General features: G+C 65.0%; 63 protein-coding genes (2 of these 63 cut by a window edge). 31 read left to right on the top strand and 32 right to left on the bottom strand.

The window, feature by feature from the left end; translation table 11 throughout:
* On the top strand, positions 1–585 hold the 3' portion of the coding sequence (locus tag M1D32_RS16220) for a phosphatase PAP2 family protein (RefSeq protein WP_458779640.1). The gene continues 234 nt to the left of window position 1, outside the view; only the last 585 of its 819 coding nucleotides appear in the window; its start codon lies off the left edge, out of view; the stop codon is at positions 583–585.
* Between the two features lie 32 nt (positions 586–617).
* Here the strand turns inward: M1D32_RS16220 and M1D32_RS16215 are convergent, their stop codons facing one another.
* The 4 genes from M1D32_RS16215 to M1D32_RS16200 are packed head-to-tail and all read right to left on the bottom strand — an operon-like array spanning position 618 to position 4,789.
* Positions 618–1,991 (bottom strand): LLM class flavin-dependent oxidoreductase, encoded by a 1,374-nt coding sequence (locus M1D32_RS16215; protein WP_458779639.1) that lies wholly within the window; start codon positions 1,989–1,991, stop codon positions 618–620.
* A gap of 34 nt (positions 1,992–2,025) precedes the next feature.
* Positions 2,026–2,835 (bottom strand): ABC transporter ATP-binding protein, encoded by an 810-nt coding sequence (locus M1D32_RS16210; protein ID WP_458779638.1) that lies wholly within the window; start codon positions 2,833–2,835, stop codon positions 2,026–2,028.
* Positions 2,811–3,674, bottom strand: coding sequence for an ABC transporter permease (locus M1D32_RS16205; protein WP_458779637.1), 864 nt, complete (start codon positions 3,672–3,674; stop codon positions 2,811–2,813). Before M1D32_RS16205 ends, M1D32_RS16210 begins: the two co-directional genes overlap by 25 nt.
* Positions 3,671–4,789 (bottom strand): ABC transporter substrate-binding protein, encoded by a 1,119-nt coding sequence (locus tag M1D32_RS16200; RefSeq protein WP_458779636.1) that lies wholly within the window; start codon positions 4,787–4,789, stop codon positions 3,671–3,673. The genes M1D32_RS16205 and M1D32_RS16200 overlap by 4 nt, the downstream gene beginning before the upstream one ends.
* 613 nt (positions 4,790–5,402) lie before the next feature.
* On the opposite strand from M1D32_RS16200, the gene M1D32_RS16195 reads away from it, so the two are divergent.
* Positions 5,403–6,542 (top strand): PQQ-dependent sugar dehydrogenase, encoded by a 1,140-nt coding sequence (locus M1D32_RS16195; protein ID WP_458779635.1) that lies wholly within the window; start codon positions 5,403–5,405, stop codon positions 6,540–6,542.
* Positions 6,543–6,589: 47 nt separating this feature from the next.
* On the opposite strand, the gene M1D32_RS16190 is transcribed toward M1D32_RS16195, so the two are convergent.
* Positions 6,590–7,483, bottom strand: a complete 894-nt coding sequence (locus M1D32_RS16190) for a helix-turn-helix transcriptional regulator (protein WP_458779634.1) — start codon at positions 7,481–7,483, stop codon at positions 6,590–6,592.
* 140 nt (positions 7,484–7,623) lie between these two features.
* Between M1D32_RS16190 and M1D32_RS16185 the strand changes: the two genes are divergently transcribed.
* From M1D32_RS16185 to M1D32_RS16170, 4 genes are all read left to right on the top strand, one after another.
* Entirely contained in the window at positions 7,624–8,886 is a 1,263-nt protein-coding gene (locus tag M1D32_RS16185; RefSeq protein ID WP_458779633.1) for a multidrug effflux MFS transporter, read from the top strand.
* Between the two features lie 116 nt (positions 8,887–9,002).
* Positions 9,003–10,046 carry an NAD(P)-dependent alcohol dehydrogenase gene (locus M1D32_RS16180; RefSeq protein ID WP_458779632.1) on the top strand — a complete coding sequence of 348 codons (1,044 nt, stop codon included), beginning with the start codon at positions 9,003–9,005 and terminating at the stop codon, positions 10,044–10,046.
* A gap of 180 nt (positions 10,047–10,226) precedes the next feature.
* Positions 10,227–11,000 carry a hypothetical protein gene (locus M1D32_RS16175; protein ID WP_458779631.1) on the top strand — a complete coding sequence of 258 codons (774 nt, stop codon included), beginning with the start codon at positions 10,227–10,229 and terminating at the stop codon, positions 10,998–11,000.
* 51 nt (positions 11,001–11,051) lie between these two features.
* On the top strand, positions 11,052–11,231 hold the full coding sequence (locus M1D32_RS16170) for a hypothetical protein (protein WP_458779630.1): 180 nt from the start codon (positions 11,052–11,054) through the stop codon (positions 11,229–11,231).
* A 15-nt stretch (positions 11,232–11,246) separates the two neighbouring features.
* Here the strand turns inward: M1D32_RS16170 and M1D32_RS16165 are convergent, their stop codons facing one another.
* The 5 genes from M1D32_RS16165 to M1D32_RS16145 all read right to left on the bottom strand — a co-directional run bounded on the left by M1D32_RS16165 (position 11,247) and on the right by M1D32_RS16145 (position 15,644).
* On the bottom strand, positions 11,247–11,843 hold the full coding sequence (locus M1D32_RS16165; RefSeq protein WP_458779629.1) for a GNAT family N-acetyltransferase: 597 nt from the start codon (positions 11,841–11,843) through the stop codon (positions 11,247–11,249).
* A complete protein-coding gene (locus M1D32_RS16160) occupies positions 11,840–13,945 on the bottom strand; it encodes a penicillin acylase family protein (protein WP_458779628.1) in 2,106 nt (701 codons plus the stop codon). Before M1D32_RS16160 ends, M1D32_RS16165 begins: the two co-directional genes overlap by 4 nt.
* Positions 13,946–14,106: 161 nt before the next feature.
* Positions 14,107–14,385, bottom strand: a complete 279-nt coding sequence (locus M1D32_RS16155) for a hypothetical protein (RefSeq protein ID WP_458779627.1) — start codon at positions 14,383–14,385, stop codon at positions 14,107–14,109.
* 66 nt (positions 14,386–14,451) lie between these two features.
* Positions 14,452–15,222: a CPBP family glutamic-type intramembrane protease gene (locus tag M1D32_RS16150; protein ID WP_458782215.1), complete on the bottom strand. Its 771-nt coding sequence runs from the start codon at positions 15,220–15,222 to the stop codon at positions 14,452–14,454.
* 71 nt (positions 15,223–15,293) lie between these two features.
* On the bottom strand, positions 15,294–15,644 hold the full coding sequence (locus M1D32_RS16145; RefSeq protein ID WP_458779626.1) for an ArsR/SmtB family transcription factor: 351 nt from the start codon (positions 15,642–15,644) through the stop codon (positions 15,294–15,296).
* Positions 15,645–15,740: 96 nt separating this feature from the next.
* On the opposite strand from M1D32_RS16145, the gene arsB reads away from it, so the two are divergent.
* From arsB to trxB, 3 genes are read left to right on the top strand one after another with little or no spacing between them, the layout of a single operon-like run.
* Complete coding sequence (gene arsB, locus M1D32_RS16140) at positions 15,741–16,832, top strand: ACR3 family arsenite efflux transporter (protein ID WP_458779625.1); 1,092 nt, start codon at positions 15,741–15,743, stop codon at positions 16,830–16,832.
* Between the two features lie 23 nt (positions 16,833–16,855).
* Positions 16,856–17,290: an arsenate reductase ArsC gene (locus M1D32_RS16135; RefSeq protein WP_458782214.1), complete on the top strand. Its 435-nt coding sequence runs from the start codon at positions 16,856–16,858 to the stop codon at positions 17,288–17,290.
* Positions 17,291–17,324: 34 nt separating this feature from the next.
* A complete protein-coding gene (gene trxB / locus M1D32_RS16130; protein ID WP_458779624.1) occupies positions 17,325–18,329 on the top strand; it encodes a thioredoxin-disulfide reductase in 1,005 nt (334 codons plus the stop codon).
* Positions 18,330–18,580: 251 nt separating this feature from the next.
* Here trxB and M1D32_RS16125 read toward each other — a convergent pair whose 3' ends face one another.
* The 9 genes from M1D32_RS16125 to M1D32_RS16085 form a co-directional block, all read right to left on the bottom strand.
* On the bottom strand, positions 18,581–18,778 hold the full coding sequence (locus M1D32_RS16125) for a hypothetical protein (RefSeq protein WP_458779623.1): 198 nt from the start codon (positions 18,776–18,778) through the stop codon (positions 18,581–18,583).
* Positions 18,779–19,083: 305 nt separating this feature from the next.
* Positions 19,084–19,866 (bottom strand): GAF and ANTAR domain-containing protein, encoded by a 783-nt coding sequence (locus M1D32_RS16120; RefSeq protein WP_458779622.1) that lies wholly within the window; start codon positions 19,864–19,866, stop codon positions 19,084–19,086.
* Positions 19,863–20,114 (bottom strand): hypothetical protein, encoded by a 252-nt coding sequence (locus tag M1D32_RS16115; protein ID WP_458779621.1) that lies wholly within the window; start codon positions 20,112–20,114, stop codon positions 19,863–19,865. Before M1D32_RS16115 ends, M1D32_RS16120 begins: the two co-directional genes overlap by 4 nt.
* Before the next feature lie 2 nt (positions 20,115–20,116).
* Positions 20,117–20,806 (bottom strand): GAF and ANTAR domain-containing protein, encoded by a 690-nt coding sequence (locus M1D32_RS16110; protein WP_458779620.1) that lies wholly within the window; start codon positions 20,804–20,806, stop codon positions 20,117–20,119.
* Positions 20,807–21,011: 205 nt separating this feature from the next.
* Positions 21,012–21,344: a hypothetical protein gene (locus M1D32_RS16105; RefSeq protein WP_458779619.1), complete on the bottom strand. Its 333-nt coding sequence runs from the start codon at positions 21,342–21,344 to the stop codon at positions 21,012–21,014.
* A 9-nt stretch (positions 21,345–21,353) separates the two neighbouring features.
* A complete protein-coding gene (locus M1D32_RS16100; protein ID WP_458779618.1) occupies positions 21,354–22,073 on the bottom strand; it encodes a GAF and ANTAR domain-containing protein in 720 nt (239 codons plus the stop codon).
* Positions 22,074–22,179: 106 nt separating this feature from the next.
* Entirely contained in the window at positions 22,180–23,556 is a 1,377-nt protein-coding gene (locus M1D32_RS16095; protein ID WP_458779617.1) for a cytochrome P450, read from the bottom strand.
* A gap of 14 nt (positions 23,557–23,570) precedes the next feature.
* Complete coding sequence (locus M1D32_RS16090; RefSeq protein WP_458779616.1) at positions 23,571–23,861, bottom strand: hypothetical protein; 291 nt, start codon at positions 23,859–23,861, stop codon at positions 23,571–23,573.
* Positions 23,848–24,576, bottom strand: a complete 729-nt coding sequence (locus M1D32_RS16085; protein ID WP_458779615.1) for a GAF domain-containing protein — start codon at positions 24,574–24,576, stop codon at positions 23,848–23,850. Before M1D32_RS16085 ends, M1D32_RS16090 begins: the two co-directional genes overlap by 14 nt.
* 273 nt (positions 24,577–24,849) lie before the next feature.
* Here M1D32_RS16085 and M1D32_RS16080 point away from each other — a divergent pair, with 273 nt between their 5' ends.
* From M1D32_RS16080 to M1D32_RS16055, 6 genes are all read left to right on the top strand, one after another.
* A complete protein-coding gene (locus M1D32_RS16080; RefSeq protein ID WP_458779614.1) occupies positions 24,850–25,632 on the top strand; it encodes an ANTAR domain-containing protein in 783 nt (260 codons plus the stop codon).
* 166 nt (positions 25,633–25,798) lie between these two features.
* Positions 25,799–26,056 carry a hypothetical protein gene (locus tag M1D32_RS16075; protein ID WP_458779613.1) on the top strand — a complete coding sequence of 86 codons (258 nt, stop codon included), beginning with the start codon at positions 25,799–25,801 and terminating at the stop codon, positions 26,054–26,056.
* 2 nt (positions 26,057–26,058) lie between these two features.
* On the top strand, positions 26,059–26,490 hold the full coding sequence (locus tag M1D32_RS16070) for a hypothetical protein (protein WP_458779612.1): 432 nt from the start codon (positions 26,059–26,061) through the stop codon (positions 26,488–26,490).
* A gap of 43 nt (positions 26,491–26,533) precedes the next feature.
* Positions 26,534–27,310 (top strand): succinate dehydrogenase iron-sulfur subunit, encoded by a 777-nt coding sequence (locus tag M1D32_RS16065; protein WP_458779611.1) that lies wholly within the window; start codon positions 26,534–26,536, stop codon positions 27,308–27,310.
* 154 nt (positions 27,311–27,464) lie between these two features.
* Positions 27,465–28,931: a DUF2254 family protein gene (locus M1D32_RS16060; RefSeq protein ID WP_458779610.1), complete on the top strand. Its 1,467-nt coding sequence runs from the start codon at positions 27,465–27,467 to the stop codon at positions 28,929–28,931.
* Between the two features lie 47 nt (positions 28,932–28,978).
* Complete coding sequence (locus M1D32_RS16055; RefSeq protein WP_458779609.1) at positions 28,979–29,710, top strand: GAF and ANTAR domain-containing protein; 732 nt, start codon at positions 28,979–28,981, stop codon at positions 29,708–29,710.
* A 34-nt stretch (positions 29,711–29,744) separates the two neighbouring features.
* Here M1D32_RS16055 and M1D32_RS16050 read toward each other — a convergent pair whose 3' ends face one another.
* The gene (locus M1D32_RS16050; RefSeq protein WP_458779608.1) at positions 29,745–30,470 is read right to left on the bottom strand and encodes a Type 1 glutamine amidotransferase-like domain-containing protein; all 726 of its coding nucleotides are present in this window, start codon (positions 30,468–30,470) and stop codon (positions 29,745–29,747) included.
* A 99-nt stretch (positions 30,471–30,569) separates the two neighbouring features.
* Between M1D32_RS16050 and M1D32_RS16045 the strand changes: the two genes are divergently transcribed.
* On the top strand, positions 30,570–30,902 hold the full coding sequence (locus M1D32_RS16045) for an ArsR/SmtB family transcription factor (RefSeq protein ID WP_163166197.1): 333 nt from the start codon (positions 30,570–30,572) through the stop codon (positions 30,900–30,902).
* Positions 30,903–30,917: 15 nt separating this feature from the next.
* Positions 30,918–31,415 carry an SRPBCC family protein gene (locus M1D32_RS16040; RefSeq protein WP_458779607.1) on the top strand — a complete coding sequence of 166 codons (498 nt, stop codon included), beginning with the start codon at positions 30,918–30,920 and terminating at the stop codon, positions 31,413–31,415.
* A 62-nt stretch (positions 31,416–31,477) separates the two neighbouring features.
* Here the strand turns inward: M1D32_RS16040 and M1D32_RS16035 are convergent, their stop codons facing one another.
* Entirely contained in the window at positions 31,478–32,002 is a 525-nt protein-coding gene (locus tag M1D32_RS16035) for a PaaI family thioesterase (RefSeq protein ID WP_458779606.1), read from the bottom strand.
* Positions 32,003–32,141: 139 nt separating this feature from the next.
* Between M1D32_RS16035 and M1D32_RS16030 the strand changes: the two genes are divergently transcribed.
* The gene (locus tag M1D32_RS16030) at positions 32,142–32,747 is read left to right on the top strand and encodes a DnaJ family domain-containing protein (RefSeq protein WP_458779605.1); all 606 of its coding nucleotides are present in this window, start codon (positions 32,142–32,144) and stop codon (positions 32,745–32,747) included.
* Here the strand turns inward: M1D32_RS16030 and M1D32_RS16025 are convergent, their stop codons facing one another.
* Complete coding sequence (locus M1D32_RS16025) at positions 32,748–33,374, bottom strand: GNAT family N-acetyltransferase (RefSeq protein WP_458779604.1); 627 nt, start codon at positions 33,372–33,374, stop codon at positions 32,748–32,750.
* Positions 33,375–33,419: 45 nt separating this feature from the next.
* Entirely contained in the window at positions 33,420–35,594 is a 2,175-nt protein-coding gene (locus tag M1D32_RS16020; protein WP_458779603.1) for a transglycosylase domain-containing protein, read from the bottom strand.
* 178 nt (positions 35,595–35,772) lie between these two features.
* Between M1D32_RS16020 and M1D32_RS16015 the strand changes: the two genes are divergently transcribed.
* Positions 35,773–36,387, top strand: a complete 615-nt coding sequence (locus tag M1D32_RS16015; RefSeq protein ID WP_458779602.1) for a PadR family transcriptional regulator — start codon at positions 35,773–35,775, stop codon at positions 36,385–36,387.
* On the opposite strand, the gene M1D32_RS16010 is transcribed toward M1D32_RS16015, so the two are convergent.
* Both M1D32_RS16010 and M1D32_RS16005 read right to left on the bottom strand, forming a co-directional pair.
* Entirely contained in the window at positions 36,366–37,667 is a 1,302-nt protein-coding gene (locus M1D32_RS16010) for an ammonium transporter (RefSeq protein ID WP_458779601.1), read from the bottom strand. The genes M1D32_RS16015 and M1D32_RS16010 overlap by 22 nt on opposite strands.
* A gap of 447 nt (positions 37,668–38,114) precedes the next feature.
* Positions 38,115–38,909 (bottom strand): carbon-nitrogen hydrolase family protein, encoded by a 795-nt coding sequence (locus M1D32_RS16005; RefSeq protein ID WP_458779600.1) that lies wholly within the window; start codon positions 38,907–38,909, stop codon positions 38,115–38,117.
* Positions 38,910–38,941: 32 nt separating this feature from the next.
* On the opposite strand from M1D32_RS16005, the gene M1D32_RS16000 reads away from it, so the two are divergent.
* Positions 38,942–39,598, top strand: coding sequence for a GntR family transcriptional regulator (locus M1D32_RS16000; RefSeq protein ID WP_458779599.1), 657 nt, complete (start codon positions 38,942–38,944; stop codon positions 39,596–39,598).
* A 72-nt stretch (positions 39,599–39,670) separates the two neighbouring features.
* On the opposite strand, the gene M1D32_RS15995 is transcribed toward M1D32_RS16000, so the two are convergent.
* On the bottom strand, positions 39,671–41,053 hold the full coding sequence (locus M1D32_RS15995; protein WP_458779598.1) for an MFS transporter: 1,383 nt from the start codon (positions 41,051–41,053) through the stop codon (positions 39,671–39,673).
* Between the two features lie 148 nt (positions 41,054–41,201).
* On the opposite strand from M1D32_RS15995, the gene M1D32_RS15990 reads away from it, so the two are divergent.
* Positions 41,202–41,888, top strand: coding sequence for a DUF2848 domain-containing protein (locus M1D32_RS15990; RefSeq protein ID WP_458779597.1), 687 nt, complete (start codon positions 41,202–41,204; stop codon positions 41,886–41,888).
* A 28-nt stretch (positions 41,889–41,916) separates the two neighbouring features.
* On the opposite strand, the gene M1D32_RS15985 is transcribed toward M1D32_RS15990, so the two are convergent.
* Entirely contained in the window at positions 41,917–42,153 is a 237-nt protein-coding gene (locus M1D32_RS15985) for a DUF2630 family protein (RefSeq protein WP_458779596.1), read from the bottom strand.
* A 56-nt stretch (positions 42,154–42,209) separates the two neighbouring features.
* Here M1D32_RS15985 and M1D32_RS15980 point away from each other — a divergent pair, with 56 nt between their 5' ends.
* Positions 42,210–42,608 carry a hypothetical protein gene (locus M1D32_RS15980; RefSeq protein WP_458779595.1) on the top strand — a complete coding sequence of 133 codons (399 nt, stop codon included), beginning with the start codon at positions 42,210–42,212 and terminating at the stop codon, positions 42,606–42,608.
* 65 nt (positions 42,609–42,673) lie between these two features.
* Here M1D32_RS15980 and M1D32_RS15975 read toward each other — a convergent pair whose 3' ends face one another.
* From M1D32_RS15975 to M1D32_RS15965, 3 genes are all read right to left on the bottom strand, one after another.
* On the bottom strand, positions 42,674–42,928 hold the full coding sequence (locus M1D32_RS15975) for a DUF202 domain-containing protein (protein ID WP_458782213.1): 255 nt from the start codon (positions 42,926–42,928) through the stop codon (positions 42,674–42,676).
* A gap of 84 nt (positions 42,929–43,012) precedes the next feature.
* Entirely contained in the window at positions 43,013–43,414 is a 402-nt protein-coding gene (locus M1D32_RS15970; protein ID WP_458779594.1) for a YidH family protein, read from the bottom strand.
* A gap of 48 nt (positions 43,415–43,462) precedes the next feature.
* Positions 43,463–43,822 (bottom strand): YnfA family protein, encoded by a 360-nt coding sequence (locus tag M1D32_RS15965; RefSeq protein WP_458779593.1) that lies wholly within the window; start codon positions 43,820–43,822, stop codon positions 43,463–43,465.
* Positions 43,823–43,876: 54 nt separating this feature from the next.
* Between M1D32_RS15965 and M1D32_RS15960 the strand changes: the two genes are divergently transcribed.
* From M1D32_RS15960 to M1D32_RS15935, 6 genes are all read left to right on the top strand, one after another.
* A complete protein-coding gene (locus M1D32_RS15960; RefSeq protein ID WP_458779592.1) occupies positions 43,877–44,911 on the top strand; it encodes an LLM class flavin-dependent oxidoreductase in 1,035 nt (344 codons plus the stop codon).
* A gap of 225 nt (positions 44,912–45,136) precedes the next feature.
* Positions 45,137–46,234, top strand: coding sequence for a ferredoxin reductase (locus M1D32_RS15955; protein WP_458779591.1), 1,098 nt, complete (start codon positions 45,137–45,139; stop codon positions 46,232–46,234).
* Positions 46,235–46,246: 12 nt separating this feature from the next.
* Entirely contained in the window at positions 46,247–47,431 is a 1,185-nt protein-coding gene (locus M1D32_RS15950; RefSeq protein ID WP_458779590.1) for a fatty acid desaturase family protein, read from the top strand.
* 191 nt (positions 47,432–47,622) lie between these two features.
* Positions 47,623–47,820, top strand: coding sequence for a hypothetical protein (locus M1D32_RS15945; RefSeq protein WP_163166235.1), 198 nt, complete (start codon positions 47,623–47,625; stop codon positions 47,818–47,820).
* 91 nt (positions 47,821–47,911) lie between these two features.
* A complete protein-coding gene (locus tag M1D32_RS15940; protein WP_458779589.1) occupies positions 47,912–48,748 on the top strand; it encodes an alpha/beta fold hydrolase in 837 nt (278 codons plus the stop codon).
* A 242-nt stretch (positions 48,749–48,990) separates the two neighbouring features.
* Positions 48,991–49,743: a lytic transglycosylase domain-containing protein gene (locus M1D32_RS15935; RefSeq protein ID WP_458782212.1), complete on the top strand. Its 753-nt coding sequence runs from the start codon at positions 48,991–48,993 to the stop codon at positions 49,741–49,743.
* Between the two features lie 91 nt (positions 49,744–49,834).
* Here the strand turns inward: M1D32_RS15935 and M1D32_RS15930 are convergent, their stop codons facing one another.
* Positions 49,835–50,257, bottom strand: a complete 423-nt coding sequence (locus M1D32_RS15930; protein ID WP_458779588.1) for a response regulator transcription factor — start codon at positions 50,255–50,257, stop codon at positions 49,835–49,837.
* Positions 50,258–50,388: 131 nt separating this feature from the next.
* Complete coding sequence (locus M1D32_RS15925) at positions 50,389–51,132, bottom strand: GAF and ANTAR domain-containing protein (RefSeq protein ID WP_458779587.1); 744 nt, start codon at positions 51,130–51,132, stop codon at positions 50,389–50,391.
* A gap of 294 nt (positions 51,133–51,426) precedes the next feature.
* On the opposite strand from M1D32_RS15925, the gene M1D32_RS15920 reads away from it, so the two are divergent.
* From M1D32_RS15920 to M1D32_RS15910, 3 genes are all read left to right on the top strand, one after another.
* Positions 51,427–52,020: an adenylate kinase gene (locus M1D32_RS15920; protein WP_458779586.1), complete on the top strand. Its 594-nt coding sequence runs from the start codon at positions 51,427–51,429 to the stop codon at positions 52,018–52,020.
* On the top strand, positions 52,017–52,889 hold the full coding sequence (locus M1D32_RS15915) for an NAD-dependent epimerase/dehydratase family protein (RefSeq protein ID WP_458779585.1): 873 nt from the start codon (positions 52,017–52,019) through the stop codon (positions 52,887–52,889). The genes M1D32_RS15920 and M1D32_RS15915 overlap by 4 nt, the downstream gene beginning before the upstream one ends.
* Before the next feature lie 100 nt (positions 52,890–52,989).
* On the top strand, positions 52,990–53,277 hold the beginning of the coding sequence (locus M1D32_RS15910; protein ID WP_458779584.1) for a S8 family serine peptidase. It continues 1,608 nt past the right edge of the window; only the first 288 of its 1,896 coding nucleotides appear in the window; it begins with the start codon at positions 52,990–52,992; its stop codon lies beyond the right edge, outside the window.

Raw genomic sequence — 53,277 nt, 5'->3', positions numbered from 1 at the left:
TCCGTGGTTCAGGCCGACGGCGTTGCCGGGCTGGACCATCCGATCCTGGACGGTGCCAAGACGCTCCGGTCTCCGGGCCTGGACACGATGATCACCGGCTACACAGACGTGGGCGGAACAGTGGGCATGCCCGTGCTGGCCCTGGCCATCATGATTGGGCTGGCGCTGAGGCGCCGGTCCTGGACGCCGGTCATCCTTATGCTTGTTGCCGGGCTCGGTTCCCTGCTGATGACCATCGCGGGCAAGGAACTGGTGGGTAGGACCAGGCCGGACCTGGCAGATGCCGTGCCGCCCTACGAGTACTCCGCCTCATTCCCCAGTGGCCACTCCTTGAACTCCGTGGTGATCGCCGGCATTGTGGCCTACCTGGTGATCCTCCGCCTCACGTCCGCCCGCGCCCGTGTTCTCACGGCAGTGGTGGCAGGAGTCTTTGCCGCCACCATGGGCCTGAGCCGGGTCTATCTGGGGCACCACTGGCTCACCGACGTACTCGGTGCCTGGGCGCTGGGGGCCGCCTGGCTGGCGCTGGTCATCACCGCCCACCGCCTCTACCTCACCACCCGGGTGCACCCGGGTGGTGACTGACTTGGGCAGGGTGGGCTTCAGCTGCCGGCCCATCAGAAGGCCGATCCGATGGATGCCAGTTCCCCTGCGCCGGTGTAGCGGTTGGCCGGGCGCTCCAGGCCGTAGTGTTCCCGCAGCGTCCTGCCCGTGTATTCGGTGCGGAACAGTCCTCGTTCCTGCAGAATGGGCACCACCTGGTCAACGAACGTATCGAGCCCCGAGGGCAGCACCGGCGGCATGATGTTGAAGCCGTCCGCCGCGCCGCCGTCGAACCATTCCTGGATGGCGTCCGCAACCTGGACCGGGGTGCCGGTGAAGGTCCGGTGCCCGCGGCCGCCGCCCAGCCGGCCGATCAGCTGGCGCACGGTAAGCTTCTCGCGCCGGGCGAGCTGGACGATCAGCGTGTAGCGGCTCTTGGCGCCCTCAATCTCGTCCTCGCTCGGCAGGTTGCCCGGCAGCTGACGGTCCAACGGCAGGTCCTCCGGGGCGACGCGCAGGGTCTTGGCGAGCTGGATGCGGGCGTACTCCGGCTTGATGAGGCGGTCCAGTTCCCGCTCCAGCTCCAGGGCTTCCTCCTCCGTGGCGCCGATGACCGGGACGATGCCCGGCAGGATCTTGATGCTTTCGGGATCACGGCCGACGGCGGCGGTGCGCTTTTTGAGGTCCCGGTAGAAGGCCTGGGCATCAGCGAGCGTCTGGTGGGCGGTGAAGACGGCGTCCGCGTAGCGGGCCGCGAGGTCCTTCCCGTCCTCGGACGAGCCGGCCTGGACGATCAGCGGATGGCCCTGCGGCGAGCGGGGCACGTTGAGCGGGCCGCGGACCTTGAAGTGCTTGCCCTCATGGTCGATCACGCGGATCTTGTCGGCATCGCCCCACACGCCCTCGGCCTTGTCCGCGAGCACTGCATCGTCCTGCCAGCTGTCCCACAGCTTCTGGGCCACCTCGATGAACTCGGCGGCACGTTCGTACCGGACGGCGTGGGCGGGCTGGTCGTCCACGCCGAAGTTGCGTGCTGCGTCCGGACCGGCTGTGGTGACCACGTTCCATCCCGCGCGGCCGCCGCTGACCCAGTCCACGGATGCGAACCGTCGGGCCAGGTTGAACGGCTCGTTGTAGGTGGTGGAGGCCGTGGCGATCAGGCCGATGTGTTCCGTGGCGCCGGCGATGGCGGTCAAGAGGACTGTAGGTTCGAGCTTGCCCGAAGGGCGCCGGCCCACCTCGCCGAACAGCACAGGGGAGTCGGCGAAGAAGATCGAGTCCAGCTTGCCGCGCTCGGCGGTTCGAGCGAGCTTTTTGTAATGCTCGATGTCCGTGCTGGAGTTCGGTTCGCTCTCGGGCAGGCGCCAGGACGCCTCGTGGTGCCCGGTGCTCATCAGGAAGGCGTTGAGGTGGAGCCGGCGGTGCGCGGAGGTGTTGTCGGAAGTCATGGGATGGTCCTTCGGGTCAGGAGGGTCAGGAGGGTCACTGGGAGGCGCCGACGACGCCGAGGTCGGCCAGGAGGTCGCGGCGGAGTGCTTCATGGCCGGCGGCGTCTGCCGCGGTGCTGACGGCCGGCGTCACGGTGCGGACGGTGGCAACGCGGCCGCTGTCCAGCACCACAATCCGGTCCGCGAGGGCAATGGCTTCGTCAACGTCGTGGGTGACCAGCAGGACGGCCGGGCGGTGTGCGGCCACGAGGTCCTGGAGCAGCCCGTGCATCTTGATCCGGGTCAGGGCGTCGAGCGCTCCGAACGGCTCGTCGGCCAGCAGCAGCTGTGGCTGGCGGACCAGCGACCGGGCCAGCGCCACGCGCTGCTGCTCACCGCCGGAGAGCTCGTGGGGCCAGGATTTTTCCCGGCCGGCGAGCCCCACTTCGGCGAGGGCCTTGCGTGCCCGGGACCCGGCGTCGTGCTCCCGCAGGCCCAGGGTGACGTTGCCCAGGACGCTGTCCCACGGGAGCAGCCGCGAATCCTGGAAGACCACGGACACCCGCTCGGGCACGTTGATCACGCCGCTGCCGCGGACGTCGTGGTCCAGCCCGGCGAGGGCGCGCAGCAGCGTGCTCTTGCCGCAGCCGCTGGGCCCGAGGAGGGCCACGAATTCGCCGGGCGCGATGTCCAGGTCCACGCCGTTCAGGACGCCTTTCGGCCCGAAGCTGCGGATCAGGTTCCGCACCGAGACGGTGTTGCCGGCGCTGGCTGCAGGGGCTGTGCCGGAGGAGGAGGAGCGGACGGCGGACGGTACCGAGCCTGAAGAAGCGACGGCGGTCAGCCCGCCAAAGTGCGCTGCCATGAGAGGGCCTTTCGTTCGAGGAAGCGGACGGCGCCGTCGGACAGCAGGCCGAGAATGCCATAGACAGCAAGTCCGAGGACGATGATGTTGGTTTGGCCGTACGTGCGGGCGAGCTCCATCATGTAGCCGACGCCGCTGGTGGCGTTGATTTGCTCCACCACCACAAGGGACACCCAGGCTCCGGTGACGGCGAAACGCAGGCCCAGGAAGAATCCTGGAAGCGCCCCGGGCAGCACCACCTTGCGGATGAAGGCGGTCCGGCTCAGCCCCACGGTCTGGGCGAGCTCGACGTAGCGCAGGTCGATCCCGCGCAGGCCGGCGTGCGTCTGCAGGTAGATGGGGACGAAGACGCCCAGGGTGATGGTGAGGACCTTCATGGTCTCGTCGATGCCGAACCACAGGATGAGGAGAGGAATCAGGGCCAGCCCGGGGATGGCGCGCTTGATCTGCACCGGCCCGTCAATCAGCGCCTCGCCCACGCGGCTTAGCCCGGACACGAGGGCCAGCAGGGCGCCGACGACGATGCCGAAGAATAATCCCAAGCCGGCCCGCTGGGCGGAGATGGCGAGGTTTTCCTGCAGCCTGCCATCCGCAAGGAGTTCCCCGGCGGTGGCCACCACGGTCCAGGGTTCCGAGAGGATGCGCGGGTCCAGCAGCCCTGTTGCGGAAGACGCTGTCCAGAGCCCCAGCAGGGCGGAGGGGCCCAGCAGCCAGGCCAGGCGCCGCCGCCGTCCGGGGCCCAGCCTCCTGCCGGTGGGCCGGACGTCCTCGCGGGCGGCGAGCTCCGGGTCCAGATGGGGTTCGACGGCGGGACGTTCCAGGACCGGGGCGGCGCTCATGCTGCACCGCCCTTGCCGGCCGCGGCGAAGGCGGTGCCGGCGATGGCCTCGAAGCGGGTGTCGTAAAGGTCCGCCGCCTTCAACTGCGGCTTCTTCTGCTCCCGGGCCAGCAGGTTGATGGTCTGCTGGTGCCGCTCGATGGCCTCGGTCCAGGACGTGGGAACGTCCCTCTTGCCGGCGGCGTCGATCAGGTACTGCCCGTCCTCGGCGGAGAGTCCCTGGTCCTTGATGTAGTAGCCCTCCAGCCATTCCTTGGGGTGGTCCTCGATCCAGCGCTGGGCCTTGCCCCAGGCTTCGGCGTACTTGGCCAGCGCGGCGGCCTTGGCGGGATTGGCCAGGACCTTGGCGGGGGAGTACAGGTGGCCCGGGTCGTCACGGAGGCCGTGGCGGAGGGTGGTGGCGCCGTCGGCCTTGTACTTGGCCAGGTACCGCTTGATCTGCACCCCGCCCAGGGGTGCCGCGTCCACCTGCTTGCTGGACAGCGCCGAGGAGTAGGCGTCTCCGTTGCTGGGCAGCTCGATGAGCTTCACGTCGTCCTGGGCGAGCCCGGCCTTTTCCAGGATCCGCAGGACCAGGGCGCCCTGGGCCTGGCCCGGGCTGTACGCCACCTTCTTGCCGCGCAGGTCCTCGAGCTTGGTGATGCCGGAGCCGGGCGCGACACCGAGTTCGTACAGCGGGTGGTTGACGGCGTCCTGGCGGTAGGCGCTTGTAATGATGCGTACGTCCAGGCCGGTCCAGGTGGCGTGGATGGGCGGGATGTCGGCCACGGACCCGACGTCCAGGGCGTTGGCCCGGAAGGCTTCGGTGGTCTGCGGGCCCCCGGAGATATTGGCGAACTCCACGTTGATGCCGTCCAGGTCCTTGATCAGGCCGGACAGTTCCAGGGCAACCCGGATGCTGGGATCACCCACGGTGATGGTGGTTCCCGCCGGGACGGACGTGGCGAGCGGTGCGAAGGACGCCTGGCTGGTGGGGTTGCCGGCGGTGGCGGTTCCGCCGCAGGCCGTCAGGAGCCCAACGGCAGGAATTGCCAGGAGTGCGCTCAGGGCTTGGCGCCGGGTGAAGACTCCCGGCCTGCCGGCGGACGGTGGATTTGTGGATGCAGTCAAGGACATGGTTGGCCTTTCGGAGGATGTGGAGAAAAGGAGCGTTCATTGCCTGAAGGAGGGCACGGCGGAGCCGGCCCTGGGGGCGGGCCGAAGAGGGGAAGGAATTCTGTTGCTGCCGGCGGGCGGTTGTCGGAGGTTAGGTGGCGGACCCGCGGTTGAACATGCTGCACATTCGTTCTGTCCGGCAACAGAACGGACCGGAGGTGTAGTGCGTGTTTATGTGTGTTTCCTGCATCTGGTCCTCCTGTTCATTCCGGGGTCTTCAGTGCTCTTAGGTGCGGCCCGGCGCGGGCTGTGGAAACACCTAAGCACGGACTTCAACGCCTTGGCCAGCACCGCGCAACGGAAGTGAAACGGGAGGAAACGGCGCTACTTACGGCGCCATCAGGAAGACAAACCGGGCAACAGGGCGCCATGATCCGCAACGGAGGTTAATGTGACTGGCACAGGCGGGATCCGCGTCTGGAATGCCCGGGTTCAGCGCTGAAAAATCGGGGTTCTGCCGTAACCGGTTCTGTCAGGGCATGCCTCAGGAGCGTTTCTTCCTCCTGCAGGAGGCGCCAATGGGCGATGCTGGAAGGAGCCCTGTCCTGGGCACTGTGACTGATTGGAGAAGCGCATGCGCCACCGGACCCTTACCGCGGCTGCCATTGGGACGGGTATTCTCCTGGCTGGCTGCACAGCCACCCCGCAGCCGTCGCCCACCTCTACGTTCCCTGCCCCGTCGTCTTCGGCTCCGGTTACTTCCGCGCCGGCCACTTCCACCCCGGCCAGTGGACCCACCCGGACCGCCCCAGCCACTGTCGCCGGGACGCCGCAGCCTGTCGCAACCGGCCTTGCCGCCCCATGGTCCGTCGTGTTTCGTGACGGAACGCCGTTGGTCAGTGAGCGGAACAGCGCACGTATTCTCGAACTGGCGCCGGACGGTTCTGCCCGGCCCATCGGGACCGTTGAGGGCGTGGCTGACCGGGGAGAGTCAGGCTTGCTGGGCCTCGCGGTGGGCAGCGGCGGCGACCTCTACGTCTATTCGACGGGCTCGGACGGCAACCGGGTCCAGCGTTTCCCCGTGACCGGCACACCAGGATCGCTTTCGCTTGGGCAGCCGGACACACTGCTGGCTGGGATTCCGGCCGCGAGTACGCACGACGGCGGCCGGATCGCCTTTGGTCCCGATGGCATGCTGTACGTGACGGCCGGGGACGCGCAACAGCGCAACAGCGCCCAGGACCCGGATTCCCTTGCCGGAAAGATCCTTCGCATGACCCCCGACGGTGAGGCCCCGGCCGACAACCCCTTCCCGGGTTCTCTTACTTACAGCTACGGGCACCGGAACCCGCAGGGCCTGGCGTGGGCGGATGACGGAACCCTGTTCGCCACCGAATTCGGACAGAACACGTGGGACGAGCTGAACGTCATTAGGCCTGGCGCCAACTACGGCTGGCCCACCGTGGAAGGGATTGCGGGCCGGGAAGGTTTTGTGGATCCCGTGCAGCAGTGGCAGCCCGGCACGGCGAGTCCCAGCGGTATGGCCTACGCCGGTGGCACTTTGTTCATCGCCAACCTCCGGGGACAGGTTTTGCGGTCGGTTCCCGCCTCGGACCCCACCACGTTCACCGACCACTACAGCCGGGAGTACGGCCGCATCCGCGATGTGGCACTGGCCCCGGACGGGCAGCTGTGGTTCATGACCAACAACACCGATGGCCGCGGTGATCCGCAGTCCGGCGATGACCGGATCCTGGCCGTTCCGCTGGCATAACGGGGGACCTGGCAAGGGGGGAAGTTAGCGCTTTCCAGCTCCTGGCGTTAGCCCCCGGCGTGGGCTTGGGCTGATTTGACGATGTTCTCGGTTGCAGCCCACGAGGCAAGGAGTTTGAGGGCTTCCTCGGAGGGGCTGCCCGGCGTGGCGGGGTACACGGTGAGGGTATGGCCGGGATCCTCTTCCAGCCCCAGGACCTGATAATTCAGTTCGAGGAGTCCCACTACGGGATGCTTAAAGAACTTTGTGCCGGCGTAGTGGCGGCGGACATTGTGTGCAGCCCACCGCGTACGGAACTCGTCGCTGCGCATGGAAAGCTCACCGATCAGCTCGGCAATGCCTTTGTCGTGCGGGCTGCGTCCGGCCTCGCGGCGCAGGATGGCGACATTGACGTTCGCTGCCCGGTCCCAGTCCGTGTAGAAATCGTGCGCACGGGGGTCCAGGAAGATAAACCGTGAATGGTTCGCCGGCCTTGCCGTGCCACGGTACATGTCGGAGTACAACGCGTAGCCCAAGGCGTTGGCGGCCAGGATATCCATGCGGTTATTGCCGATGAAGGCCGGTGCCCCCGTGATGGTGTCCAGGAGATACTGCAGCTCCCGCCGCACGCCGGACGGGACGGAACCTGCGGCACTCGCGGCACGCTTGCGTCCCGAAGTGTTGGCCGCCCGGGCCAAGTCGTAAAGGTGGTCGTGTTCAGCGCGGTCCAGCTCCAGCGCCTGTGCGATGGCGTCCAGCACACTGTCGGAAACCCCGGTGAGGTTTCCGCGTTCCAGCCGGGTGTAGTAGTCCACGCTGACCCCGGCCAGCCGGGCCACTTCTTCACGCCGCAGTCCCGGCACGCGCCGCCGCCCGCCATACGGTTCGATACCTGCCTGTTCCGGCGTGATGCGTCCCCGGCGGGTAGAAAGGAACTGCCGGACCTCGGCTCGGTTATCCATACGGACACGTTACGACGAAACCACAAACCCTAAGGAGGGTCTGGCAGAACCCGTTTCAGCAGGGCCCTCGCTACGTTTGCCGGCTGCCGGTTTGATGGAGATAACCCCTTTTAGCCATCTACGAGCTGGAGCATCCACCCATGCTGCCGAACGCAACCACCCGCGTGCCGTCGGGCAGCATCGTCCCGGCCACGCTGGTTGCCACCGTCATCTTCCTGACGGCTGTGGCGCCGCTGGCTACCGATATGTACGTCCCCGCCTTCCCGCGGGTATCGGAAGAATTCGGTACCACTGCCTCCGCCGTGCAGTTGACGTTGACCACGTTCTTCGCCGGGATGGGGCTCGGACAGCTGGTAGGCGGGCCCTTCAGCGACCAGCGAGGCCGGCGGATGCCGCTGGTCGCGGGAACGCTGCTCATGACAGCCGCCTCGGTTGCCTGCGCCGCCGCACCGGACGTTTGGATCCTGATGCTGGCCCGGTTCCTGCAGGGCTTCGGCGGCGGCTGGGCCACGGTCATCGGGCGGGCCGTCATCGTGGACCTGGCGCACGGGCCGCAGCTGGTCCGGGTACTTAACCTCGTGATGGGCATCGGCGGCGTGGCTCCCATCATCAGCCCCCTGCTCGGGGCCGTCATTCTCCAACTCACCGGGCGGCGGATGACCTTCTGGTCGCTTGCCGCCCTTGGCATCCTGATGACCCTCTGTGCGCTGTTCATCGTTCCGGAGTCGCTGCCGCCCGGGAAGCGGCACGCAGGCGGGCTGGGGGAATTCGGCCGTGCGGCGAAGGCCGTGCTCTCAAACCGCAGGTTCGTTGGCTACGTGGTGGTGGCGTCGTCGGCCTTCATCGCCCTGTTCGCTTACGTGGCAACGTCCGCGTTCATCCTGCAGAACATGAACGGCCTGTCGCCCCTGGCGTACTCGATCGTCTTCGCGGCAAACGCAGGCGGCATGACCATCGCCGCGCTGGTTTCGGCACGGCTCGCTGGCCGTGTGTCTACGAGGAAGGTCATCTTCGTGGGGCAAATTATTGCCCTTGCCGCCGGAGCGGCCATGCTGGCCGGTGCCCTGTGGTGGGCCACCCCGCTGCTGGTGGCGATGGGCAGCTTTTTCGCCCTCATGGTGGCCCAAGGCCTGATAAATTCCAACGGCGGTGCCCTCGCCTCGGCCGAAGTACCCGAACACCCGGGCACCAGCTCAGCCGTGCTGGGGCTCGTCCAGTGGACCACAGCCGGTGTCGTCGCTCCGATAGCGGGACTGGGCGGCTCGGACACAGCCGTGCCCATGGCGTTGCTGATGATCGCCGGAGCGCTGCTTTCCCTGTTCGGACTCCTTGTCCTGGCCCGCCCGCACACCGCACGTCCCCCTGCTGGGCACAACATCGAGGACGGATATGAGGGCCGCTAAAGGGGTTCTGCCATAACCCGTTTCAGCAGGGCCCTCGCTACGCCTCCCCACCGCGGGGTTTGATGTTAATCGACCCTGTAGCATTTCGTTACCCCCCAAAGAACCACAGGAGAACCATGACCACCGTCAAGGCCTATGCATCCCCGTCCGCCACAGAGGACCTTTTTGCGACCACCATCGAACGCCGCGAAGTGGGCCCCCACGACGTCCTGATCGAGATCAAGTTCGCCGGCATCTGCCACTCAGACATCCATACTGTCCGCGGCGACTGGGGCCCGCAGCAGTACCCGCTGGTTCCCGGCCACGAGATCGCCGGTGTTGTGACGGAAGTCGGCTCGGCCGTCACGAAGCACGCTGTGGGTGACCGGGTTGGCGTCGGCTGCATGGTCAACTCCTGCCGCGAATGCGCCAACTGCCTGAAGGGCGAGGAGCAGTACTGCCTGGCTGGCAACGTCGGTACCTATGGCGCAGTTGACCGCGACGGAACCATCACCCAGGGCGGGTACTCCACCCACGTCGTCGTGACCGAAGACTTCGTGGTCCGGATTCCGGAAGGCATCGGGCTCGACGCCGCCGCGCCGCTGCTGTGCGCCGGCATCACCACGTTCTCCCCGCTGCGCCACTGGGGCGCCGGCCCGGGCAAGAAGGTCGCCGTCGTAGGCCTCGGCGGCCTCGGCCACATGGCCGTCAAGCTCGCCGCTGCCATGGGGGCAGAGGTAACAGTCCTGTCCCAGTCGCTGAAGAAGCAGGAAGACGGGCTGCGCCTGGGCGCCAGCAGCTACTACGCCACCAGCGATCCGGGCACCTTCGAACAGCTCGCCGGCACCTTCGTCCTGATTATCAACACCGTCAGCGCTTCGATCGACATCAGCTCCTACCTGCAGCTGCTCACCCTCGACGGAGCGCTGGTCAACGTCGGCGCCCCCGGGGAACCGCTACCGGTCAACGCCTTCGCCCTGATCATGGGCCGCCGCTCCTTCGCCGGTTCCATGATCGGCGGCATCCGCGAAACGCAGGAGATGCTGGACTTCTGCGCGGAGCACGGCATCGGGGCGGAGATCGAGGTCATCCCCGCCGGGAAGATCAATGAAGCCTACGAGCGTGTCCTTGCCTCGGACGTCCGCTATCGCTTCGTGATCGATACCGCCACACTTTCGTAACACAACGCGTTCGACGGCGGCCGAGTCCCCAGGGGGCGGGCCGCCGTCGCACGTTAAAGCCCTAAAGCCCTTCTGTTATTCGCCGCAACGGTTCGGTGCCAATCACTCAGCCCCCGGTCCGGAACCTGAAGGTGGTTCGACAATTGAAGGACAGGTTTTCCCCAGTCCCGGGAGGGTGAAATGCGTAGGTCCGGCGGGCTTGTCCCCGCGATGATCCTGGCTGCTGTTGTGCTGGCCGGCTGCGGCCCGCAGGCAGGGCCACCGACGGCAACAACCCCGGCGGGGACGACCACCGCCCCCATGGCATCCGCTGTCCCCAGCCCTTCCGTCGCCTCGACCCCGCCGGACGGCCGGGCCACCACCACGACGCCGGCCCCGCCGGCGAAGCCCACCGCCAGGGGGACGGCGTGGATGACCTTTACGACGGCGGACGGGCAGCTTGCATTTGACCTGCCGGCTGAGTGGGGCGTGCGGGATCCGGCAGGGGAGCTCCCGGAAGGCGGGGGCGCCTTCGCCGAGGTGACGAACGAGGCCGGCAAGCCGCTGGCCACGCTGAGGACCAACATGGCCACCGGTTCCACCTGCATGGAGAAGTATCCCTTCTCGGAGTTTGAGTCCCAGGAACTCCCCGCGCTCGCCCGGGACGGCGACGTGCCCCGGTACGTGTATGAAACCCGCGGCGATGCCACGGCTCCCGGTCCGGCCGATACCCCGGCCGCCGCCTACGGCATCACCACTGTTGCCGCTCCCACCGGCGACTCAGCCTGCCCCATCTTCCACTTCTTCACCTGGCCGCCCACTGCCGCTATGTTCGGCGCGTTCTTCAATCCGGAGAACAACGTGACGCCCGGTGCCGAGTCACTGCCGTACCCGGAACAGGCCCGGAAATACATGGACACCGCCGAGTACCAGGACATCAGGCGGATGATCACGTCGCTGCGGCCGGCCGGTTAAAACCCAACAGTTTTCCGCCATCCGGGCCCACCCTCACAACGAATTACCGGCATGAACTATTACAGCCCGGCGGCGCAGGAACGAGCCCGGGATGCCGCATACGACGCAATGGAAAAAGTCCTCGACGGCATGTTCTCGCTGTTGAACCGGCACGCGCTGAACGCCCGCTGGAAACAGGCCTGCGAAGCCATGGCGAAATACCTGGAAGCCGAAGACAACGGCGAGGAATAGGTACCGCTCCGTGCCCTACCCGGCCCACCGTGACTCGAACGTCTCACGCGTAAGAAACACCAGTTGGGCTTCCTTCCCGGGCAACTGCACCTTGGGGCCGGCTTCGAAGCCGTAACCCACAAACCGGCCGATGGCTTTGCTGTTCCGCGCATCCGGTTCCGCCACGACGCGGTCTTTTGCAGGGTCGGCCAGGAGGAACCGGATGAGCCCGGACAGCAGGGTGGCGGTGAAGTTGGGAACCGGTTGTGCCGCGGGGGCAAGGAGCAGGTGCATCCCCGTATCCTCCTGGCGCGCCGGATACGTTTCGCCCACGGGATCGTGCAGGGGCTCGTACGTCTGGAAGATCCCCACAGGCTGGTCCTCCACCACCATCAGGTAGCCGTGGTGCGTGTCCAGGCTGTCGAGGAAGGCATAGATGTCCCGCACTTCGTCCCGGGTCATGGCGCTCATGCCCCAGAACTGCGCGCGTTCCTCCCGCACCCAGCTGTACATGAGGTCTGCGTCCGCCTCGGGCGCAATCACGATGAGCCGCAGGCGGCCCAGGCCCGGGAGCTGTTCCTCGTACACCGCGCTTCTTGCCGGGAGGGGGAGGGCTGTATCAGCGCCGGTCATGGTTTCTCCTTGGTGAGCTGGTCCCAGTCGCTGACAACGGGTATGAGTCCGCCGGCTGCCCAGTGCGGCAGCTGGCTCGCAAAATGGTGGTTGTCCGGGTTTCCCGAGGCGCCGAACGGGACGATCCAGCGGCTCTTCGTCCGGTCCGAAAGGTCCCAGACGTAGCGTGCCACGGGCCCTCGGAAGGACCCGTCCGTGATGCCGGGCAGGCTTTCGGTGGACAGGACGCAGTTGGTGTCGCCGGACAACGAAGCCACCGGCACCGTTGGCGCCGCGGCTCCGATCACGGGGTAGTCCGACACCGCGTGCAGCGGCAACAGGGTGTGGCTGTCTCCCCAGGTTCCCGTCGGCGGTGCTGCGGCCACTTCCTCCAGCGCCTGCCGGGCCGCTGCGCCGACGTCGACGCCGTGTTGGTCACCCTTCGCGATGATGGTCTCGACGGCGAAACCCACCCTGGCGGCCGGGTGCAGCCACGGCGCGAACAGGGGCGAGCGGCCGTGCGGCGCGGTCAAGGGTTCCAGGGCGGGGCTTTGTGCCAGCGCGAGGACCAGCGCCGAACGCCAGGCAGAGAACGTTGCTGCCGCGTTGCTGTCCGCCCGCATGTGGCCGTCCCAGCCCAGCAACTGCCGGCGCAACTCGCCGGCAGGATCACTCAGCAGGTCCAGGCCTTCCAGCAACGTCCGGAAGGCCGGCCACGATCCGGACAGGGTGTCCAAGTGGATACGTTGCATGGCGTCCGCGTCGAGCTCCCGCCCGGCCTCCTCGAGCAACTGCCGGATCCGCCCGGCTCGGTGGGCGGGGGCGAATTCCAGCCCGGTCCTGTCGCCGCCACCGGAATTACGGTCGTTGGCGTTGACTGCAAGCGCCTCCACTGCCGACCGGGGCAGGTCCACCCACCCGCCGGTCCACTGGTGGTCTGAGGACCAGGCAGGAACAGGGCGCACACGGTTCTCCCTGTTCCGCACCGGCACCTTGCCGGCCACAATGTTCCGTACGCCTCCGCTGGAGTCCGCAGCCAGCACACAGTTGACGGGCTCCACCCAAGAAGTTAGCGCCGCCTCCACCTCGGCCGCCGAACGGCTCCGAAGGAGCGGCAGGAGGGCCTCGAACCCCAGCACCCCGGCAGCGCGCGACGGCGTCCGCAGGCTGAGCGCCCCGCCGTCGGGCCCGCCGGAGATCACCGGGCCCCGCGCCGTTTCGATCACATCCACAGTCTCGGCGGCGGCGCCGCGCACCAGGATCTCCTCCTGATGGTGCCCCGGCAGAGGCTCCCAGCCGTCCGGCCCCAACGCCTGCAGGGTGCCGCCATCGTGCCGCAGCTGCTCGGTGTACAGGTCCTGGTAGTCCGCCATCGCGTTGGTGACGGCCCACGCTGCGGTGCCGGTGTGGCCGAAATGGGGCAGACCGGGGACACCGGGAAAAGCCAGCCCAACGACGTCGAACTCCGGACAGGCGAGGCGCACCTGCTGGTACACCCCGGGCAGCTCCATGAGCCGGTGCGGGTCCCCGGCGATCAGTGGAAATCCCGAATCCGTCAGGCTCCCGGCTGCCGCCCAGGCATTGCTGCCGGCCCAGACCGGAGCCTCGATGCTGAAAAGTCCCACCGCGGCGGGGCCGAGGGTTGCGGCGACGTGTTCCCGCCAGAGTTTGTTGGGGAAGGTGCTGAAGAGGATGTGGTGGACCAGGAAGACGCCCAGCGGAGTCCATGGTTCCCAGGGGGCCGGGGCGGTCCTGGTGTCCCGGAACTCCTGCGCGTCCCGGCGGCCGTCCATTAGTGCCTGGTTGACGCCGTCCACATACGCCGTGCACCAACGCTGCGTCCCCTCATCCAGCGCGGCGAAACAGCGGCGGGCGGTGTGGCCAATCCTTGACTGGCGGGCAAACCTGTCCCACACCACGCCCTCGGCGCCCAGCTGCTCCGCGGTCCTGCCCTCGGAGCGCCAGCGTTCCATCTCGATCTGCCACGAACGGTCCGTTGCGGCGTTGCTTCCTTGCAGGAAGGCCAGTTCCTCCGCGGAGTCCGCCCGCAGATGGGGAATTCCCCAGGCGTCCCGGAACGTTTCAGCCGCATGGGCGGGGTCCGGCAGGGGAATGGGGCGCACGGTCAGTCCTTCTTCTTAGGGGAACCTAAGTAAGAGTAGGGTGCTGGTGTGTGTTCCCAAAAACGAGGCCTGAAATGAAGTTAGGCAACCGCGTGAGTGGGCATCCCTCCTGCCGCGACGGTCGGTGCCCACCGGGAGCGGCCCTCATGGTCCATTCCGCCCTATCCGCCGCCGGCTTCCCCTTCAAGCTCTTCGAGCACGTCGGCGGCGTCCCGGTTGCCTCCCGCGGCCAAGCGGCGGAGCTCATCGAGGTCGCCCGCCTCGCCGGCCGTTTCCACCAGCTGGTCCGCCGCGTCCCGGCTGCCCGCTTGAGCCAGCCGCCGGAGTTCGTTCGGGTCCCCGTGTTCGGCGGCACGCTCAATCAGTTCATCGACGGCGTCGGACTCACCGCGGGCCGCCCGCAGCCGGAGGTCATCAAGCTCAGGATCGGGTGTCTGCACGCTCCCACTATGGGCTCCCGCATCCTTCACGTCCAGAGCAGGTGAGTCCCAATTCGGCAGGAGGCGTTAGTACAGGAATATGTCGATCCACTCACGGTTGTGGGCGTGGATGAGGACCAGGAACAGCACGAAGTCGAACAGCAGGTGGACGCTGACGATGTAGGACAGGGACTTGGTAATCGTGAAGAGCCTTGCCTGGAGCAGGGCAAACGGGAAGATGAAGAACGGCGCCCAGGAGTGGAATCCCAGTTCCCAGAGGAATGACGTGAAAAGCACGGCCTGGAGCAGGTTGGCCTGCCAGTCGGGTAGGTGCCGGCGCAGGAGCGTAAAGGCCGTGCAAATAAAGAACAGCTCGTCCCAGATCCCCAGCACGTTGGTTCCCAGGAAGAGGCGCGCGATGCCTTCCGGGTCGCTGACGGCCGGCCAGTTGTTGTAGACGCCGGTCCGGATCATGTAGACCGGCATCAGGGCGTACCCGATCACCAGGACTGCCGGCAGGTACCATTTTTCGGCACGGGTCCACGGCTGGCCGGTCCGGACGGGGAAGCGGATGGCGTGGTCCTTGGTGACGAACCGCGAAACCGCATAGGGAATGCCGACAGCCAGGACCATCGCCGTACCCATTACGGCCATGTGCTCGGTGCTGATGTCCGTGGTGATGGGGACCAGGCTCATGGCAGTCAGGCCCACGGCAATCAACGCCAGGTCAATAGCGAGGCGGCGGCTGATCATAACGGCCAGCACCAGGGCGGCGGCCAGGAGGAGGAAGCCCGGGACGCGGTCCTCCCGGGCAAACAGCAGAAAGCCCGACGCCGATACCAGCACCGCCGGGACCAGGCTCAGTGGCGCGCGGGCCGGGTAGGCCGGGCCAGCTCCGCGCCCTTGTGCTTGCGCCGCAGATTGCTGCTTCACAGCGTCGCCAGGAGTCCGGCCGCCTCATCCAGCGCGCCGGGGACGAGCGAGTAGTAGGCCCAGGTGCCACGCTTTTCACGGTGCAGCAGTCCGGCGTCCACGAGGATTTTCAGGTGGTGGGAGACCGTGGGCTGGCCAAGGTCCAGCGGCTCAGTCAGGTCGCACACGCAGGCTTCGCCTGATTCCCCCGCCTTGACGATGGACAGCAGGCGGAGCCGGTTCGGATCTGCCAGCGCCTTGAACACCAATGCCCGCTGCTGGGCTTCCTTGGCGCCCAGGGCCGGCTTCTCGGACGGCGTGCAGCAGGAGGCGTCCACCTCGGGTTCGAGAATCTGCAGGGAGGTCATGCACCCCATTATGCAACAGATTGACATCCGTCGATATGGATGGCCATACTTCATATATCGACAACCATCAATTTAGTTGAGCCGCACAGGAGCACCGTGAGTACCCAGACGCACCAGCCGCCGTCCGCCCCCGGAGAGGCCGCCGTCGTTGGCAGGCTCTCCACGCTGGACCGGTTCCTTCCCGTCTGGATCGTGGCCGCCATGCTGCTCGGCCTGGCCCTGGGCAGCCTCCTCCCGGGCCTGAATACCGCACTGGAAGCAGTGAAGGTGGGCGAGGTTTCCCTCCCCATTGCCATCGGCCTGCTGGTGATGATGTACCCCGTCCTGGCCAAGGTCCGCTACGACCAGGCGAACCGGGTCATCGCGGACAGGAAGCTCCTGGTCTCGTCGCTGGTGATCAACTGGCTCCTGGCCCCGGCCTTTATGTTCGTCCTGGCCTGGATCTTCCTGGCCGACCTGCCTGAGTACCGCACAGGACTGACTATCGTGGGGCTGGCCCGCTGCATCGCGATGGTGATGATCTGGAACGATCTCGCCTGCGGTGACCGGGAGGCTGCCGCCGTGCTGGTGGCCATCAACTCCGTCTTCCAGGTGGTCGCATTCGGCGCGCTGGGCTGGTTCTACCTGCAACTCCTGCCGTCCTGGCTGGGCCTGCCCACCACGAGCGCCGACTTCTCCTTCTGGGCCATCACCGCCTCCGTGCTGATCTTCCTCGGCATCCCGCTGCTGGCCGGCTTCCTCACGAGGACGCTCGGGGAGAAGGTCAGGGGCCGGGACTGGTACGAAGGCACTTTCCTGCCGAAGATCGGGCCCTGGGCACTCTACGGACTCCTCTTCACCATCACACTCCTGTTCGCCCTCCAGGGCGGCACCATCACGTCCAGGCCGCTCGATGTCGCCAGGATCGCGCTGCCGCTGCTGGTCTACTTCGTGGTGGTCTTCGGCGCCGGCATGCTCGTGGGAAAGTGGCTGGACCTCGGCTACGCCAAAACCACCACCCTCGCCTTCACCGCCGCCGGCAACAATTTCGAATTGGCCATCGCTGTGGCGATTGGCACCTTCGGTGTCACGTCCGGCCAGGCGCTCGCCGGCGTCGTCGGCCCCTTGATTGAAGTGCCCGCACTTGTTGCACTTGTATACGCCGCACTGTGGGCGCGCCGACGCTACTTCGCCCCCGCCGCCCGCTGAACCACACATCTCCAGGAGACATGATGACCACCGAAACAGCCAGGAAGCCCTCCGTCCTCTTCGTCTGCGTCCACAACGCGGGCCGCTCCCAGATGGCTGCCGCGTTCCTCACCACGATGGCCAAGGGGACGGTGGAGGTCCGCTCCGCCGGTTCCCAGCCCGCGGACAAAGTGAACCCCGCCGCCGTCGAGGCCATGGCAGAGCTCGGCATCGACATGTCCGCCGAAATCCCGAAAATGCTCACCACCGAGGCCGTCAAGGAATCCGACGTCGTCATCACCATGGGCTGCGGTGACGAATGCCCCTACTTCCCCGGAAAGCGCTATGAGGACTGGGTCCTGGAGGATCCCGCAGGCCAGGGCGTGGACGCCGTGCGCCCCATCCGCGACGACATCAAGACCCGCATCGAGAACCTGATCACGGAGCTGGTACCCGCACGGCACCCGGACGCCCAGTAGCCTTTTCCCACACGCCTGAAGCAAAGGAACCCCCGTGACCCTTAACGCCAACAACCAGCACGCCGCCACCGAACAGCTGATCATCATCGGCTCAGGCCCCGCCGGCTACACCGCTGCCATCTACGCTGCCCGGGCCGGCCTTGAACCGCTGGTGCTGGCCGGATCGGTGACTGCCGGCGGTGCGCTCATGAACACCACCGAAGTGGAAAACTTCCCGGGCTTCCCCGGCGGCATCCAGGGACCGGAGCTCATGGAGGGGCTGCAGGAGCAGGCCGAAAAGTTCGGCGCCAAGGTAGTGTTCGACGACGTCACGGAGGTTGCGCTCGGCGGCCACCTGAAGACGGTGGTCACCGGCGGCGGCGAAACCCACCGTGCCCCGGCCGTCATCCTGGCAACCGGCTCCGCCTACAAGGAACTCGGGCTGCCGGAGGAGAAAAAGTTCAGCGGCCACGGAGTTTCCTGGTGCGCCACCTGCGACGGGTTCTTCTTCCGCGAACAGGACATCATCGTGGTGGGCGGCGGGGACTCGGCCATGGAGGAAGCAATGTTCCTGACCCGGTTCGGCAAGTCCGTCACCGTCGTCGTGAGGAAGGGCGAGCTGCGCGCCTCCCGCATCATGGCGCAGCGGGCCAAGGACAACCCCAAGATCACCTTTGCCTGGAACTCCGCCGTCACGGCCATTCACGGCGACGGCAAAGTCTCCGGGGTAACGCTCACGGACACGCGCACCGGGGAGAGCCGGCACCAGTCCGCCACCGGGATCTTCGTTGCGATCGGCCACGTGCCGCGCACCGAACTGCTGACCGGGCAGGTGGACCTCGATGACGACGGCTACATCAAGGTGGATTCGCCCACCACCGTTACCAACCTCTCCGGCGTGTTTGCCTGCGGCGACGCGGTGGACCACCGGTACCGCCAGGCCATCACCGCCGCCGGTACGGGCTGTGCTGCTGCCCTCGACGCCGAGCGCTACCTCGCCGCGCTGGAGGATGCGGACAGCATCGCCACCGCGCTCGTCGAGGAACCAACCCACAGCTAGGACCCGGAACAGGGGAGGGGGTGAGCGGAATGAGGACAGGATGCTGCGGCGACTCCGGTTGCTGCGACGACGATCAGGACTGCTGCTGACCACTCGCCCGCCGGCTGCGCATTTCCGGAACCGGTGCTGGTGGGCTTCCCCACCGGGCTGTCCCACGGCCGCTCAGCGAGCAACTGAAACACCCGCAAAGCAGGAAAGCGGGCGACGGCGGAACCTCCCGCCGTCGCCCGCTTTCCTCTGAGGGGTGGGACTTACGCGGAGACCAGCGCGCGGTCTTCGCCGCGCACGCTCAGCGTAAAGGTGTTGGGTCCGCTGCAAGTGACGGCGATGCGGCAGGTGGTGGTGTTGTGGCGCGCGGAAAGGTCGCTTACCGCGGTGTCCAGCGTGTGGTGGAGGGCCGACCGGTCCCAGATCTTCAGGGTTACGGAGTCATTGGCATCGAACGTCATTATTCAACTTCCATTTCATGCGGTTGGCGGCCCGGAGACTTCATTGCCCGGACCGTGTCCTCGTCGGTGAGAACTGACTGCAGGTGGGAAAGCGCATTCCCGTACTTCCATGGTGCAGGTTGCCGTGAGGATTGGCAACCGTAGCAGGGCTGATGTGACCAAGCACACGGGACCGCGGGAAGTGTTGCTCCGGAAGCCGCAAGCCCTGCTTTCCCATGGTGCCCAGAGCCGGGTGCGCCTCTCAACCAATATGCGGATTGTTGCAGGTGAGACTCGTCACGTCTTAGCCAACTGGGGCAGCGGTGCTACTCGTCGAAGTAGGTGACGATCTGCTGCTCGCCCGAGATGGACCTGATGACGGAAGCCGCTACATCCCGGAGCTTGATGTTGCGGGTGTTGGAGGCCTTCGTGAGGATTTGGAATGCAGTGTCCCGGCTGCACCTGTTTTCTGCCATGATGGCGCCGACCGCCATGTCGATGACGGTGCGGGACTGCATGGCCGAGGCGAGGTCGCTCCTGGCCTCGCTGAGCTGGGTGATGCGAAGTACCAGCCGCACTGAACTTGCGGCCTGGCTGGCGAAGGCTTCCACGGTGGACACATCGTCGTCGGAAAATCCGTTGCTTCGGCCGGAATAGAGGTTGAGGACCGCTTCTGCCTCGCCGGCCAGGTCCAGCGGTACGGCAAGGATGGAGGAAACGCCATGCTCCCTGGCCACCTTCAGGTAGGCGCGCCAGCGCCGCTCGACCGCAAGGTCCGACACCAGGACAGTCGTTCCGGCCCGGAGTGCCGTCAGGCAGGGTCCATCCCCGAACCCGTTCTGCAACTCGTCCAGGGCGTGTGCTGCCGCGTCGCTGCTGGCTACTGCTTCGGCTCTCTTGCGCCGGATGACGGTGACTCCGGTGTGGATCCGGTTGTCGGGGGAGGACAGCCTTGAAGAGGCAACCACCGCCAAGTCAGTGAGGAAGCCGACGATGTCCCGGCTGTCCAGGACCATTTCCTGAAGCCGCAGCTCAATGTTCGACGCCGATTGCGGGACTTCCCGGGGTGCGGCGTCAAAGCTGCCGGCGCTGGAATCGTGAGCAGTCATGGTAGGTCACCTTCCGTTAGTTCCGTAATCGCCGTGGCAATCAAGGCCACTTGCGCGGCCGGAATGTCGATTGCTTCATGGAGGTAGGCATCCAGGGACATCTCATCAATTCCGCCACCGAGCCCGTAGTAGTACGTCCACAACTTGGCCAGCGGCAAATCGGTGTTCCGGAAGCGTTCAGCTGTGCCGCGCCGCTCTTCAGCTGCACGGTTCGGTTGCTCGGAACCTTCGCCCCCGTCGGTACACATTCCTAGCCTCCGTTGAGCCGGCCTGCCGGGAGCTGAGCTCCCCGGACGATGTCGCTGGCGATGTCATGGACCCGCCGGTTGTTGGACTTGGCGGCCCGCTGGAGGACCTCCAAGGCGTCGTCCCGCCCGCCACGCTGCTGGAGCATGATCAGGGACACCGCAGCGTCCACCACGGCCCGTGACTTCAGCGCGGCGCGGAGGTGCCCGGGATGTACATTCGCGCCGTGCAGCCTCAGGGCGATCCTCAGGACGCGGGACATGGATGCCGCGTGCTGCTCCAACAGGGGCACTGTTTCCCCGGTGAAGGCGCCCACCGTACTTGCGTAACAGTTTAATCCTGCACGGGAAAAGGGCTCGGTGGGGATGGGGACAGCCAGGACGGAACGCACGCCTTCATGGAGTGCTGCCTCCAGGTAGTCGCTCCAGCGTGCATCGCCCCTCAGGTCCGGGATCAACACGAGGCGTTGCTCCCGGGCCGCCGTCAGGCAAGGCCCGTCATGGAACGCGTACTGTGTTTCATCCAGCCGGCGGCCCGCTTCGCTGCTGCTGGCAACCGTTGCCGGCCCTCCGTCGCGCTCCACTGTAATGGTGCACGTCACCTGGCCATCGGCGCCGACCAGCGAAGCGGACATTGTGGCGAGACCCAGGAGGAACTCAGGAAATTCAGGGCTCTCGAGTAGCAGATCCTGCATCTGGTCCGAAGTGGTAAGTCTGCTGTCCTGGGCCACGAGGCCTCGATCCCTGGGTTTGCCGTGAGCATTTGCCCCTGGCCATCGGCCTCCGCTCTCTGCACGGCTGACCTGAGTATTCAACCTCTGGATCTGTTGTTATCCCGAAATCTCCTACTACTGACACTACGCCGGTACGGGACCTATTGATACGCTCGCACGCTCCGATCTACTCGTCCGGCCCGGCTTGCCGTCTCGTGCCGTCATCCCGGCTGTCCGCCGCCTCGGGAGCTGTTGCCGTGCCGCCGTCGAAATCGTCGGAGTAAGGTGCGCGGGGCCGGGGGAGGTCGTCAATGAGCTCATTGGCGGCCAGCGCCAGCAGGTCGCGCTGGACGGGCGGCAGGGAAAGCAGCCCTTGCAGGTAGGCTTCCACCTCGTATTCGCCCGCATCGCCGGACATGCCGAAATATTTCAGCCACAGCTCGGATACCAGGATGTCCGCGGCCTTCAGCGCGGAGCGCAGCCTGCGCCGTTGTTCCGGTTCGTTCGGATCAAACCCCACGGGCAGCTCCTACGCCCCGTGTGCCGGCGTCCCGGCCAGGACACGTTCGCTGATCTGCTGCAATGCGGTATTTTCGTCGCGGGCCTGCTTAATCAACTGGTGCAGGGCGGCTTCGTGGCTAATCCCCAGGCGTTCCATCAGCACGCCGCACGCCCGGTTTACAACGTCACGGCTGTACAGGGACGCCTGCAGGCCCTGCGTCATCCTGTGCGGCGCCTCGCTGGCCTGGATGTGCGAGAGCAGGGTGGCGGCCGGGGCGGCAAAGAGCTGAAGCAGGATGACGCTGGACTCGTCATAGGTATCGGGGGTGGCGGCGTACAGCTTCAGGGCGCCGATGGATTCCTTGCCCGCGACCAGGGGTGCGCTGACAACTGAACGCACGGGCAGACCCGCTACGGCCTTGCGCCATTCCGGCCACCGGGATTCATCATTCAGATCCCTGACCAGTACAGGTTCCTCTGTGGCCCACGCGGTCAGGCACGGACCTTCCCCGCACTCGTACTGTTTGGTGTCGGCCTGCCTAACAATCCTGTCCGTGTAACCGCTGCTGGTGCGGCGCCCCCGTGCATCCAGGAGGGATACGCCTGCTCCGATGGTGCCAGGAACGGACTCCTTGGCTGCCTGGGCCAACAGCCGCACTGCGGTATTCACTTTTTCTTCCGTCAGCAGCAGCCCGTGAATGCGAGCGATCACAGTGCTGAGCTCGTCGAGGGGAAGTTGCTGCGCCATAGTCCCAGCATAGAGCCAAGGGCTCGCCGCCGCCCCGTTGGCTCACAGGGAAACCCGCCGTCCGGGAAGGGCTTACGACGGCGGCCCCGCGGCAGGTCCCGGCGGTTTAGAAAGCTTGCTCCGGGCTGGGTTGCGGCTTGCTGCCGGTGACGCTGAAGCGCAGGGAGTAGTTGTTGAGTTCTCCTGGCAGCCGTGATTGCGGGTCCAGGGCGTGCGGTGAAGACAGTGAAAAAGAGACCTCCTCGATGAGGGAGGCGAGCATGGCGCTCGTGAGCATCAGCGCCAGCTGGCGACCGGGGCAGAACACCGGGCCTGCGCTGAAGGGAACCAGCGGCCACTCCTCGTCATAGTTGCGGTCCAGCCACCGTTCCGGCACGAAGGAATGCGCCTGTGGGACCTTGTCTTCGTCCCGGTGAAAGTACGGGGCATAAATCAGGACACCGCAGCCGGTTCCCATGTCGCCGTCGGGCCATTGGACTTCCCGGGTGGTCTGGCGAAGGATCGCGGGCGTTGTGGGCCACAGCCGCAACGACTCAAGGACGCAGGCGCGCAGGAACGGCAGGTGCCGGCGTTCCGTTTCGTCCTGCTGTACCTCAGCCCTAGCCGCGGCCAACTGTTCGGGATGCGTGGCAAGAAGCGCCAGGGTCCTGAAGGTGGCCATGCCCGAGGTCTCCAAGGCGAACAGCCACTGCGGGACCTGGTCAACCGGGGCGGCGTCCTGACCCGGATGCATGCTGGCCATCACAAATGCCAGGCTCCCCGGTTCAGCGGTCTTCAGCCGGTCATCAACGCGGGCGAGGAACTCTGCCCTTAGCTTGGTGTTCTGCCGTTTGAGGAAGGACCAGTTTGCGTTTCCCCGGAGCTCAGCGAGCATCGCGGTCAACTCATGGTCGTCGCGCGCCTTGTTTCCGAAGACAGTACGCCGCACCACCCGGCGCCAGGGCTGGATGAAGTCATCCCAATCGAGTTCAAGGCTTTCGGACCCGCTGCCGTTCCCAGCGCTTTGGAGCAGCTGGTCCGCTTCCTCCCGCACGATCGGCAGGAACGATCCCGCAAGCCGATGCACGGGGCTATGGGCGTCAAGGACCTGCTCCTGCAGCGCCCTTCGAGCGGTCCTTTCCGGTCCTTGTGAAATGAGCACGAAGCGGGGTTCAAAGTGCTCGAGGGCGGCCTTCTTTTCATTGCTTGCCGGGGAGAAGGGCTCCGGTGAGTTGGCCAGGACATAGTGCAGGTGTTCCGGATGCAGCACTACCGCCTGTTGGCGCCCCGGGAGGCGAAGCATCAACGGTCCCTTCCGGTATTTCCGGGCAAGTTTCACCATCCTACGGACTGCCCGGTCATCCAGTCCCAGCCGTTCTGCACCCGCCTCTGCCTTTGGCCTGCGGATGAGTGGCCCCTTCGCGGCCGTGGGGAGGAATACGTCGAGCAGGAAAGCGGCCGACTCCAGGGCCGTAGCCTTGGGAAGACCCATGTCGTGTCGCATATCGAGGCTCCTTTTTACTGGATGAGGTCTTCCAGGTACGGCGCGCGCGGCAGTGGCGGAAATTCGTCGATCAACTCATTCGCTGCGTGCGCTATTAAGTCACGTTGGTCCGGTGGCAGGGACATCAGCGACTGGATGTAGGCGTCCACTTCGTATTCGCCTACTGTTCCGCCGATGCTGAAGTAGCGCAGCCAAAGATCCCCGTGCCGGATGCCCGCGTGGAGCAGGGCTTTGCGCAGGAGCCGGCTTTGCTCCTGCTCCAGCCCTGCCGAGGAATCCGGCCTGTCGTGGTCAGCTTCCGTCATCAGGGCCGTCCTTCGTCCTGGTGAGTATTTCGGTGCTGACGCTGAAGAGGGACTGCCTGCCGGTCTTGGAAAGCTCCAGGAGCTTCTGCAGGGCAGCGCCCTGATCCAGGCCTTGCCTGTGCATCAGGAAGCCCTGGGCGCGGTTGATCGTGTCCCGGCTCAACAGGGCAGATGTCAGGACCTGAGTGAAGCGCTTCGGTGCTTCCGAGCTTTGGATGTTGGCCAGCAGCGTGGCGGCAGGGACGACGAGTTTTTCCAGCGGGCGTGCGGTGGCGGCGTCATAAGCCCCCGGTTGGGTTGAGTAGATCTTTAGGGCCCCCAGACACCGGGTGCCGGACATCAGCGGAGCGCTGATTACGGACCGGATGGCGAAGCTCTGTACCGCTTGGGACCACTGCGGCCAGCGGTCATCGGTAACAACGTCGTGGATCACCACTGTGCGTTCTGTCGCCCAGGCCGTAAGGCAGGGACCTTGGCCAAGCTCGTATTGTGCCTTGTCTGCCTCCAACACAACAGGGTCCGTGGCTCCTGTGCTGGTTCTGTTCCCCTGCTCGTCCAGGAGTGACACCCCGGCACCGGAACTTCCCGGGAAGGCGTCACGGATGCCCTCGGCCAGCAACTGAACGGCGCGGTCAACCTTCTCCTCGGTCAGGAGCAGGCCGTTGATGCGCGCGAGGGCAAGGGTGAGTTCATCCAGGGGGAGCTGCTGTGGCATGATAGCCAACCTTCTGGTCGGACGTTGCCGTCCTTCGGAGTGCCCCCTGCTGGGCCGGGACCGGAAAATTACTGCGGCCCATATCCAGCATACCCTTGGCGCATCCGCCATGTCTGGCTCCGGCACGCCGGTTTGCCGCTTGTCCAAAAAATCCATGTAGGCTGGGTGAAACGTTTGGAAGTGGGCGTCTTAAGGCCGCACGCGAAAACTGAATGCGGTTGAAGCCCAACTTCAGGAAGTGCCATGGACGCTGTGCCCGAAACTGCAGATTCTTTGCCTGACACTGCAGAATCCTTTCCCCTCGCTGCAAACGCTTTAGTCAGCACCGCCGCAACGGAGGACGGGATCGTCTCCCGCCTCCAGGATCTGGTCCTGCAAACGGCTGACCCCCAGGACTTCTTCAAGGAATTTGCCGTCTTCTCGGCGTCCATGCTGGCCCCACCTGGCGGCGATGTCCATTGCAACGTCACCGTGGTCCGACGAAAAAGGCCCGTCACTGTGGCCTCCAGTACACCGCAGGCCCGGATCATGGATGAGCTGCAGTACGCCCACGGCGACGGCCCCTGCCTTGCCGCCATGCGGACCGGCCAAACCGTTTACGTCGGCGACGTCACCACCGAGCGGCGCTGGCCCGAATATGTACGTGCGGTTGCTGCACGCGGTGTCCGCTCAATCCTTGGCGTTCCCCTGCAGCTGGAGGGAGATGCAACTGCTGCCCTGAACATCTACTCCTCAGCAGTTCAAGGATTCTCCCCGGAGGACATCAAACGAACTGAATTGTTCGGCGAGCAGTCCTCCAAAACGCTTAGGGTCGAACTGCGCATGGCCCAGTTGAAGGACGCGAAGGAGGACCTGGAGGCGGCTATGAAGTCCAGGACGGCCATCGACATCGCCGTCGGGGTCATCATGGCGCAAAACCGGTGCAGCCAGGCCGCAGCCATGGCTATTCTGCGGAAGGCCTCCAACAGCCGCAATATCAAGTTGCGGGACGTGGCCGCAGGCGTCATCGAATCCGTTTCGCCGGACCCGGCGCTGCGCACGCACTTCGACGAATAGCCACGGGAGCGGGTCTGCTGGACAGCAGGGCCGCGAATGCGTACATTCTAAGTGGCAGGCGTCACGTCATTTGGACGCTTCCCCCTCCGGGTCATGTGCAGGGCCATCAGGAGGAACCGCTGTAGCAACACGGCGGACAGATGCACACCAGCGAAAGAGAGCCATCATGGCTGCCTCGCATTTCTCAACCTTTCTTGCCGAAGCCACAGTTCCCGAATTCGATACGGACTGCCCCATGTCCGCGGACTGCCTTTACGGACTGTACGTCAGCTGGTGCTTCCTGCATGGACTGGAAGCGAAGCCGGACATTACCTTCCGGGCCGCGATGCACCGGGCCGGCGTCGACGTTCATGACAGCAGGCTCCGGATGGTCGGTCCCGCGGCGGCCGACTACATCCTGTCCAGCTATCCCGCGGCCGCCTGACAATGTCGATCCACCCCGAGGGTCCCAACAACGGCATCAGGGGAGAGCGGACTGAGGACTATCCCCTCATCTGCACCAAGTGCGGCTCGGACCGCCACTTGGCCCTGCACTCCATCGCGGCGCTCACGCCTCCTGCGAGCGATTCCGTGGAAGTGGGTTACTCCTGCAGAACGTGCAGGAACCAATACCTCCATCGGGCAGGCGTTGTTGCTGTTGCCGCAGTCCTGAACCGGGTCCGGAGCCTGGAGGACGTGCTTGCCCTCGGCGGGCACTACATCCACTGCGGGCAGCCCATGCAGAAAACCGGCTCCGAACTCCGCCGTCTCTATGCCCCTGCCACAACTGACCAGGACCTGGTGGACGCCTTGGACGTATACCTCACAACGCAGGTATTGCACTGTCCGTGCGGTTTCCAGATGGAACTGCCCGAATAGGCATAAGGCTTTCGCCAGGAAACCGCCGGAAAGAGTGCTTGCCATGGATTTTGATGCGCATGAACCACCTTCGAAAGTTGATCTCCCGCAGTCCGTCAGCGAGGATGTGCCAACGTTGGATGTCATCGTCCGGGTGCGTCGATATAACCCGGAGTTCTCCGAATTGGCACGCTGGGAAAACTACCCGCTCACTATGCTCGCCACAGAACGTGTCCTGGACGCGCTTCACCGGATCAAGTGGGAGGTGGACGGTTCCCTCTCCTTCCGCCGGTCCTGCGCCCACGGAGTATGTGGCTCGGATGCGATGCGGATCAACGGCCGGAACAGGCTGGCGTGCAAGGCCCTGCTGAAGGACCTGGAGCCGGGGAAACCCATCACCGTTGAGCCCTTGCAGGGTTTCCCGGTGGAGAAGGACCTGATTGTGGACATGGAGCCTTTTTTCCAGTCGTACAGGGAGATCTTTCCGTTCCTGATCAACCGGGGCCACGAGCCAACGCGTGAACGGCTTCAGTCCCCGGAGGAGCGGGAGCGCTTTGATGACACCACCAAATGCATTCTTTGTGCTGCCTGTACCTCCTCCTGTCCGGTCTTCTGGAACGACGGGCAATACTTTGGGCCTGCCGCCATTGTGAACGCCCATCGGTTTATCTTCGATTCCCGGGATGACGGGGCGGACATGAGGCTTGAGGTCCTCAACGACCGGGAAGGGGTATGGCGGTGCCGGACGGTGTTCAACTGCAGCGAGGCGTGTCCCCGGGGGATCAAGGTAACCCAGGCGATTAAGGAAGTCAGCCAGGCCATCCTTTCCCGCCAGGTCTGATCCCCAAGCAAGCCCAGACATTGAGCTCGCGGCGCTTGAAAACCGCATAATCGTGGCGCGTCAGGGTAAGTAGGAATCGTCCTTAATGGTGGTGGTCAGGGAGCGGCCGTACTTCGTGGATGGGGACAAAGGATAGATCCGGAGGTGCCGGCTGATGAGCGGCAAGGATAGGCCGGACGTACGTGAGGCAGCCCTGGAAGATCCCCTCCGCAGTTCGGGCGGCATGCACGAGGCTAGCCGGTTGCAGCGTGGAATAGCCGAGTTTCTCAGGCTGCCTTTGCTGATTACGGCGGGCTTTTGCGTGGCAGGGGTTGCTGTCTCGGTGCTGGACGCGTCCTCCAGAAGCCACGGAGCTTTTCTGGATGGCGCGGAAACCCTGGTGCCGCCAGGCGGTGCGGTTGATTTTGTTTCCGCGGTGGCCACCAGCCTGCTGACTGTAACATCCATCACCTTCTCTGTGCTGCTCCTGGCTGTGCAGCAGACTGCCAGTTCCCTGACCCCGGTGGTCCTGGATCAGTTCCTGAGGCGAAAGGCCAACCAGGCGTACTTCGGCTTCTTTGTTGGTGCATCCGCCTTCACATTCCTGGTCCTCGGACTGGCCAGGGAGGACGCGGCTCCCGTCTACGGTGCATGCGTGACGTTGTTCCTGACCATCGTTGCGTTGGTGGTCCTGTTGATGCTGATCCATGCCAGCGTTGACCAGATGCGGCCGGAGTCCGTGATGCGGTCAATCCATGACCTGGCCCTTGAAGCACGGGAAAGTGAGCTGCGGCTGCTGGGCAGCACCGCTATGGAGCGCAAAACCAGCCCTGGCGCCCCTGAGAGACAAGTGAACGTGCTCGACAGTGGCTACGTGGTGACGATTGACCTCCCTCAGTTGGCCCGGGTTGCCAGTGCCGTCGGCGACGACCGTGAGATTCTCGTCGAGGGGAGGCTGGGCGAATATATGGTGTTCGGCGACGTCGTTGCCCGCCTCGTGGGAGTGGACCCCGATGACGACTCGCATGACACTGAGGTACTTTCCGCTTTTGGCATTGACGACGTCCGGGACGTTGACGCTGAATCCGGATACGCCCTGGACCAGCTGGAAAATATCGCCTGGGCCACGGGTACAAGCGCAGGGCAGAGCCCGAACACCGCCATAGCAGCTATCCGTTCCCTCTCGGACCTGTTGGGTCGCTGGCTCGTCAGTGGTGAAAGGGACAGGTCCGACCGTTCAAAGGAACCGGAGGAACTGCCGATCGTCTACACGGACGGAGCCGTGGCACGCGGGCTGGCGGCACTGTCCAACCTTGTGGTTGCCACGGCAGAATCGCGTCAAGCCCAAACCTGCGCCGAACTGATCAGGTCTTTCGCCCGCCTTGCGCCCCGGTTGCATAGGAGCGACATGGACTCTTTCCAATCGGCGCTGGACGCCTGCATCCCCGCCGTCATCCAGCATCCCGACGCCCCGGCCCTGCGTAACGCCCTGGCGGAGCTGGAGGATGCGCTGCTGAGGACGGGTCTTGATTCCCGTAAACTGGCCGAAGCGCGGCAAGCCATCCGGAAGACTTCGGAGCGGATAATGCCCAAACCCTCGGACGAGCCCGAAGCGGCGGCACTGCAACACAACGTCCCGTAGTCGAGTACCTGGACCTCCGCTTGGTCGGATGAGAATAGGATGTGCCCATGTCGAATTCATCAGGGAGCGAACCTGCAGAGCAGCTCCAGAGCATTCTGGTGGGCACGGAAGATGCAGCTGAATTCCTCTCCGGGCTCTCCAAGCTGGCGGCTGCGGCGGTTTCGGAGGCAGCCGGTGACCAGATCGAATGCGCAGTTACCGTCAAGCTGAGGCGCAAGCCCTCTACTGCCGCGGGCAGCAGCGAACGCGCCATCGAGCTGGATGAGCTGGAGCAGGCGGTGGGCGACGGCCCCTGTATCAAGGCGCTCCGGGACATGTCGCCCGTGATTATCGACGACGTCGCGTCTGATCAGAGGTGGCCGGAGCTGAGCCGGAAATTCGCGGAGGCGGGCGTCTACAGCTCCCTGGGAGTGCCCCTTGAGATCAGCGATAGAGCCAGCGCCGCGCTCAACTTCTTCGCGTCCAAGCCCGGCGTCTTCACCCCTAACGTTTACGACAAGGCTCTTGGGTTCGCTGCCGCCGCCCACAGCACACTGCAGCTGTCGGTCCGCATCAAGTCTGCAGAACACCGGGCCGAGGACCTGGAGGCGGCTATGGAAAGCCGGACCGCCATCAACCTGGCCTGCGGTGTGATCATGGCGCAGAACAGGTGCTCGCAATCGGAAGCGATGGAGATTCTCACCAAGGTTTCCAGCAACCGTAACCGCAAGCTGCGTGATGTCGCCACTGAACTGATCGAACAATTGTCCGGCACCAGCATCCAGACACACTTCGAGTAGTAGCCGGTCCTGCCCCAGCCCGGCGGTACTGTTTTCAGTTGCCCGCCGAGCGGAGGGCAACGCTGCAGCCTGTGCCCGTCCTGCGGACATCCCAGCAGTTGCCGCGGCCTATTGCCTCAAATTCCACCCCGCCGGCGCTGGGCAGGACAACTGCCGTGTTTTCGTCCACCGCCACCGCCCTGGGCACTAGTCCCGCGGCCACGGCACCCACGGCCCTGCTGAGGGTGCCGGCCTGGGCGGCGTGGACGTCCACGGAGAAGGGAACAAGCCCCAATCCGTCACGTACATCCACCTCGTCGAGGTCCTCGGAACACTCCTCGCCGCATACCTCGACGCCCCCGATCCGGTAGCCGCCAATAATGCCCCTGCCGGGCGCAACCATTGCGCCGGCGGAAAACCCAAGGTACGGGGCGCCGTCGGCCACCCTGGCCGCGATGACACCGGCGCAGTCCCGGAGCCCCTCGAGGTACACCGGGGTCAGCCCGCCGCCCACCATCACTGCGTCAGCGCCCTCGAAAGCGGCCGGATCCGCCGGGCTGCCCTCACGCAGCAGGACCGGTACCACCTCACAGGAGGCCAGTGACTGAAGCGGTCCGGCGTAATCCTGCAGCACACTGTCCGGGTTCCCGCCGCGGTGGTGCACCACGACGGCGATCCGGCGCCTCCGGCCGCTGCCCCCGGGGATGTCCTCGACGAAGCGCTCAAACACGTCAGGAAAGGAGTGGTAGTCCGGTCCGGCGCCGGCCAGGAAAATGCCCATGGGCAACAAGATACATTGCCGGCCGGGGCTTTCTGCGCCGGAAACAGGCGGTGCAGAAAGCATTGACACCCGCTTCGTGCGGGACTATTCTACAACCAAATGGTTGTAGATCAGCTCCGCGAAACCGAACTTGACCGCCTGTTCCAGGCGTTCGCCGACTCAACGCGGCGGGACATCGTCCGCCGGGTGACGGTCGGGGAATACACAGTCTCCGGTCTCGCAGGCCTTTACGCCATGAGCTTCGCCGCCGTCCAAAAGCATGTTGCGGTGTTGGAGCGCGCATCCCTGGTCACCAAGGAAAAGCGCGGAAGGGAGCAGATCGTGCGGGGTAACCATGAAGGGCTGCAGAAAGCCCGCAGGCTGCTCGATGAGTACGAGGCGATTTGGCAGCAGCGCGTAGGCCGGATCGCTGACATTCTGGCCGAAGGATAAGGAAAGGTTTCTGCAATGCCGGTAATCAGTTCCACCAAGAATCTTGAAGCGCTCAGCTTCACCCTGATCGCAGAATTTGACGCGGACGTCCAGCGGGTCTGGCAGATCTGGGAAGACCCGCGCCAGCTGGAACGCTGGTGGGGCCCGCCTACCTGGCCGGCCACCTTTGAGGAGTTCGACTTCCGCTCAGGCGGGAAGGCCAGCTACTACATGAGCGGTCCCGAGGGCGAAAAGGCCCGCGGCTGGTGGCGCTTCACCACCATCGAAGGCCCCAAGAGGATTGCGTTCGACGACGGATTTGCCGATGACAACGGCCAGCCCGTGGATGATTTGGGAACCACGCACGCCTCCGTCAACCTGGAGGGCGTCGGTGACCGTACCAGGATGACGATCGTCTCCTCCTTCGAGTCGGAGGAGCAGATGGAGCAGATGGTCCAGATGGGGATGGAGGAAGGCATGCGGGAGGCCGTCGGACAGATCGATGCCATCCTTTCCGAGCACGCCAACGCCTGAGCGGCTAACGCGGCCCATACCCAAGGAAGCCGACGACGGCGGGACCTCCCGCCGTCGTCGGCTTAGCGTATTCGCCTTGCGGCAGCCGCGGAGATAACGAGGAGTGAACTCGTGGCAGTGGCCAGCAGCTCACCGGCCGGGCCAAGAACGCGTCCCTCGGCAAAGATGACGCGCTGCCCCTGCTTGACCACCGCTCCCTCGGCCCGAAGGATCCCCTGCTGGGCCGTAATGGGGCGAAGGTAGCTGACGGAAAGGTCAATGGAGGTGTACCCCAACCCCGCCGCCAAAGTACTGTGGGCGGCGCACCCCACCACCGTATCCAGGAGCGTGCACGCCAGGCCGCCGTGCACCACGCCCAACGGGTTGTAGTGCGCTTCACCGGGCCGGCATTCAAACTCCACCCGCCCGGATTCCACCGCCAAAAGAACCATGTTCATTAGTGCTGCCATGGGCGGCCGCGGAATGGTCCCGTCGCGCATCCCGGAGAGGAACTCCAGCCCGGACATCCGCGGGAGGTGTTCCAGCCCCACCCGGGGATCCGTCCAGCTGAAAGTCTCCGCCCGCTCTGCTGATCCGCTGGCATCCATGGACGTGCTCCTGTTCGATCGGTCGGCGTTGAACAGCTTAGGCCTCATGCCCGAAGTGATCCACGGCTGGCGTTGAAGCGGACGAAAAGCTTCTGAATACTGGAAGGAAGGATCATTCCGACGTGAGGCGGTGGCAGCAATGAGCAGCGGTGCGGAGGACTTCCGAAAGCGCCTGGAGCGGGCCGCGGACGTCCGGTCCTACCGGGGAGCCGGCATCAGCGCCGAGGAGGAAGCGGCGCTTGACGCCCTTGATGCCCAGGAGCGGGAGAAACGCCGGAAGGTGAGCGATGCAGCCAGGGCGGAGTACCTGGTCCGGGATGCCATGGCACAAGGAAAGTTCGACAACCTCAAGTACGCGGGCAAACCGATTCCGGGGTTGGGTGAGTCCTACGACCCCGACTGGTGGGTCAAAGGCCTCATTCAGCGGGAAAACATCAGCGGCCTCGGTCCGGCGGCCATTCTGCTCCGCACCGAGGACGCCGAGCTGGACGCCAAGCTCGATGCCCAGTACACAGAACAGCAGGTCCGCGACATCCTGCAGGACTTCAACCGCCGGGTCATCGACGCACGGCGCCAGCTTCAGGGCGGGCCGCCGGTCATCACCAGGACCAGGGACGTGGAGGAGGAGGTGCGGCGGTGGGGTGAACGCCGGGCAGCCTCGCAGATTCCCCAGGCCGAGCCTGAGCCGGAAGCGCCCCGCTCGTGGTGGCGGCGGCTCTGGAAGGGGACGGGCCCGGCCTACTGATCAGGCGGGCGGACGACGGCGGTGCTGCCCGCCGGCGTCTGCCCGGTCATCGGCGGCTGCTTGGCCTGGGTGGGGTGCTTTCGCCTCGAAAAGCTCGCAGAGTGCGTTGTAATACTTGTCGGTCTGGCCCAGGTAGGTCATGCCGATCCGTGCGCAGACCCGCTGTGAAGCGGTGTTGGCCGGGGCCGTGACTGCCACAACTTTGTCCAGCCCGCTGGCCAAGGCGTAGGCCAGGACCGCGGCGGCCGCCTCAGTTGCATAGCCGTTTTCCCAGTGATCGGGGTGGAAGTGCCAGCCGATCTCGGTATCACCGGAAGGCTGCAGCGGCAGCGATCCGCCGGACGCCGGGATGGACTTCAGGAGCAGGGTCCCCGCCAGGGGCCGGAGCGTAGCGGGTTCCTTCAGTTCCACTGCCCAGATGCCGTGTGCGGGGTGGGCCATGTCCTGCCGGCCGATGCTCCGCCAGATGCGGATGCGTTCCTCGGCTTCGGCGCGGTCCCTCATCACCTGCGGGTGGTTCCCGATAAAACGCTGTACTTCCCAGCGCGAGTAGAGGTCCAGCACAAAGTCGGCGTCCTCCCGCTCCCACTGGCGGAGCACCAGCCGCTCGGTTTCAAGCCTCTTCACCCCGCCAATCCTGCCAGAGACTCCCGGTTCGCAGCCGGCTCGGAGTCAGCGGCTGGGAGTGGGCGGAGGGTTGGGGCTCGACATGGACGGCGGAGGTCCCGGGAACGGTGCGGCCGGATAGAGCGGTGCCACATTCACCATGTAGTTGGCCCACTGCGGCCCGGCGATCATAAAACCATCCAGACGGGGGTAGAAGGTGCCGTTGATGGTGACGTTCTGTCCTGGGCGCTTCTGGCCTTCCAGCGCGTCCCCAAAGAAGGAAGCAGTGGAAAGGCCTGTGGTGTAGCCGACCACCCAGGTGGCCCCGTTGTTGTTTGAGGTTCCGGTCTTTGCCGCCACGGGAACTTTGTCGTGCACCTTGGGGTTGATCCAGACCCCGGAACCCACCTTCATCACGTCCTGCAGCACGGAGTTCACGCCGCGGGCGACGTCGGGCTTTACTGCATCCCGGCACTCGACGGTCTGGGCTGGAAGCTTCCCGCCGGCAGCGTCAGTGACTTCCAGCAGGGCGATGGGGGTGCAGTACTTTCCGTCGGTGGCGAAGGTGGCAAAGGCGTTTGCCATATGGAGGGGCGCCACGTTGGTGGCGCCGAGAAGGTTGCCCAGCTGGTGCATATTGATCGGGGAACCGTCATGGCCGCTGTGAAGGCCCACGGCGTCCACCATCTTCTGGATGCCGCAGAAGTCCAGCTGGGTAGCCGAAGCGAAGGTGGCTGTATTGATGGAGTTATACAAGCCGTAGTTGATGGGCATCTTCTTGTAGAAGCCCTCCTCGGCGTTTTGGAGGTCATCTGCCGCGCCCAGTTCCGGGTTGTTCTGGGCTGTGCTGTAGGCGCCCAGCACCTTCCCGCAACTGGACCGCCAGGGGAATCCCAAGGGGTAGACGCGCTTTGAGGCGTCCACCTCGCCGTTCAGCGGCTTGCCCTCATTCAGCCACTGGGCGAACGTGAACGGCTTCATCGTGGATCCGGTCTGGAAGCCGCCGGCGCCGTTCAGGTCATTGCCCTGCGGGTCCTTTGCATCCACGTTGAAGTTCAGGTGGGTATCGAACTTGCCCGGCTCCGGCAGGAACACCGTGTTCTGCGCCATTGAAAGGATTCTCCCGCTGCCGGGCTGGACGGACACCAGGGCGGCTCCCCACCGGTCCGGATTCGGCCCTGCCGTGCCGTCCACCTGCGACTGGGCTGCCGCCTGCAGCCTGCTGTCCAGGGTTGTGGTGATGGTGAGGCCACCCCGGTAGAGCTTCCTCTCCCGTTCCTTCAGGGTTGGCCCATATGCGGGGTTGTTCAGGATGAGGTGCGAGATGTAGTCACAGAAGTACGGCGCCATGGTGGCATTCGCACAGCCCTGCCGCTCCGGGCTGATCTTCAGCTCGATGGGGGTGGCTACCGCCTGGTCATGTTCTTCCTGGGTGATCTTCTCCTGCCGGAGCATCTCGCCGAGCACCTGGTCGCGGCGGACCACCGACTTGTCCGGGTTAAGCGCGGGGTTATAGAACGTGGGGCTGTTCACCAGCCCTGCCAGCAGTGCGGACTGGGGCAGATTGAGGTCCTTGGCAGTAGTGCTGAAGAAGTAGCGGGCGGCCGCCTCGATCCCGTAGGCATCGCTGTTGAAGAACACAATGTTCAGGTATCCCTCAAGGATCTGCTCTTTGGTGAACTTCTTCTCCAAGGCAACAGCCAGTTTCATTTCCCGCAGCTTGTCCCCGATATCCTTCTGGCCGCTGAGGATCACTTCATCCGGCCGCTCCTGCGAAAGTCTCGCCTCGTTGATCACGTTGGTGACGTACTGCTGCGTGATGGTGGAGGCGCCCTGTTGGTCACCCTTCGTCAGGTTCGCCACGACTGCCCGGAGGATGCCTTGGGGATCGAGGCCGGCATGGTCATAGAACCTGCTGTCCTCGATGGCTATGACGGCGTCCTTGATGTAAGGCGACATCTGGTCGAGCGGGATCCTGACCCGGTTCTCGGCATAGAACGTGGCGATGGACTGGCCATCGGAGGTGAGGACCTTGGTGGATTGCGACGGCGGCTGGACCGTCAGCTCCTCCGGCAGGCTTTCGAAAAACCCGATGGAAGTACTGACCCCGTAACCGGCAGCGGCAACAGACGGCACCACCAGGCTCGCGGCAAGCACGCCGCACATGGCGCTCGCCGCGAGGAATCCAAAAATGCTTCCCAGAACAGAACCGCGACCACGCCGTCGCTTCTTTTTCGCCATTTTTCAGCCCTCGAGCTTGAAGAGTGCCACAAGACTACGCCGGTGCCAAGCTTTGAACCAGCGTGGAAGATCATGTTTTGGTCAATTCTTTTATTGACTCAGCGATAGTTAACGACATATCGTTACCTATCGCTGAACGAGATAGCGAAGACTAACAGGACGAAAGGACGATGCCACGATGAAGGGCATTTCTCATGACGAATCTTCCGGTTACCACTCTGACCGGGGCCGGTTTGAACGCGGCCGCGGCAGGCGCGGACCGCACGGGCACCGGGGCGGCGGCTTTGGGCCCGGGTTCGGACCGGGCTTTGGATCAGGCTTTGGCCCGGGCTTTGGGCCCGGATTTGGGCGCGGCCCACGAAGGGCAAGCCGGGGTGACATCCGCTCAGCCATCCTCTCGCTCCTGGCCGAAGCGCCCTCGAATGGTTACGGACTGATCAAGGCGATTGCTGAAAAAACCGGTGGAGCCTGGCGGCCAAGCCCGGGATCCATCTATCCCACCCTGCAGCAGCTCGTGGACGAGGAGCTCATTACCGCGCTCAGCGAAGGCCGTGGAACCGAATTCACCCTCACGGATGCCGGAAGGGCCTGGGTGGCAGAGCATGCAGAGGAGATGGAAGCTGCATGGAACGCCGGGCCGGACAACCCGGACCGGGACTTCCACCAGAGCATCGGGAAGCTGATGGGCGTTATTCACCAGTTCCGTACCGGTGTCACTGAGGAGCAGCGGGCAGCAGCCATTGAGAAGCTGGACGAGACCCGCCGGGCCCTCTACAAGATCCTGGCAGACTGACCGGCAGGGGCGGGGGACTGCGCCATGGCGTGGCCCGCCGGGTTGAACCCGGCTCCCAGCTCCCCGAAGGCGTAAGCGCTCTCGGCGTGCTCGGAAAGGTCAACCCCTGCAGTCTCTGCCTCGCGGCTGACCCGGAACCCGATGGTCTTGTTAATGGCCCGGCCGATAACCAGGGTCCCGATCCCGGACAGCAGCAGCGTGATCACCACAGCCACGGACTGGGCCACGAGCTGCTGGAGGCCACCACCGTAGAAGAGTCCGCCGCCCAGCCCGTCCACCGGGAGGGCTATGAAACCGAGTGCCAGTGTTCCGATGAGTCCCGCGCCCAGGTGGACCCCCACCACATCGAGGGAATCATCCAGCCCGAACCGGTACTTGAGGTCCACGAATACGGCGCAGGCACCCCCGGCCACCAGGCCCAGGCCGATAGCGGCCACTGGGCTGATGTTGGCGCAGGACGGAGTAATGGCCACCAGCCCGGCCACCACACCTGACGCCGCCCCGAGCGAGGTGGGGTGGCCGTGCCGGATCTTTTCGGTGACCAGCCAGCTGAGCATCGCCGCCGCCGGAGTCACCAGGGTATTGACCCAGATCAGGCCGGCCTGCTCCACCGTGGTCGCTGCCCCGCCATTGAAGCCAAACCAGCCAAACCACAGGATGGCAGCACCCAGCATAATGAACGGGACGTTGTGCGGGCGGTGGTTGGGATCCTTGGCGAAACCATGGCGCTGGCCCACCATCAGGGCCAGGACCAAGGCTGCCGTTCCGGAGCTGATTTCCACCACGGCGCCGCCGGCAAAGTCGATGACCTGACCAAAAACAGCGGTGACGGCTCCCTCGGCGCTCATCAGGCCGCCGCCCCAGACCATGTAGGCGAGGGGGCAGTAGACCACTGTGACCCACACAGGAACGAACACTGCCCAGGCACCAAACTTGGCGCGGTCGGCGATGGCACCGCTGATCAGTGCCACCGTGATGATGGCGAAAGTGGCGCTGTATCCGGCCTTGATCAGGTCCGGTGAGGCCATCAGGTTCTGCAGCCCGAAGCTGGCGAACGGATTGCCGAAGAGGCCCAGCACGCCGTCGCCTGTTGTCATGGAGTAGCCCCACAGCACCCACACCACCCCAACGATCCCGGCGGAAATGAAACTCATCATGATCATGTTCAGCGCGGCCTTGGCACGCGTCATGCCACCGTAGAAGAGGCCGAGTCCGGGGGTCATCAGCAATACCATCGCGGCTGAAAACATCAGCCAGACATGTTGGGCAGTGATCTCCACCTGCGGGTCCCTTCGCGTTGCGCCTCAAAGCGGGGCGCTCTTGCCGGCCCTCGCATTTCCCCCGCTTCTCATCCTTCGCGTGGCGTGTTTCGGAAAACGTGCGTGAAAGTTGCGCTGGCGTTACAGAAAGAGCGGCTGTGTGAAGTCCCCGTGTCGTAAATATTTCAGGGGTGTAAACGGCTGCCATCGGCGGGAAGTATGAAGACGTTGCTGCTGCTGTCTTTGCCAACTGCAGGGCCGCGGGGTCAGCGGCGCAAGGTGAGAAGCCGACGTCGTGCTCCCCGCCGGCAGGTTACACGGCCGTAAACGGAGACTCACCGCACTGGGGGCCAAACTCCCCACCTATGGAAAACGACGACGGCGCGCCGCACGGGAAATGCGGCGCGCCGCCGTCGTTCGCGGGGAGAACCGGAGCGACTCGCCCGGCCATCGCCAGTTCCAGGAGGATCAGAACTGGCGGGCGTTCGCCAGCACGGGAAGCTTAGTGCGCACTTCCTCCACCAGGGAGGGGTCGATATCGACGACGGCCAGTTCCGGCTTTCCGCCCAGTGCGGCTACCGCTGAGCCCAGGGGAGTGATGACAGCACTGTGGCCGATGCCGGTGGGGGCCGTTCCCGCCGGTCCCGCGCCAATGGTTTCGGGGTCGCCCTGGCCGCAGGCCACCACGAAGGTGGTGCTGTCCAGTGCGCGTGCCCGCACCAGCAGGTCCCACTGCTCCGCCTTGCCTTCCCCGGCGCCCCACGAGGCGCAGACGATGTTGACCTGCGCACCGGCGCGGGCATTTGCCGTGAAGAGGGCGGGGAAGCGGACGTCGTAGCACGTGGCCAGGCCGAACACCGTGCCGTTGATCTCGAAGGTCACGGGATCGGTTCCCGGGTCCACGGTCCTGGACTCCTGGAAGCCGAAAGCGTCGAAGAGGTGCACCTTGTCATAGGACGTGTCCACGCCCGGGCCGGTGACCAGCAGCGTGTTGCGGACCCTGCCGTCCTTCCCGGGGGTGAACATTCCCGCGACGATCGCAATGTCCAGTTCCTTGGACAGCGCACGGACCTTTTCAGCCCACGGCCCGCTCAAGGGCTCAGCGATGTCCGTCAGTGAGTTCCCGAACGCGCGCATGGCAGCTTCGGGGAACACCACCAGCTCCGCTCCGGCGGCCTTGGCCTGGGTGGCATAATCCCGGATCAATTCCAGGTTGGCGGCAGGGTCCGCACCGCTGATGATTTGGGCGACTGCTAGGCGCATGGAAAAGCTCCAATCTGTTGTATACATAATGTATGGGAAAAACGGCGGGTACGGCTGCGTCCGGACGGGAAAAGGCGTATGTCCACCTGCGTGAAAACGTCCTGATCGACCCCGAACTCCAGGGCCGCTTCCTCAATGAACAGGAACTTGCCGCCGACATCGGGGTCTCCCGCACTCCGGTCCGTGAGGCGCTGCTGCTCCTGGTTTCCGATGGGCTGGTGGAACTGATTCCGCAACGCGGGGCGTACGTTCCGCCCGTCACTGGCCGCGAAATCTCCGAACTGATGGAACTGCGCGGCGTCCTCGAGAGCCATGCAGCCCGGCTGGTGATCGCCGAGAACCGGGTGCCTGCCGCGCTGATGCAGGAGACCCTGGACCTCCAGGCCCGGATCCCGGACACCAGCGAGCCCGATGATGCCCGCGAGTTTATCCGCCTGGACACGCTCTTCCATCAGCAGCTCATCGATGCCGCCGGCAACGAACTCATCTCGCGGACGTACAGCAAACTCCACGTCCGGCAGATCCTGGTGGGGGTTGCCGCCCTGTTCCGGACGGGCGGCCGGCGCCAGGACGTGTGCGCCGAACATCAGGGGATCCTCGACGCATTGGTGTCCGGAGATGTGGACCAGGCGCAGAAGGCGATCGACGAGCATCTGGCTGTCACGCGGGATATCCTGCTCCGGACCTGACGCAGCTTTGTCCACGTGACGCGGGCGGCAAGGCCTTGTGAACACGTCACGTGGACAAAACTTTTCCGTCGGTCAGCGGGATTCGCCCACGCCCGATGCCCGCGTTGCGTCACTGGCTCCTTCCAGGAGGAGACGGTAGTCCTGGTCCTCCACAGTGTCGTTGTCGCGGCCCATGGCGAGCCCCACCACAGTCACGATGGCGGCAACGGCCACGTAGATGGCCACCGGAACCCAGGTGCCGAACTGTGAGAGCAGCACCGTAAACATCAGCGGGGCGATGGCGCCGCCGATCACGCCGGCGAACGTGTAGGCAAGGGAACTTCCGGTGGAACGAAGCCGGGGGGAGAACTGCTCCACAATGAAGGCTGCCTGCGGGCCGTACATAAAGGAGTGCGCCATGAGGCCCAGGACAATCCCGATGATCAGCATCGGCTGGTTGTTGCCGCCGAGAATGGCGAAGAAGATGAACGTCCAGAGGGCGCCGGCCACCGCACCCACTCCATAGACCAGGCGGCGGTTGAACCTGTCGGATACGGCGCCGGCCAGCGGGATCATAAAGAGCTGGAAGGCGGAGCCGATCAGGACTGCGGTGAGTACTTGGTTGCGCTCGTAGCCCAGGGACTGGATGCCGTAGGTGAGTGTGAACACTGTGAACAGTGCGTACAGCACGTCAGGTCCCACACGGGAGAGGATGGCGGCGATCAGTGGGCGCAGTTCATGGCTGAATACCTCGCGGATGGGGGCATGGGGCTGTTCGCCATGGGCCGCGATCGCCTTGAAGACAGGAGTGTCTTCCAGCCGGAGGCGGATCCACAGGCCGAATGCGACCAGCAGCGCCGACACAAGGAAGGCGATACGCCAGCCGAAGCTGAGGAACTGTTCCTCCGTAAGCATCAGGGTCAGGACTGCCAGCGCGCCGTTGGCGAGGAGGTTGCCGGCGGGCGGCCCCACCTGTGCGGCCGAGGCCCAGAAACCCCGGCGGTGCGGATCACCGTACTCGCTGGAAAGCAGGACGGCGCCGCCCCACTCGCCACCAACGCCCACGCCCTGCGCGAACCGCAGGAGCACCAGGATGATGGGGGCCGTTATGCCTATGGCGTCGTATCCGGGCAGGACGCCGATCAGCACCGTGGCCACGCCAATGATCATCAAGGTGGTCACCAGCACCTTCTTGCGGCCGATGCGGTCGCCCAGGCGGCCGAAGATGATCCCGCCGACCGGGCGGGAAACGTAGCCCACCGCGTAGGTGGAGAAGGCAAGGATGGTGCCCGTTAGGGGATCGGAGGCCGGGAAAAAGACGATGGGAAAGACGACGGCGGCGGCCGCTGAGTAGACGGCGAAGTCGTACCACTCAAGGGCCGTCCCGGTGAGGCTGGCGGCAAAGGCCTTGTAGAGGCCTTTGGGATGGATCGGCGGGTGCGGCGCGGCACCGGCCGGAACGGGAGAGTTGCTCATTGTGTCCTCCACGGGAGTGTCCAAAAGTGATGCCTGTCACGCTGGCCTATAATGTATACATTACGCATACTGGATGTACATTGGCGACCTTTTCGGGTTTCCGATTTGTTAATTTTTCGTTAAGCGCACGAATAGGACGGATCCCACCATGACGGTTCTCAGCTTTGAACTTCCCGACGGCAGCATAGAGGATGTGGAGGTAACGCACCTCCTGAACGCCGGCTACGCGGGCCGCGAGCAGGATGAAGTGCAGGCGCACATTGCCGAACTGGCGGAGCTTGGTGTTCCGGGACCCACCACCACCCCTGCCCTCTACCCGGTGTCGCCTTACCTCGCGCAGCAGGTGTCCGAAGTGTGCGTGCAGCACGGACGCACGTCCGGGGAAGCCGAATGGGCGATGGTGATAACCGACGACGGCGTCCTGCTGACGGCAGCCTGCGACCACACGGACCGGGAGCTTGAGGTCCATGGCGTGGCCTGGAGCAAGAATGCGAGCCCGGACGTCCTGGGCCGCAAGGCATGGCGGCTTGACGATGTGCGTGACCACTTGGACAAAATCACGCTGAAGGGCTGGGTGGGGGAGGGGGAGACCCCGGACACCCTTATTCAGGACAGCACGCTGGAGGCGCTGCTGACCCCTGATTACTGGCTGGAGGTCCTGGCCGAGCGCGGCCTGAACAAGCCCGGGACCGTGCTCATCTCCGGCACTGTGGCCATGATCGGCGGCGTGAACCAGTTCGCCCGCAGCTGGAAAGTGGAAATGGCCGACCCCGTCACCGGGCTGTCCGTGGAAGCCCAGTACGTGGTGGAGCAGATGCCGGAACCCATCGGCTGAAAACCCAGCCCGGCTGCGAAGTGGAGGGCTACTGCTTGTAGCCCTCTACTTCGCTGACGGGACGGGCTTCGGCTTCGTTGGGGTTTTCGCCTGACTCCGCTTTGGCCCTGCGCTGGCGCAGCAGGTCCCAGCACTGGTCAAGGCTTTCCTCCACCTGCCTCAGCCTGGTCCGGTCCGGCGCCTGGCCGTCTCCGGATCCCTCGCGGAGTGTGTGCTCCTCCTCCACCAGGGCCTGGATGCGGGCCAAAAGATCCTCGTTGTTCATGTCTACCCCTTTCGCCGGAAACGATTCCCTTAGGCTACGCCTGTAACATCAGAATCATGCCCACTGTGCTTGATATGGCAGGTCCAATCCTGGAAATGCTCACTTGGTTGTGCCTGCCCGCCGGGCTGGGATTGCTCTTCTACACCGGCTTCCTGCGCCGCTTCGTGCATCCGTGGGCAGTGGCCGAAGCCGTGGTGTATTCGGACAGCAGCGGCGTGGGTTTCCGCTGGTTCGACCGGAAGTACCAGGTGCACCATGCGCCGATGTCGCCGTACGACATCAGGGACCTTGCCGTCGGCGATACCCTTCCCATCTACTACCACCCCAAGCGGCCAACCCAGTGGCAGATGGCGGCTCCGGAAGAGGCTGGAAAAACGGCAGCGGTGCTGGGCCGCTGCCTCACCGGCATCGGCGCCGTGGCGCTGCTCGCGGGTTTTGTCCTGCCGATGTTCTAGGGCGGGATCACCGGCGCCCGTTCAGCCGGCGCACCTTAGACGGGGCCCGTTCAGCCGGGGTGCGCTCAGCCGGCGAGGACGACGCCGATGCCGAGGCCGCCCAGCGCTACCCCCGCACAAGCCGTCCAGAGCACAGCGGTGATGTCGGCGTCGACGTTTTCCTTTGCAATGCCGCGGGAACTGGCGCCGTAGCGGCGGCGCTGCGTTAAGTAGATCGCTGCAGCCGCCCCGGCCGCGACGGCGAACAGCAACAGGATGGGCAGCCCATGGGCAGGAAGCCAGCGCAGGAAGATCGCGCTGACTGTCACCAGCGCCATCATCGTCCTGCCCCAGGCGAGTGTGGTGCGCTCAGGCTGGAGGCCGGGATCGCCGTGGTTGCCGGCGGGGTGTGTGGCCGTCACTGGTCAGCGCCAGAGAATGAAGACCAGCACGACGGCGGCCGCCAGCGCCCCCGCCCCGGCAAGCAGCGGGACAATCAGAGGCAGCGGCAGCGGGGCCTTGTTCCGCATGCTTCGTTCCACCCGCAGCCACCGCACCGCGGCGCCCGCGCTCAGCAGCATGCCCAGCAGGAGCAGAACCACCGCCAGTCCTTTTCGGACGGGCTCCAGGAAAAGGTCGGCAGTGAAAGCCTCGATGGCAATGCCGCCGGCCAGGAGCGCCAGGGATGTACGGATCCAGGCAAGGAAGGTGCGTTCGTTCGCCAGGGTGAACCGCGGGTCCGGTTCCTCACCGCCGGGCAGCAGCCGCTCCGCAATTTTCCCGCGCGGCGGGGTGCTGGCGCTGCCGGGCTGCTCGCTGTTGGTCACGCTGCCAGTTTAGCCAGCGGCGTTGCCCTGGCCGCGGGAGTGCTGGAATCAGCCTGCGTTCCGGGGCGCGAACATAATCACCGCAACCCCCACCAGGCAGATGAAGGATCCGGCCACGTCCCAGCGGTCGGGGCGGAAGCCGTCGAAGATCATGCCCCAGGCCAGCGAGCCGGCCACGAACACCCCGCCGTAAGCTGCCAGAATCCGGCCGAAGTGGGCGTCCGGCTGAAGCGTTGCCACAAAACCGTAGAGGCCCAGGGCTATCACGCCCAGACCGGCCCACCACCAGTCCTTGCCTTCGCGGACCGACTGCCATACCAGCCAGGCGCCGCCGATTTCCGCGGCCGCTGCGATGGTGAACAGCACAACTGTTTTGGCGATGGTCGCAGCTTCTTCAGAAATGTCCACCCGGCCATCATGCCAGCCGGGAATGCCTGCCGCCCCGCTGCAGTTGGGGCAGGTATGGAGCGTATCGGATTCCTTTCATTCGGTCATTGGGGCCCCGGCCACGGTTCCCGCACCAGGACCGCGGGGGACGCCCTCCTGCAGGCCATTGACCTTGCAGTCGCTGCCGAGGAGCTGGGGGTCAACGGGGCATTCTTCCGGGTCCACCATTTCGCCCGGCAACAGGCCTCGCCGTTTCCCCTGTTGTCTGCCATTGGCGCACGGACGAGCCGGATCGAAATTGGGACCGGCGTGATCGACATGCGGTACGAGAGTCCCTTGTATTTGGCAGAGGAAGCCGCCGCGGCCGATCTCATCAGCGGCGGCCGGCTCCAGCTGGGGATCAGCCGCGGTTCTCCGGAGCCGGCCCGGGAAGGTGCGGCTGCGTTCGGCTACCGACCGCAGCCAGGCGAGACTGACGCGGACATGGCGCGCCGCCATACAGCCCTGTTCCGGAAGGCCATCAGCGGTGCCGGAGTGGCGGAAGCGGACCCCCGTTATGCCGGCGGTGCCACCGGGCTGCTGCCCGTCCAGCCGCAGTCGCCAGGCCTGGCCGAGCGCATCTGGTGGGGAGCCGGCAGCAGGAAGACAGCCGTCTGGGCCGCGGAACTGGGCATGAACCTGATGAGTTCCACCCTGCTGACAGAGGACACCGGAGTACCCTTCCACGAACTCCAGGCGGAGCAGATCCAGTTGTTCCGGGACGCCTGGGCCGCAGCCGGACACCAGCACACACCCCGTATCTCGGTCAGCCGCAGCGTGCTTCCCATCGTGGACGAGGAGGACAGCCGCTATTTTGCGGGCAGTGCCCTGCGCGACAGCCGGGACCAGGTGGGCGTCATCGACGGTCTCACCGCTCGGTTCGGGAAAAGCTACGTGGGCGAACCGGACTTCCTCGCCCAAGAACTCGCTGCGGACACAGCTGTACAGGCTGCCGACACCCTGCTGCTCACCGTCCCGAACCAGCTCGGCGTCGATTTCAATGCCAAGCTCCTGGGAAACGTCACGCGGTATATCGCGCCGGCACTGGGATGGCAACGGGCGTCCTTCTGACCAGCCGTAATGTCTCCCGGTCATAAAGGAAAATTCTCGGCGGAAGCAGCAACCTGACGATACACTAAGCATGCTTACTGAAATACGGGGAACGTTCTGCAGGCCGCAGCCGTTACTCTTAGAGTGCGGCTTTGGGGGCTTAGCGCCCTTACTACAGCGTGACTGCGGAACGGTCATATGACGGAGAGAGAGAAATATGGCCCGCGCCCTTTTAGGCTTTAACCCATGATCCGGCTACGTCAGCTGGCCCAGGCGGCCACCGTGCTCACAACCCCCTTGTCGCCGGAGGACATCCTCGCGTTGTTCAACCCGGTCTATTCGGCACGTCAGCTTCGTGGCGTGGTTACCCGCGTAGTCCAGGAGACGGCACAGTCTGCAACGATTTTCTTCCGGCCCGGCCGCGGCTGGCACTCTCACCTGGCCGGTCAATGGGCGCGGATCGGCGTCGAGCTCGACGGCGTCCGCCACTGGCGGTCCTACTCCCTGAGCGCCCCGGCCGGGAAGGATCCCGCCATCACTGTCACCGACGTCGGTGCAGTTTCCGGAACCCTCGTACGCACTACCAAGCCAGGCGACGTCCTGTTCCTGGCTCCTCCGCAGGGCGACTTCGTGCTCCCTGAGCACCCCAGGCCCCTGCTGATGGTGACTGCGGGCAGCGGGATCACTCCGGTGATGTCCATGATCCGCACCCTTGTTCCGCGGCGTCCCGATGCCGACGTCGTGCTGGTCCACTCAGCGCGCACGCCCGGCGACAGCCTCTTCCGCGAGGAACTTGCCGAGCTCGCCGATCAATTTCCCAATTTCCGCCTCGCACACTGGTTTACAGGCGAGCAAGGCCGAATGGACCTCACCAACACGAAGCAGCTGGACGAAATCTGCCCCGACTGGAAGGAACGTTCAGCCTACGCCTGCGGCCCGGACAGTTTCCTGGACGACGCCGAGGCGTTATGGAAGCGTGCGGCGCTCACCACTGCTGCGCCAGGCTCAGATGTGGCAGTGGCGGGCGGTGCCGGCAACCTGATGATCGAGCGGTTCAACACAACGTTCGACGCCGGGGTAGGGCACGACGGCGGCCTGGTCACCTTTGAGGCCTCCGACCGGGAGGTGCAAGCCGACGGCGACACCCCCATTCTGGACGTCGGTGAGGACGCCGGGGTGCTAATGCCCAGCGGTTGCCGGATGGGCATCTGCCACAGCTGCCTGACCCCACTCCTGTCGGGCCAGGTCCGCGACCTCCGAACCGGGGAAGTCCACGGCGAACCCGGCCAATTGATCCAAACGTGTGTCTCGGCAGCCGCCGGACCCGTCAACCTCGAAATCTGAGGAGCACCAGGTATGACTGTAATTTCACCGAACAAAACCACCCCCGCCGAAGGCACTGCAACCGGAGGGTCAAGGACGCGCCCCGGAAAGCTCGCCGAGTCCGGCAGCCCCACGGTTCGCCCGCCCGCTGCAGCGCACCTTTCTGACGAGCAGGTAGCGGAACTTGGCCGCGAGCTGGACGCGATTCGCGATGAGATCCTGGCCAAGCGCGGCGCAGCGGATGCTGCCTACATCCGCCGTGTGATCAAGATCCAGCGCGGCCTGGAGATCTCCGGCCGTGCTGCACTGCTGGTCAGCAAGAACAAGGCCGCCTGGGTCACCGGAACCACACTGCTCAGCTTGGCCAAAATCCTGGAAAACATGGAGATCGGACACAACGTCCTGCATGGCCAGTGGGACTGGATGCGGGACCCGGACATCCACTCCACCACCTGGGAGTGGGACTTCGTTACCCCGTCCCGTTCCTGGCAGCACACCCACAACGACCTGCACCACCGCTGGACCAACGTGGTGGGCAAGGACAACGACGTCGGATACAACCTCCTGCGCATGGACGAACAGCAGCCGTGGAAGCCCGTCAACCTGGCCAACCCGCTGTTCAACGCCATTCTGGCGCCCCTCTTCGAATGGGGCATCGCCATTTACGACCTTGAGCTCACGGAGTTCAAGGAAGGCACGAAGTCCAAAGAGGCGCTGCTCAAGGACCTGAAGGCCCTCGGCAAAAAGGTTGTCACCCAGTTCACCAAGGACTACGCCGCAACCCCCGCCGTGGCCATGCTCACGGGCTCCGGCAAGCAGGCGCTCTACGGAACTTTGACCGCCAACGCTGTCCGCAACGTCTGGGCCCACGCTGTTATCTTCTGCGGCCACTTCCCCGAAGGCACAGACACCTTCACCGAGGAAATGGCCGAAGGCGAAACCCGCGGCGACTGGTACATCCGCCAGATGATCGGCTCCGCCAACATCTCCGGGTCAAAGTTCATGCACATCATGACCGGAAACCTGTCGCACCAGATCGAACACCACCTCTTCCCGGACCTGCCGTCCAACCGGTACGCCGAGGTGGCGCCCAAGGTCCGCGAGATCTGCCAGCGCTACGGCCTGAAGTACACCACGGGGCCGCTGCTGAAGCAGGTTGGATCCACCTGGGGCAAGATCTTCAAGCTGGCTCTTCCGGGCAAGGCTGCCAGCGCCTGATCCAGGCACCGCCTGTTCAACGCACTGAAGGCACCTCCGGCACCGGGATCTATCCGGCGCCGGAGGTGCCTTTGTGTGTCCGCCCCCAGACGCTCTCTCACCTAATGCGGGTTTTCTCCAATCGCTCTCTCACTTTTGGCGGCGGACGCCGCATAATTGAACCCACAGCCGCCACGGCCTATGGAGGAATCATGCGGATTCTCGGAGCTCTTGTTGTCATCTGGCTGATCATCGGCGGTGTGGCCGCCTGGCAGCGCGGCTACTTCGGCTCCGCGCCCGGGAACTGCGCGCAAGCAGGGACGATAGCGATCACCATCGTCGCCGGCCCGCTGAACTATATGGGTGCCAATCCCCAGATATCGTGCGAGCTTCCGCAGCCCTCGCAGTAGCTTGGAGTACGGCGGACCACCCTAGAGTAGGAACTGCGCGGGCAACATCTCCCACCCGCATCGATCCCACAGTCTCGAAAGGACCGCCGCGATGGCTTTCATCACCGTTGGAACTGAAAACAGCACTGACATCGAGCTTTACTACGAGGACCATGGCTCGGGCCAGCCGGTCGTGCTGATCCACGGCTATCCCCTGGACGGCGCCTCCTGGGAGAAACAGACCACCGCCCTGCTGGGTGCCGGCTACCGCGTCATCACGTACGACCGCCGCGGCTTCGGGAAGTCGAGCAAGACCACAGAGGGCTATGACTACGACACCTTTGCTGCCGATCTCAACACCATTCTGACCACTCTGGACCTCAACAACGCGGTGCTGGTCGGCTTCTCCATGGGTACCGGCGAGGTGGCCCGCTACCTGAGCACCTACGGCTCCGCGCGGGTGGCGAGGGCCGCGTTCCTCGGATCCCTCGAACCTTTCCTGTTGAAGACCGACGACAATCCGGACGGTGTCCCGCAGGAGGTCTTCGCCGGGTTGAATCAGGCTGTCACGGCAGACCGGTACGCGTTCTTCACCGAATTTTTCAAGAACTTCTATAACACCGACACGTTCCTTGGCATGCCCCGACTCAGCCAGGAGGCAGTCACCGCCAGCTGGAACACGGCCTCCAGCGCAGGGGCAACTGCATCTGTTGCAGCGCAGCCAACCTGGCTTACAGACTTCCGGGAGGACATCCCCAAGATTGACGTTCCCGCGCTGATCCTCCACGGCACCGCGGACAACATCCTTCCCATCGACTCCACTGGACGGCTGTTCGCCAAGGCCTTGCCCAGCGCGGAGTACGTGGAGATCGAGGGCGCCCCGCACGGCTTGCTCTTGACCCATGCAGCGGAGGTCAATGAAGCGCTGCTGCGCTTCCTCGCCCAGTAGCCGCCTCACGCCGGAATCTTCGGCGACGGCGGGAAGCCGCCGTCGCCGAAGGTTCCGGGCGTCCCCACATTCGTGCGGGAGGTGATGGGGCGTTGTGAGCTACCGGCGGGTTCTGCCACCACCGCCGCCGGGCCCAAGGCATTGACCTGCTGTTTTCCTGCAGTACCGGCGCAACAGGCAGTTGGCGTCTCCGGGCGGCGTTGATCGATAGGATCAAACGCGTGACTTACTCCCGCGACACCGTGCTGCGCCTCAGGCGTCTTATGGTCTTCACCGTATTCGCGGTTTGCGTCACCACAGCGTTGTCATTCTGGGCACTGCAGCAGTCCGGCGCGGATGCCCGTGTGGCGCTCGAGCCGCCGCCGCGGTCGGAGGTGAAACTCGAAGCGCTTCCCACCGGCATCACGCCGGCCGTGAACATCACCCGGAACGCGGATGCCGGCTGGCTGGCTCATGCCGCCGCGCAGACCCGCATTCCCGAGCGGGCGCTCCGGGCCTACGTGGCCGCGGCGGGCGCGGCCAACCAGTCCTCTCCAGGCTGCGGGATTGGCTGGAATACGGTGGCGGCGGTGGGCTTTGTCGAATCCCACCACGGGGCGTACGGCGGCGGAAGCCTGGACTCCGCAGGGCAGGCCAGCGGACCCATTGTTGGCCCGAGCCTGGACGGAAACGGGTTTGCCGCCATCGCTGACACGGATGCCGGAGCCCTCGACGGCGACGCTCGCTGGGACCGTGCCGTGGGGCCCATGCAGTTCATTCCCTCAACGTGGGAGTTTGCGGGGCGGGACGGCAACGGCGACGGGACAGCAGATCCCTTCAATATCGACGACGCTGCGCTCACTGCCGCCAGCTATCTCTGTGCCCACGGCCGTGATCTCACCACCGCGCGCGGATGGACTGACGCCATCTACTCCTACAATCAGTCGGATACCTATCTGGTCCAGGTACGTGACCAGGCCACCGCATACGCCGGGACGACGGCCGCCATCGGATAGGAAACCGCGGCTCTCATGGCGCGCGCCGGAAGCGGCTGCCTTCACGGGTTTGGTCTGCTGAGGAGTCCTGCCCCATTTCGGGGCAGGAAAGCTAGCGGAGGGATTTGCCGGATGTGTGCGGCGCCCGTGAAAGGGGTTCCGGTGCGTGAGAGGCAGGGCAGAGCTGTTCCGCCACGTCCTGGAGCTCCTTCGGGTGAAAGGGCTTGGTGAGGTAAGCGGCGGCGCCGGATGCCATGCCGGCAAGCACGTCGTCGTTCTCGGACCTGGCGGTGAGGAACAGCAGGGGAGCCTTGCTCAGCGCGCGGATGGCGCGGGCCACCACATGCCCGTCCATATCCGGCAAGCCGAGGTCAAGGGTTACCAGAGCGACGGCGGGATCCGCGGCTGCCGCGATGCCCTCGGCTCCCGTGGCGACGGCCCTCATCTGGAATCCGGCACGCGCCAGGACCATTGTGATCAGTCCACGAATATCGTCGTTGTCTTCAACGACGAGGCAGACACGCTTCGTTTCCATTGGAGCCCCCCGGCACAAGTTGCCTCAGTCTACCGCCGCCGGCCCGGTTGCCATGAAACAACGCCGGGCAAGGCAGCCATGCCGACGACGACGCGCCCCAGCGCTGGCAAAGCGAGCCTGACACCGGGCTGCTATCCGTCGTAGTGGGTGTGTGCCGGCCCCTGGCCCAGGGCGTTGACTACTGCCGTGGCAACGTCATGCAGTTTTGAGTTGCGGGTGCTCGACGCCGTCTTCAGGATCTCGAAGGCGTCGTGCTGGCTGCAGCGGTTCTGGGCCATGATGATGCCCACCGCCATATCGATCACTGTCCGCGATTCCAGGGTGGCGCGCAAATTTGCCGCTGTCTCGCTGTAATGCGCAAAACGGACGGCAAGCCGGAGCGCGAGGGACGTCTGGCTGACGAAGTCCTCGGCGAATTCGAGCACCCGTTCTTCAAACCGGTTGGGGCGGCCTGAGTACAGCAACAAAGCCGCCTTGGTGCCGCCTTCGAGCTGGAAGGGCAGCGCAAGAACGGAACGGACGCCCTCGCCCAGCAGGGCCGCGGAGTATTCGGGCCACTGCCCGTCCTCGCGGATGTCCGGAACATGGACGGTCTCCTGTGTGGTGGAGGCAATCATGCTCGGCGTTTGGTTGAACTGGTACTCAAGCCGTGCCACGGCCTCGGCGGCCGGGCTGCTGCTGGCCACCATGGCGGCTTTCCGTGCCCGCAGCAGGGTGATGGCGCACAGGATCTCGTCGCCGGGCTCGGAAAGATTGCGGGCGGACACCTGCGCCAGTTCGTTAAGGAAGTCCTCAACATCGGAGCTGTTGAGGACAAGTTCATGCAGGTGGTCAGTAATGGATGTATCAGTTTTTGCGGTTGACTCGCTGGCCACGGTTTCTTGGTGCCATTCGCTCAGGTCAAAACGAGCCGGCAACATGCTCCGTCCACCCGAAGGGCAGAAGGCGGCAATGCTCGCTGGATCGACGAACTTTCCAACGGCCTGCTGCTAAACCGATACCGAAAAGTATATACACCCCCAGGACGCGGGAAACGTCATGTTTGCCTTCCCGATTGCGCCGTGGCTGCTGGCGCAGGATCTGGTATTGCGGGCAGAATAGGGCACGCGCCGGAGGTGCCGGCGGCGGACCCGGAAACCAGCGGTGCCGCGCCGCGGAGGGACAGAACCATGACCAGACTGCTCATCATCGGTCCGCCCGGCTCGGGGAAGGGAACGCAGGCGGAACACCTGGCGCAGCATTTCGGCGTCCCCACCGTATCCACCGGAGAAATCTTCCGGAGCAATGTCAGCCGGGAAACCGAACTCGGCAAGGAAGCCGTGAAGTACCTCGACGACGGTGATTTTGTTCCGGACCACCTCGCCAACGCCCTGGTCAAGGACCGTCTCCTGGAGTCCGACGTCAAGGCGGGCTTCCTTTTGGACGGCTACCCGAGGACCGCACCCCAAGTCATGGAGCTGGACAACGTGCTGGCTTCCCAGGGGCACGCCCTTGATGCGGTCATAGAGCTTCAGGCCCCCGACGAAGAGCTGGAACAGCGGATGCTGCAACGCGCCAAGGACGAGGGCCGCAGGGACGATACCGTGGACGTGTTCCGGCGCCGCCTCGATCTCTACCACCGCGAAACCCACGAAGTCGTGTCCGTCTACGCGGGCCGGGGCTTACTGGTGCCGGTGAACGGCAGCGGCGACCCCGGCGACATCACCAAACTTGCGATCGCGGCCGTCGAACGCTTTTTCAACGGGAAGGGAGAACGCGCATGAGGGTGGCAGTAACAGGAGGAAGCGGAAAGCTTGGACGGCACGTGGTGCGCAGGCTGGTTACTGACGGGCACCAGGTGCTCAACCTGGACCGCGTGGGGGAGCGGAACCCGGGGCTGGTGGCGGTGGACCTCCGCAACTACGGCCAGGTGCTGGATGCCTTGCTGGGCGTGGATGACAGGCACAGCGGTTTCGACGCCGTCGTGCACCTGGGTGCCATTCCGGCGCCGGGCATCCTTCCGGACGCCGCGACGTTCGAGAACAACATGCTGTCCACCTACAACGTGTTCCAGGCGGCCCGACGCTCTGGAATCAAGAAGGTAGTGTACGCCTCCAGCGAGACGGTGCTGGGACTGCCGTTCGACGCCGACCCGCCCTACATTCCGGTGGACGAGGAGTATCCTGCCAGGCCGGAGAGTACCTACTCGCTGGTGAAGCACCTCGAGGAGCAGATGGCCGTGGAGCTGACACGGTGGGATCCGGAGCTGAGCATCTCCGGGCTCCGGTTCTCCAATGTCATGGACCCCGAAGACTACGACCGCTTTCCGGCTTTCGACGCCGACGCGGCCCTGCGGAAATGGAACCTCTGGAGCTATATCGATGGGCGGGACGGCGCGCAGGCCGTGGTCCGTGCGCTGGAAAACGCCGGACCGGGCTTCGAGGCCTACATCATCGCCAATGCGGACACGGTGATGAGCCGCCCAAGCGCGGAACTTGCGGCCGAGGTGTTCCCCGACGTGAAGGTCACGAAGGACCTGGGCGAGCACGAAACCATGCTGTCCATTGACAAAGCCAGGCGGCTGCTCGGTTTTGAGCCCGAATACTCCTGGCGGAGCCACCGCCCGGACATCCCTGCAGGAGCCTCGATCTAGCCGGCAACGTCCAGCCGCAGGAATCTCAAAGTGTTCGCACAGGATCCTGCAAGGACCCGGTTTCGGTGCGGAACCGGGTCCTAACCTTTTGGTAGGGCGGATGACATACCGCCCGCGCAGCCCGCAACGCCAAAACAAGGACCCCAAAATTCGCACTCCATCCTTTGTGCTGCCCTTCGCCGCAGTGCTGGTTTCCGCCGTCGCCCTTTCCACCGCTTCACTGCCGGCGTCGGCAGCTCCCCCGGCGGATGCCGGCGCAACGGAACGCTACATCGTCCAGTACGCAGCCAATGCCGACGTAGCCGCAGAGGCGGCCGGCCTGCGCGCGCGGGGCATCGGCGTCGGCCGTACTTTTGCCCATGCTTTCCGTGGCGCGGTGGTAACCGCC

Source organism: Arthrobacter sp. D3-16 (assembly GCF_054408515.1).
The sequence above is the reverse complement of the archived record's forward strand: the minus strand, read 5'-3'. Positions and strand labels throughout refer to the sequence as shown.

What these genes read in the sequence shown, in the direction of transcription:
- M1D32_RS16215 (WP_458779639.1), bottom strand. Translation starts at nt 1,991, where the DNA reads ATGACTTCCGACAACACCTCCGCGCACCGCCGGCTCCACCTCAACGCC.
- M1D32_RS16210 (WP_458779638.1), bottom strand. Translation starts at nt 2,835, where the DNA reads ATGGCAGCGCACTTTGGCGGGCTGACCGCCGTCGCTTCTTCAGGCTCG.
- M1D32_RS16205 (WP_458779637.1), bottom strand. Translation starts at nt 3,674, where the DNA reads ATGAGCGCCGCCCCGGTCCTGGAACGTCCCGCCGTCGAACCCCATCTG.
- M1D32_RS16200 (WP_458779636.1), bottom strand. Translation starts at nt 4,789, where the DNA reads ATGTCCTTGACTGCATCCACAAATCCACCGTCCGCCGGCAGGCCGGGA.
- M1D32_RS16195 (WP_458779635.1), top strand. Translation starts at nt 5,403, where the DNA reads ATGCGCCACCGGACCCTTACCGCGGCTGCCATTGGGACGGGTATTCTC.
- M1D32_RS16190 (WP_458779634.1), bottom strand. Translation starts at nt 7,483, where the DNA reads ATGGATAACCGAGCCGAGGTCCGGCAGTTCCTTTCTACCCGCCGGGGA.
- M1D32_RS16185 (WP_458779633.1), top strand. Translation starts at nt 7,624, where the DNA reads ATGCTGCCGAACGCAACCACCCGCGTGCCGTCGGGCAGCATCGTCCCG.
- M1D32_RS16180 (WP_458779632.1), top strand. Translation starts at nt 9,003, where the DNA reads ATGACCACCGTCAAGGCCTATGCATCCCCGTCCGCCACAGAGGACCTT.
- M1D32_RS16175 (WP_458779631.1), top strand. Translation starts at nt 10,227, where the DNA reads ATGCGTAGGTCCGGCGGGCTTGTCCCCGCGATGATCCTGGCTGCTGTT.
- M1D32_RS16170 (WP_458779630.1), top strand. Translation starts at nt 11,052, where the DNA reads ATGAACTATTACAGCCCGGCGGCGCAGGAACGAGCCCGGGATGCCGCA.
- M1D32_RS16165 (WP_458779629.1), bottom strand. Translation starts at nt 11,843, where the DNA reads ATGACCGGCGCTGATACAGCCCTCCCCCTCCCGGCAAGAAGCGCGGTG.
- M1D32_RS16145 (WP_458779626.1), bottom strand. Translation starts at nt 15,644, where the DNA reads ATGACCTCCCTGCAGATTCTCGAACCCGAGGTGGACGCCTCCTGCTGC.
- M1D32_RS16135 (WP_458782214.1), top strand. Translation starts at nt 16,856, where the DNA reads ATGACCACCGAAACAGCCAGGAAGCCCTCCGTCCTCTTCGTCTGCGTC.
- M1D32_RS16125 (WP_458779623.1), bottom strand. Translation starts at nt 18,778, where the DNA reads ATGACGTTCGATGCCAATGACTCCGTAACCCTGAAGATCTGGGACCGG.
- M1D32_RS16120 (WP_458779622.1), bottom strand. Translation starts at nt 19,866, where the DNA reads ATGACTGCTCACGATTCCAGCGCCGGCAGCTTTGACGCCGCACCCCGG.
- M1D32_RS16115 (WP_458779621.1), bottom strand. Translation starts at nt 20,114, where the DNA reads ATGTGTACCGACGGGGGCGAAGGTTCCGAGCAACCGAACCGTGCAGCT.
- M1D32_RS16110 (WP_458779620.1), bottom strand. Translation starts at nt 20,806, where the DNA reads ATGCAGGATCTGCTACTCGAGAGCCCTGAATTTCCTGAGTTCCTCCTG.
- M1D32_RS16100 (WP_458779618.1), bottom strand. Translation starts at nt 22,073, where the DNA reads ATGGCGCAGCAACTTCCCCTCGACGAGCTCAGCACTGTGATCGCTCGC.
- M1D32_RS16095 (WP_458779617.1), bottom strand. Translation starts at nt 23,556, where the DNA reads ATGCGACACGACATGGGTCTTCCCAAGGCTACGGCCCTGGAGTCGGCC.
- M1D32_RS16090 (WP_458779616.1), bottom strand. Translation starts at nt 23,861, where the DNA reads ATGACGGAAGCTGACCACGACAGGCCGGATTCCTCGGCAGGGCTGGAG.
- M1D32_RS16085 (WP_458779615.1), bottom strand. Translation starts at nt 24,576, where the DNA reads ATGCCACAGCAGCTCCCCCTGGATGAACTCACCCTTGCCCTCGCGCGC.
- M1D32_RS16075 (WP_458779613.1), top strand. Translation starts at nt 25,799, where the DNA reads ATGGCTGCCTCGCATTTCTCAACCTTTCTTGCCGAAGCCACAGTTCCC.
- M1D32_RS16070 (WP_458779612.1), top strand. Translation starts at nt 26,059, where the DNA reads ATGTCGATCCACCCCGAGGGTCCCAACAACGGCATCAGGGGAGAGCGG.
- M1D32_RS16065 (WP_458779611.1), top strand. Translation starts at nt 26,534, where the DNA reads ATGGATTTTGATGCGCATGAACCACCTTCGAAAGTTGATCTCCCGCAG.
- M1D32_RS16060 (WP_458779610.1), top strand. Translation starts at nt 27,465, where the DNA reads ATGAGCGGCAAGGATAGGCCGGACGTACGTGAGGCAGCCCTGGAAGAT.
- M1D32_RS16055 (WP_458779609.1), top strand. Translation starts at nt 28,979, where the DNA reads ATGTCGAATTCATCAGGGAGCGAACCTGCAGAGCAGCTCCAGAGCATT.
- M1D32_RS16050 (WP_458779608.1), bottom strand. Translation starts at nt 30,470, where the DNA reads ATGGGCATTTTCCTGGCCGGCGCCGGACCGGACTACCACTCCTTTCCT.
- M1D32_RS16045 (WP_163166197.1), top strand. Translation starts at nt 30,570, where the DNA reads ATGGTTGTAGATCAGCTCCGCGAAACCGAACTTGACCGCCTGTTCCAG.
- M1D32_RS16040 (WP_458779607.1), top strand. Translation starts at nt 30,918, where the DNA reads ATGCCGGTAATCAGTTCCACCAAGAATCTTGAAGCGCTCAGCTTCACC.
- M1D32_RS16035 (WP_458779606.1), bottom strand. Translation starts at nt 32,002, where the DNA reads ATGGATGCCAGCGGATCAGCAGAGCGGGCGGAGACTTTCAGCTGGACG.
- M1D32_RS16030 (WP_458779605.1), top strand. Translation starts at nt 32,142, where the DNA reads ATGAGCAGCGGTGCGGAGGACTTCCGAAAGCGCCTGGAGCGGGCCGCG.
- M1D32_RS16020 (WP_458779603.1), bottom strand. Translation starts at nt 35,594, where the DNA reads ATGGCGAAAAAGAAGCGACGGCGTGGTCGCGGTTCTGTTCTGGGAAGC.
- M1D32_RS16015 (WP_458779602.1), top strand. Translation starts at nt 35,773, where the DNA reads ATGAAGGGCATTTCTCATGACGAATCTTCCGGTTACCACTCTGACCGG.
- M1D32_RS16005 (WP_458779600.1), bottom strand. Translation starts at nt 38,909, where the DNA reads ATGCGCCTAGCAGTCGCCCAAATCATCAGCGGTGCGGACCCTGCCGCC.
- M1D32_RS16000 (WP_458779599.1), top strand. Translation starts at nt 38,942, where the DNA reads ATGGGAAAAACGGCGGGTACGGCTGCGTCCGGACGGGAAAAGGCGTAT.
- M1D32_RS15995 (WP_458779598.1), bottom strand. Translation starts at nt 41,053, where the DNA reads ATGAGCAACTCTCCCGTTCCGGCCGGTGCCGCGCCGCACCCGCCGATC.
- M1D32_RS15990 (WP_458779597.1), top strand. Translation starts at nt 41,202, where the DNA reads ATGACGGTTCTCAGCTTTGAACTTCCCGACGGCAGCATAGAGGATGTG.
- M1D32_RS15985 (WP_458779596.1), bottom strand. Translation starts at nt 42,153, where the DNA reads ATGAACAACGAGGATCTTTTGGCCCGCATCCAGGCCCTGGTGGAGGAG.
- M1D32_RS15980 (WP_458779595.1), top strand. Translation starts at nt 42,210, where the DNA reads ATGCCCACTGTGCTTGATATGGCAGGTCCAATCCTGGAAATGCTCACT.
- M1D32_RS15975 (WP_458782213.1), bottom strand. Translation starts at nt 42,928, where the DNA reads ATGATGGCGCTGGTGACAGTCAGCGCGATCTTCCTGCGCTGGCTTCCT.
- M1D32_RS15960 (WP_458779592.1), top strand. Translation starts at nt 43,877, where the DNA reads ATGGAGCGTATCGGATTCCTTTCATTCGGTCATTGGGGCCCCGGCCAC.
- M1D32_RS15955 (WP_458779591.1), top strand. Translation starts at nt 45,137, where the DNA reads ATGATCCGGCTACGTCAGCTGGCCCAGGCGGCCACCGTGCTCACAACC.
- M1D32_RS15950 (WP_458779590.1), top strand. Translation starts at nt 46,247, where the DNA reads ATGACTGTAATTTCACCGAACAAAACCACCCCCGCCGAAGGCACTGCA.
- M1D32_RS15945 (WP_163166235.1), top strand. Translation starts at nt 47,623, where the DNA reads ATGCGGATTCTCGGAGCTCTTGTTGTCATCTGGCTGATCATCGGCGGT.
- M1D32_RS15940 (WP_458779589.1), top strand. Translation starts at nt 47,912, where the DNA reads ATGGCTTTCATCACCGTTGGAACTGAAAACAGCACTGACATCGAGCTT.
- M1D32_RS15930 (WP_458779588.1), bottom strand. Translation starts at nt 50,257, where the DNA reads ATGGAAACGAAGCGTGTCTGCCTCGTCGTTGAAGACAACGACGATATT.
- M1D32_RS15920 (WP_458779586.1), top strand. Translation starts at nt 51,427, where the DNA reads ATGACCAGACTGCTCATCATCGGTCCGCCCGGCTCGGGGAAGGGAACG.
- M1D32_RS15915 (WP_458779585.1), top strand. Translation starts at nt 52,017, where the DNA reads ATGAGGGTGGCAGTAACAGGAGGAAGCGGAAAGCTTGGACGGCACGTG.